Below are 57106 nucleotides of genomic sequence, written 5' to 3'. Positions count from 1 at the left end.
TCAACGGAACTGCTGGAGCTTGACGAATGGCGCGGGCTCTATCTCTTCGAGCTGGGGCTGGCGATGATTTCGCTCGCCTGCGTGGTGGCGCTGAAACTGCCGCCGGGCGACCGCCGTAAGGTCTTTGAGAAAAAAGACTTTATTACGTTTTGTCTGCTGGCGCCGGGCATGGCGCTGCTGTGCGGCGCGCTGTCGCTCGGGCGGCTCGACTGGTGGTTTGAAGCGCCGTGGATAGGCTGGGCGCTCGGCGCATCGCTGGTGCTTATCGTGGCGGCTATCGCTTTTGAACATAACCGCAATAACCCGTTGCTCAACACCCGCTGGCTCTCCAGCGGCAGCATCGTGCGGCTTGGGCTCATTATGGTGCTGATCCGCATTGTGCTGGCGGAGCAAAACACCGGCGCTATCGGCTGGCTGCAGTATGTCGGGTTGCAGAATGAACAGATGACCCATCTGGCGCTGGCGATCCTGGCGGGCGTGATATGCGGCATCGTCACCAGCGCGCTCACCATCAACCCGCAGAAAACTGTTTGGCCGATTATGGTGTCGCTGGCGCTGATGATCATCGCCTCGCTGATGGACAGCCAGGCCACCAGCCAGACTCGCGCCGATCAGATGCTGATAAGCCAGTTTCTGCTCGGTTTCGGCAGCGCATTTTTTCTCGCCCCGGCAATGCTCGCGGGCATCGGCGGCGTTATCGCCGACCCGCGAAACCTGGTGAGCTTTTCGGTGCTGTTTGGCATGAGTCAGAACCTCGGCGGGCTTATCGGCTCGGCGCTGCTCGGCACCTTCCAGACCTGGCGGGAGAAATATCACTCCAGCCTGCTTGCCGATCAGCTCTCAACGTTAAGCCCGCTGGTGAATGAGCGGCTCGCGCAGTACAGCCAGTTGTGGGGCAATGTGCTTAACGATCCTACGCTGCTGAACGCCCAGGCGGTGCAGCAGTTACAGACCGTCGCCACCACCGAGGCGAATATTCTGGCCTATAACGATACCTGTCTGCTGACGGCGGCCATCGCCGCCTCGACGCTGCTGTGGATCTTCTGGCGTCTCATCCGTCTGCGGCTCGCCGCGCGGCGGGCGCTGAAGCAGGCGATGCAAAGCGGCCAGTAACCTGACGATTTTTTGACTGACATAATTCTGGAGTAGTGATGAGCCAACAAGGCGCCCCCACCCCCGCGACGCCGGAAAAGAACAACCTGCGCGTGGTCTCCTTTTTTGCCGCCGGCGCCATCGGGCTGGTCGGCCTGCTGGTGATTATGTATGCCTGGCAGTTGCCGCCGTTCACCCGGCACGCAGCCTCCACCGATAACGCCTACGTGCGCGGCATGACGACATTTATCAGCCCGCAGGTCAACGGCTATATCACCGCCGTCAATGTGCAGGATTTCGCGAAGGTGAAACAGGGCGACGTGCTGATGACGATTGATGACCGCATTTACAAACAGCGGGTGCATCAGGCGCAGGCGACGCTTGCGATGCGTGAAGCGGCGCTCGCCAATAATCTGCAACAGCGCCGCAGCGCCGAGGCGACCATCTCGCAGAATAAAGCCGCGCTCGCCAGCGCCCGCGCCCAGAGCCTGCATAACCAGGCTGATTTGCGCCGCGTGCAGGCGCTGACGCAGGACGGCTCGCTGTCGGTGCGCGAGCGCGACGCCGCCATCGCCAGCGCCGCTCAGGGCAGCGCCAGCGTGGAGCAGGCCGCCGCCCAGCTAGAAGTGTCGCGCCAGAATCTGCAAAGCGTGATTGTGAACCGCGCGTCGCTGGAGGCGGATGTGGAAAATGCCCGCGCGGCGCTGGAGCTTGCCGAGATCGATCTGCAAAAAACCCGTATTATCGCCCCGCGCGACGGGCAGCTCGGTCAGATAACAGTGCGCCTGGGCGGCTACGTGACCGCCGGCACGCGGCTCACGTCGCTGGTGCCGCCGCAAAACTGGATAATCGCCAACCTCAAAGAGACGCAGCTTGCCGATGTGAAAACCGGCCAGCCGGTCACCTTTACCGTAGACGCGCTGAATGACGAGAAATTCGAAGGCCGCGTACAGAGCATCTCACCGGCGACGGGCGTGGAGTTCAGCGCCATCACGCCCGATAACGCCACCGGCAACTTTGTGAAAATCGCCCAGCGTATTCCGGTACGCATCGAAGTGCTGGGCGACGACGACAAACGCGCGCGCCTGCGCCCCGGCATGTCGGTGCAGGTCACTATTGACACTCACAGCGAGGAGAAGTGATGCGTCGTTCACTTGCGCTGTTGACCGCCGCCCTGCTGCTGGCGGGCTGTCATTCAGGAGACGTCGGGCAGGCCCGGCCCTCGCTGATTATTCCGCCCGCCTGGCGCGCCGCCGTCGGCCCGTCGTCGCCAGTTGAGGGGTTCTGGTGGCGTAATTTTCATGACCCCGCCCTTAACCGCTATGTGGACCAGGCGCTGCGTTATAACAGCGATGTGCTGCTGGCGCGCGAGCGGGTGAATCAGTATCAGGCGCAGGTACAGGCCGCGCTTGGCGACCGCTTCCCTATGCTCGACGCGGGCTTCAGCGCCGGGCGCAGCCGTTCGCAGTCCGCCGCGACGGGCCTGCCGGTGTATGGCAATCTCTATAAAGGCAGCCTGAACGCGAGCTATAACGTCGATATCTGGGGTGAATACCGCAGCGCCGCCGACGCGGCCCGGGCGAACCTTGAGGCGCAGAAAGCCGCGGCCGCCGCCGCCAACCTGACCGTGGCGTCCCAGGTGGCGTCCGGCTATATCACGCTACTGGCGCTCGACGAACAACTGCGGGTGACCCGCTCGACGCTGGCGGCGCGCGAAGACGCGCTGAAGCTTGCCAAACGTCAGTATGAGACGGGTTACAGTTCGCGGCTGGAGCTGATGCAATCTGAGTCTGAACTGCGCGCCACGCGCGCGCAAATTCCGCAGCTTCAGCATCAGATAACCCAGCAGGAGAACGCGCTCAGTATTCTTATCGGTCAGAATCCCGGTACGATTGCGCGCGGCGGCGAATTTGACGCTTTAAGCCCGCTCGCTATTGCGTCGCCATTGCCCTCATCGCTGTTAAACCGCAGGCCGGATATCGTGCAGGCTGAACGGACGCTGGTGGCGAGCGACGCGCAGCTGGCGGTTGCCCGCGCGCGCCTGCTGCCGGGGATCAACCTCACCGCCTCCGGATCGCTTCAGGAAAATACGCTGCCGGAACTGCTCGCCAATCCGCTGCGGCTCTGGAGCGTGGGCGCGAGCGTGCTGGCACCGCTGCTTAATCGCGAGGCGCTGAATGCGCAGGTCGACGTGACAACGTCACAGAAAAACCAGGCGCTCTACAGCTATGAGAGCACAGTGCGTAACGCGTTCAGGGAGGTGAACGACAGCCTAGACGCGGTGCAGCGCTTTAGCGAACAGCTCGCCGAGTTACAGGCTCAGGAGCAGGCGGCGCAGGAGACGCTGCGCATCGCGCACAACCGCTACCAGAACGGCTATTCCTCTTATCTTGACGAGCTGGACGCCAGGCGCACGCTCTTCTCCACAGAGCTTAACGTGGTACAGGTGAAAAATAATCTGCTGCTGGCGCAGGTCGATCTTTACCGCGCGCTTGGCGGCGGCTGGCCAGGCGCAGCGGCGCCGGGCGAGAAACCCGACTATGCTGCTTATAACACCCACCCGTAGCATAACGCGCCCCTGCGGCGCGCTTTCAGGAGAGCGGTTCGATGCAGCAAAAGTGGAGCGAAGTGGACGAGTATCTCGCGCAGGCGCTAATCGCAGACGATCCGCTGATGGCGCAGGTGCTGGAGAACAACCGGCTGGCAGGCCTGCCGCCGCATGATGTGTCGCCGTTACAAGGACAGTTTCTGGCGCTGCTGGTAATGATGACCGGCGCGAAACGGGTGCTCGAAATCGGCACGCTCGGGGCTTACAGCACGCTGTGGCTGGCGCGCGCGCTGCCGGAGGACGGGCTGGTTGTGACGCTTGAGGCGAGCGCGGAACACGCCGGGGTAGCGGCAGCCAATCTCGCGCTCGCCAGCGTGACGCCAAAGGTGCAGTTGCGCGTCGGCCCGGCGGCCGAGAGTCTGCCGCTCTACGCCGATGAGCCGCCGTTTGATTTGATATTTATCGACGCCGATAAGCCGAACAACCCGCTCTATCTGGAGTGGGCGTTAACGCTGTCGCGCACCGGGACGGTGATTGTCGGCGATAACGTGGTGCGTGACGGCGCGGTTGCCGCCCCGCACAGCGACGACCAACGCGTTCAGGGCGTGCGCACGTTTATCGAAATGCTCGGCAACCACCCGCGCCTGCGCGCCACCGCCCTGCAAACCGTCGGCAGCAAAGGCTGGGACGGGTTTACTCTCGCGGTAGTGAAGTAGTAAAGGTCTGGCGGGGAGGAGAAGTTTTGACATGGCAGACAGGTGTGAACTGTGACAGGGCGGGTGCGGCATCGCTTACCCGCCCTGAGCACTGCCTGATGCGGGCGTTGTAGCGTGGGTAAGCGAAGCCGCCCCTCGCGCTACACACCTTACCACCCACCCTACCCGCTGACCTGCTCCATCGCCTGCAAGACGCGCTTATCGGAGACCGGGTACGGCGTGCCGAGCTGCTGGGCGAAATAACTCACCCGTAGCTCCTCTATCATCCAGCGGATCTCCCGGACGTCGTCATCGTCGCGGCGCGCGGGCGGTAGCTTGTTAAGCCACTGCTGCCACGCCTGCTGTACCGCTTCCACTTTCAGCATCTGGGCGCGATCGCGGTGCGGGTCGACGGCCATTTTCTCAAGGCGCTTTTCAATCGCATTGAGATAGCGCAGCGTGTCGCCAAGCCGCTTATAGCCATTGCCGGTAACGAAACCGCGGTAGACCAGCCCGCTCATCTGGGCTTTGATGTCCGAAAGGCCGAGCGCCATCGTCATATCCACGCGCCCTTTCAGCCGCTTGTTGATGCTGAAGACCGCCGTCAGGATCTGCTCCACCTGTTTTGCGATATCCACCACGGTGTCGTTCAGCTCCGCGCGCACTTTCTCATGCAGCTGCGCAAAGCCCTCTTCGGTCCATACCGGCCCGCCGTTTTCGGCGATAAGTTTATCGACGCCGCAGGAGATGCAGTCGTCAATCAGATCCAGCACCTTGCCGTACGGGTTGAAGTAGAGCCCAAGCTTGGCCTTGTTCGGCAGCTTTTCATGCAGATACTTAATTGGCGAGGGAATGTTCAGCAGCAGCAGGCGGCGCAGGCCGCGCCACATGGCGTGCTGCTGCTCCTGCGGGTTGTCGAACAGCCGGATGCCGACGCTCTCTTTTTCATCCACCAGCGCCGGGAAGGCTTTCACCTGGTAGCCGCCGCGCTTCTGCTCGTAGCGCTCAGGCAGCGCGCCGAAGCTCCAGATATGCAGGCCGCTCTGCTCGATGCCGTCATCCGCCACCGCCGAGAGCGTTTCCTGCACTTTTTCCTTGAGCCCTTCTTTCAGCGCGCTGAGATCTTTGCCCTCGCGCAATTTGCGGCCTTTCTCATCCACCACGCGGAAGGTCATTTTCAGATGATCGGACACCTGTTCCGCCTGCCACGCCTCGCGCTCAATGGTGACGCCGGTCATACGGCGCAGCTCGCGCTCCAGCGCATCCAGCAGCGGTAATTCCAGCGGCGTCGCGCGGCCTAAAAACGCCTCGGCGTAGTTCGGCGCGGGCACGAAATTGCGGCGCACCGGTTTCGGCAGCGATTTGATCAGCGCGATAATAAGCTCGCGGCGCATGCCCGGCACCTGCCATTCAAAGCCCGCCTCTTCCACCTGGTTTAACAGCGGCAGCGGAATATGCACCGTCACGCCGTCGGCGTCGCCGCCTGGCTCGAACTGATAGGTCAGGCGCAGCTTCAGGTTGCCCTGATGCCAGAAGTTCGGATAGTCGAGTTTGCTGACCTTCTCCGCGCCTTCTTTAATCAGCATGCTCTTTTCGAAATTAAGCAGATCCGGCGTTTCACGGCTCGCCTTTTTCCACCAGCTATCGAAGTGGCGTGCGGAAATCGCGTCAACGCTGATGCGCTGGTCGTAAAACTCAAACAGCGTATCGTCATCCACCAGAATGTCGCGGCGGCGCGATTTATGCTCAAGCTCCTCCACTTCGGCGCGAAGCCGCTGATTCTCGCGGAAAAAGGCGTGGCGCGTCTGCCAGTCGCCTTCCACCAGCGCGTGACGGATAAACAGCTCGCGGGAGAGCACCGGATCGATCTGGCTGTAGTTCACGCTGCGCGCCGCCACAATCGGCAGTCCATAGAGTGTGACTTTTTCGCTCGCCATCACCGCGCCCTGCGCGCGCGACCAGTGCGGCTCGCTGTATGAGCGCTTAATCAAATGCCCCGCCACCGGCTCTATCCACTCCGGATCGATACGGGCCGCGATGCGTCCCCACAGGCGGCTCGTTTCCACAAGCTCCGCCACCATCGTCCACTTCGGCGGCTTTTTAAACAGCCCGGAGCCAGGGAAGATAGAAAAACGGGCGTTGCGCGCGCCGGTGTACTCCTGTTTATCCGCGTCTTTCATCCCGATATGCGAAAGCAAACCGGTGAGCAGCGCGGTATGTACTTCGCGATAGCCTGCCGGTTCGCTGTTAACCGGAATGCCGAGTTCTTTCACCACCTGACGCAATTGGGTGTAGATATCCTGCCATTCGCGCACGCGCAGATAGTTCAAATAATCGGTGCGGCACAGGCGGCGGAACTGGTTGGATGACAGCGCCTTCTGCTGCTCGCCAAGGTAGTTCCACAGGTTCACGAACGCCAGGAAATCGGACTCTTTATCATGGAAGCGGCGGTGTTTCTCATCAGACGCCTGCTGTTTATCGAGCGGGCGCTCGCGCGGGTCCTGAATGGAGAGCGCGGAGGTGATAATCATCGCTTCGCGCACGCAGCCGTGCTTTTGCGCCTCCAGCACCATGCGCGCCAGACGCGGATCAACCGGCAACTGCGAAAGCTGGCGGCCGAGCGGCGTCAGTTTATAGACCGAGGCCTGCGCGTCCGTGGTAATCGCGCCCAGCTCTTCAAGCAGACGGACGCCATCCTGAATATTGCGTTTATCCGGCGCCTCGACGAACGGGAACGCCGCAATATCGCCAAGCCCCAGCGCGGTCATTTGCAGAATAACGGACGCCAGATTGGTGCGCAGGATTTCCGGGTCGGTAAATTCCGGGCGCGAGAGGAAATCGTCCTCGGAATAGAGACGGATACAGATGCCTTCCGAGACGCGACCGCAGCGGCCTTTACGCTGGTTAGCGGAGGCCTGGGAAACCGGCTCAATCGGCAGGCGCTGCACCTTGGTACGGTAGCTGTAGCGGCTGATGCGCGCCGTACCGGGGTCGATAACATATTTAATGCCCGGCACCGTGAGCGAGGTTTCCGCCACGTTAGTCGCCAGCACAATACGCCGCCCGGCGTGCGGCTGGAACACCCGGTTCTGCTCGCTGTTCGAGAGCCGCGCATAGAGCGGCAGCACTTCGGTATGCGGCAGGTTGAGCTTCATCAGGCCGTCGGCGGTATCGCGAATTTCGCGCTCGCCGCTCATAAAGATAAGAATGTCGCCCGGCCCTTCGCGGCCCAGTTCGTCCACGGCGTCGAAAATCGCCTGCAGCTGATCGCGCTCGGTGTCGTCCGCGTCCTCCACTATCGGGCGATAGCGCACTTCTACCGGATAGGTGCGGCCAGAGACTTCAATAATCGGCGCGTGATTAAAATGGCGCGAAAAACGCTCGGGATCGATGGTCGCCGAGGTGATGATGATTTTCAGATCCGGGCGTTTTGGCAGCAGCTCGCGCAGATATCCCAGCAGGAAATCGATGTTCAGGCTGCGCTCGTGCGCCTCATCGATAATGATAGTGTCGTACTGCATCAGCAGCCGGTCCTGCTGGATTTCCGCCAGCAGAATACCGTCTGTCATCAGCTTGACCATCGTATTATCGCTGACGTGATCGCTAAAGCGCACCTTATACCCGACGCAGCCGCCCGGCTCGGTTTGCAGCTCTTCGGCGATGCGGTTGGCGACGGTGCGCGCGGCCAGACGACGCGGCTGGGTGTGGCCGATAAGCCCTTTCACCCCGCGGCCCAGCTCCATACAGATTTTTGGCAGCTGGGTGGTTTTCCCTGAGCCGGTTTCACCGGCCACGATGACCACCTGATGGTCGCGCACCGCGTTGAGAATATCCTGTTTCTTCTGGCTGACCGGCAGGTTTTCCGGGTAGGTGATAGCCGGGCGCGCGGCTTCGCGCAGCAGGACTCTCCCTGCCGCCTCGTCTATCTCCTGAGCAAGCTGCGTAAAAAGCGCCTGCTGAGATTCAGTATTTTTAATCTTTTTCGCCCCGTGAAGACGGCGAGCGAAACGGCTCCTGTCGCGCAGCATCAGCGAATCGAGACGTGCCATCAGGGCGGAGAGCGTAATATTTTGTTTTTCCATCATTGCGTTATAGGGCCTGAGCGCAGCCCGTTAAATCTTAGGGTTTCGTTAAGCGTAGAGTACCACACCGCTTTCTGGCGCGCCTTGTTCAAAAATTTAGAACATAGACTTCGATATATTGCGCTATCACTGTCATCGGTTTGTGAATAGAGTTGTCGACAAGCAACGGGGGCGACCGCCCTGACAACCAAATCAAAAAGGAACATCCCATGAGCAAAGTACTCGTTCTGAAGTCCAGTATTCTGGCAGGTTACTCCCAGTCCAACCAGCTTTCCGACTATTTCGTTGACCAGTGGCGTGAACAGCACAGCGCGGATGAAATTACCGTGCGCGATCTCGCCGCGAACCCGGTTCCGGTGCTGGATGGCGAGCTGGTTGGCGCCCTGCGTCCGTCCGACGCGCCGCTGACACCACGTCAACAGGACGCGCTGGCGCTGTCTGATGAACTGATTGCCGAGCTGAACGCGCACGATGTGATTGTGATTGCGGCGCCGATGTACAATTTCAACATCCCGACCCAGCTGAAAAACTACTTTGACCTGGTGGCCCGCGCGGGCGTCACCTTCCGCTACACCGAGAAAGGCCCGGAAGGCCTGGTGACGGGCAAACGCGTTATCGTACTGACCAGCCGCGGCGGCATCCATAAAGATACCCCGACCGATCTGGTGACCCCGTACCTTTCCCTGTTCCTGGGCTTTATCGGCATGACCGATGTGAAATTCGTCTTCGCCGAAGGCGTGGCGTACGGCCCGGAAATGGCGACCAAAGCGCAGAGCGACGCGAAAGCCGCTATCGACGCGCTGATCTCCGCGTAAGCGACGCGCGAGAAAAAAAACCGCCTTCCGGGGCGGTTTTTTTATGGGCGAACGGCACCGTTACACCACCACCCACGGCGTTTCGTCGAGCGCGAAAAACAGCGTGTTGTCACGCACCTGATAAGGAATGGTATAGGTGCGGGGATCGTGCATATTGCGGTCGCAGCACGGCTCAAAATAATGCACCAGACAGCGGAAGGTAAACGTGCTGTCGGTCATCTCCGTTATCTCAAATGACTCCGGCTGGTACGCGTAACGGATATCGTCCGGATGTTCGGACATCACCAGATGTTTAAACAGCCCGGCGTTGGCGCGCAATGTGTCGGCGATAGCGGACAACGACGGCGCGCCATCCAGCGGCAGAGTATAGTCAGTTGCCATAAGGTTTCTCCTGTAAGAACGCGCCCCGAGCGTGACACAGGGGCGCGCGTTCGTCTGTTACCCGTGGGAGGTACGGCGCTATTTTTTCATCCAGCGGCCATTAATCCCGCGCACATATTCACCGGCTTTGCTGCGCTCCACCAGTTTCTGGCCCGCCATGGTCGCCACAGCATCGACCGGCAGGCCATTTTGCCGCGCCACCTGGCGGTAGCTTTCCGCGCGCGCCTGATTGATGCGCGCCACAAGCGCGGTGGTCTCGGCATCCTGCGTCACCGGCGCGAGATAGCCCGTCAGCGTTTCACCTACGCGCCCCTGAGCGCGGGCCTCTTCCAGCGTCAGCGCGACACTGACAGGGCTTGCCAGCAGCAGCGCCAGCGTTAACACCAGCAGGCGTTTCATCGTCTCGCCTCCTCAGAAGAGATCGCTGCGGCTTTGCAGCAACGCTTCGACGTCTTTATCCACTTTGATATGGATATCGTGTTCGATTTTGACGTTCATATTAATGGTAATCGGCTCTTTCGGCGCCGCCACCTCAATGCGCGGCGTACAGCCGGACAGCGCTATTGTGATGATGCCCGACAGAAGCGCGGTTACGATTTTCATGGTTGTTCCTCGCAGGTCTCCCCTGACGTTGCCTTGCAGCGCGCGGCGGGCAGCGTCGCGTGTTGCTCAAGCCAGGACTGTAAATTGTCGCCAAAACGTAAACTACGCCACAGCGTGAAAAGATTTTCCTGATGCTGATAGTTAAGCCGCACGCCGCTTTTTTTGCCGTCGACGTGGCTTTCGCCCTGAAACTCCGAGCGCATGCGCAACACCCCGAGGTTATCGACGTCGAGCCGCGTCCAGGAGCGGGAAATTTCCATATAGCGCAGCCAGTTCACCGCCGCGGCGGCCGCCGCGTTATCGTGCGCCATCGCGTCGGCCATCTCTTTATCGACGCGCAGCGTTAGCGGGCCGGGGCTGGTGAGCCAGCCGTCGTGCACAATCCACTGAGGGTTATCAAGCCACAGCGGCAGCGCGCCGTTAATCGCCCCGGAGAGCGCCACCTGTTTCACATTCGTGGCGGTGATAAGCTCACTTGACGAGATATTCTCAAGGCGCAGCAGCGCGGGCGTGTGCTGCGGCATCCGTAGCTGCTGCATGCGAATTTTCCCGCCGAGCAGCGAGGCGCTGACGTCGCTTAACACCAGCGGGTTTTCCTCACTCCACGGGTAACTGCCCTGCAACGACGCCGTTATCTCCCGCGCCGGCACCTGGCTTGTGATTTCCTTGATGTTCAGCCGCACCGGCCCGCGCGTGCCGAGCTGCCAGGTGGCATCGCGAAAGCGGAACGGTAGCACGAAATCGACGTCGTTGAACTGATTGTCTTTGGTCCAGGCGCTGCCCTGTTTCACTACGCCATGTCCGCCCGCCTCGAAGCCCTGGCCTGCGGCGGCGGAAAACGCCACCTGGGCGTAAAAGCCGCCGTCGCGCAGCAGCAGCTTCCAGTCCGGCGGCAGCAGCGGCTGGAAAACCGCGAGCGGCTGCGGCGACCACCACGCCTGACCACGCAGACGCTCGCCATCCCAGCGCCCGTTGACGCGTACCGGCCCGATGTCGCCCGCGTGCAGATCGCCCTTAAACTGGAACGCGCTCGGGTCACGCCCCTGCACGCTGAAGTTGAGCGTCGACGGCGGGAGGCTCGCGCCGCTGGTAAAACGCGTCGTCCCGGCGTCAAGCGTGAGCGCGCCCTCCAGCGCCTGCGCGGCTTGCGCCCTCGCCCAGCGCACCGGCGTGCTGAGCGCCAGCCGGGGGTGCTCGACCGTCATGCTGCCGTAGCGCCACCGATCGAAGCGGGTAGTGAGTTCGCTGAGCGTTATCACCTCGTCGCGCCATTCGCCGCGCCCGGCGATGGACCAGCGAGACTGCATCGGCTCAAAGGTGCCATTCCCCCAGTAGCGCCAGCGCCACAGCCCGGCATCAGGCAGAAAATCATCGGCGCGGCCATCGAGATGCAGCAGCATATCACCCTGGCCCGGCTCGCTGGCGCGCGCGATGGCCTGTAATCGTCCGTCGATGCCCTTCTCTGTCACCGTCACGCCTGCCAGCGGCCAGCGAATCTCTTCAATATTCAGCGCGTCAATGACGCGACCGCGCGAGCGCAGCAGCGCGCCCGGCAGAAAGCGCAGCTCGGGTGACAGTAGCGGCCCACCGAGCGTGGCGGGCAGGCTCGCGTAAAACGCCAGCGCGTTCTGTTTGGCCTCGCCAGTAATGCGCAGCGGCATGGCGCTCTGGCGCAGGCTCAACGTGCCGGGGCCGAAGCTGAGCACCGCGTTCCCCTTACCCGCGTTCCCTTGCGTGACCACATTCATGCGCCCGCTGACGCGCGCCGCCTCAATCCCGCCGCGCCAGTTCTCCACGCGCAGCGCCACGCGCCCGCTCAGCGGAAAGCCCTGATAAGGCCAGCGCCAGCGTCCGTCGCTGAAGGCAAACGCGTCGTGCCCGGCCTGCCAGGGCAGATCCAGTAGCGGGTCCGGATCGCCGTCGGCGAACACCAGCAGTTGTCCTTCGCCGCCGCGCCACTCCAGCTCCGCGCGGGCGTGGTATGGCGCCTGCGGCAGAGAGAACCGCGCCTGCGCCGCGCCTTTGGTGGGAATGCCATCCGGCATCAAGCCCAGCGTGAAATCGCCAAGCAGCGAAACCGGCGGCTGGCCCTCGAACGCGTGTACGCGCAGACGCTCAATGCGCAGCGCCTGCCCCACGAGGCGGGCTTTGACGTCCAGATTATCGCCGGTAAATGTCACCACCTGCGCCTGTGGACTCAGGCTCGCCTGCAGTGCGCCGACGTAATCGGCGAGGTCAACGAGCGTCAGACGCGCGATCTCTACGTCACTTTCAGGAAGCATCGACTGCCACTGGGCAAGCGTGCGCGGCGCGCCGGGCGTCGGGTCGTCGGGAATGGCGCTGAAGCAGCCGGTGTTGAGCGTGAGCGCGTCAAGATGAAGCCGCCAGCGCGCAGGGTGGCTTAAGACGACGTTATGGGCGCGGGCGAGTTCGCAGTCGCCTGCGAAATAGCGCAGATCCGGCAGCACAATGGCGGAGCGGGTCAGGCGCGGGCGATGCTCCAGCGCGATTCGCGTTCCTTGCGGCAGCCAGACGCCCGCGAGCGTCGGCAGCCAGTAGCCTGCGGTTAACAACAGGGTGAGCGGCAGCAGCACAAGCAGAAGTAATAAAGCGATGACGGCTCTGTATTTACCCTTCATGGGCCGTTAATATCCTGATTCAGCGAGAAATTATGCCGGGGAAAGCATTTATTGTGACACCTTTGGCAGGCCTGGTGAAGCCAGGGCGGCTCTGAAAGCATAGTTGACCTAAACTTAGAGGTAAGCGCCTGTACGGCAATTAATTTTTAAACTTTGTACGATATTTTTAATTATGCTAACGTGATCACAGAAAATCACTGGAGAAAGTCTTATGAAACTGGCGGTTTATAGCACAAAGCAGTACGACAAAAAGTATTTGCAGCATGTTAACCAGGAATATGGCTTCGATCTTGAATTTTATGACTTCCTGTTAACCGAGCGCACGGCGAAAACCGCTATTCAGTGTGACGGCGTCTGCATTTTCGTTAACGACGATGGCAGCCGCCCGGTGCTGGAAGAGCTGAAAAAGCATGGCGTCAAGTTTATCGCGCTGCGCTGTGCAGGCTTTAATAACGTCGATCTCGACGCGGCGAAAGAGCTTGGCCTCAAAGTGGTGCGCGTCCCGGCGTATTCGCCGGAGGCCGTGGCGGAACATGCCGTGGGCATGATGATGTGTCTGAACCGCCGCATTCACCGCGCTTATCAGCGCACCCGCGACGCCAACTTCAACCTTGAAGGGCTGACCGGCTTCACCATGTATGGCAAAACCGCTGGGGTTATCGGCACCGGTAAAATCGGCGTCGCCGCGCTGCGCATCCTCAAAGGTTTCGGCATGCGTCTGCTGGCGTTCGATCCCTACCCGAGCGCCGCCGCGCTGGAGCTCGGCGTTGAGTATGTCGATCTTAAAACGCTGTTCTCTCAGTCAGACGTCATTACCCTGCACTGCCCGCTGACGCCAGAAAACTACCACCTGCTGAACCAGAATGCGTTTGAGCAGATGAAAGACGGCGTGATGATCATCAACACCAGCCGCGGCGGTCTGGTCGATTCTCAGGCGGCGATTGAAGCGCTTAAAAGCCAGAAAATCGGCGCGCTGGGCATGGACGTGTATGAAAATGAGCGCGACCTGTTCTTTGAAGATAAATCCAACGATGTTATCCAGGATGACGTGTTCCGTCGTCTTTCCGCCTGTCACAACGTGCTGTTTACCGGCCATCAGGCGTTCCTGACCGAAGAGGCGTTAATCAGCATCTCTGAAACCACGCTTGAAAACCTGCGCCAGCTGGAGCGCGGCGAGACCTGCCCCAACGAACTGGTGTGATACAGACCGGCGCGTCACACGGCGCGCCGCGTCATTTACCTCAGGGAGACCTTCATGAAAAAAATCCTTATCCCTTTACTGGCGGGCATGACGCTCGCGGGCTGTCACAGCACCGCCCCCTCGTCTTCGCGCCTCACCCCGGAAACGCTGCAACACCACCGCTACGTGCTGCAAACCGTCAACGGCGCGCCGCTGGATGCCACGCGTCGCGTACCGGAGCTGAGCTTTGGCGAACATATGCATGTCTCTGGCAGCATGTGTAACCGTTTTATGGGTCAGGGCGAGCTGCATGGCGATACGCTGAAAGTGAACGGGCTTGCATCGACGCGTATGCTGTGCGCCGAGCCGCAGCTTAATGAGCTGGATAAACTGATTGGCGAGATGTTAAGCCAGGGGGCGACGGTGAGCGTCGGAAAACAGCAGCTCACCCTGAAGTACCGCCAGTATACGCTGGTATATAAACTGGCGGATCTGGTGCAGTAATCAGTACGCGGCGCAGGCGCCGGTGGCGAGCGCCGCTTCGCTGCAACGTTTGCCGTTGGGCAGCGCGCACATGCCGGTGGTGGAGCCGTCAAGCTGACGCGCAACGGACATCGACCCGCCCACCATCGCGCAGTTCGCCTGGCCTGCGCTCGACATCGCCGCCCGCATGCCCGGCGGCACGTGCGCCGCGGTGGCCTGCTGAACGGGTTCGCTGCTGCATGCCGATAACAGTAACGCGGCACAACCTACCCAAAACGCTGCTCGCATGATTCTCCCCTTTCGTTGACAAGCAAAACCTGAGCATCATAGGCCGCCCGGCGCGGCCCGTCGAGATTCGCACTGCTGCTTTTTTGGACGAAGACACATTTTTTTGCCTTTTTCTGCATCGTGCGCGTGTTCACTCGCATGAAACCATTCACTTTGCAAATAGTCAGTACACAAAAACGAAAATCCCGCCCTCCGCCCTTTGCTAAAATTCCCTTATTACTACAGGGTCTGTTTTTCTGTGCAGGCCTGACAATGTTGCGCAATGTAAGGGTCACTTATGATTACTATCGACGGCAACGGCGCAGTCGCTTCAGTCGCTTTTCGCACCAGTGAAGTTATCGCAATTTATCCCATCACACCGAGTTCGACCATGGCGGAGCAGGCCGACGCCTGGGCCGGCAACGGCATGAAAAACGTCTGGGGCGACGTGCCGCGCGTCGTGGAGATGCAGTCCGAGGCGGGCGCTATCGCCGCCGTCCACGGCGCGCTCCAGACCGGCGCGCTCTCCACCTCGTTTACCTCCTCCCAGGGCCTGCTGCTGATGATCCCGACGCTTTATAAGCTCGCGGGCCAGCTCACGCCGTTTGTGTTGCATGTGGCGGCGCGTACCGTCGCCACCCATGCGCTGTCGATTTTCGGCGATCATTCGGACGTCATGGCCGTGCGTCAGACGGGCTGTGCGATGCTCTGCGCGGGCAGCGTGCAGGAGGCGCAGGATTTTGCGCTGATAGCCCATATCGCCACGCTGAAAAGCCGCGTGCCGTTTATTCATTTTTTTGATGGTTTTCGCACCTCGCATGAGATAAACAAAATCGCGCCGCTCGCCGATGAGACGATCCGCGCGCTGCTGCCGCAGGCGGAGATTGACGCCCACCGCGCCCGCGCGCTGAACCCGGAGCACCCGGTGATACGCGGCACCTCCGCTAACCCGGACACGTATTTCCAGTCCCGCGAGGCGACCAATCCCTGGTATAACGCGGTTTATGATCATGTCGAACAGGCGATGAACGATTTCGCCGCCGCCACAGGACGCCAGTACAAGCCGTTCGACTATTACGGTCACCCGCAGGCTGAACGGGTCATTATTCTGATGGGCTCCGCCAGCGGCACCTGCGAAGAGGTGGTGGATGAGCTGCTGACGCGCGGTGAGAAAGTGGGCGTACTGAAAGTGCGCCTGTTCCGCCCGTTCAGCGCGCGTCACCTGCTGGCGGCGCTGCCGCAAAGCGCGCAGCGCATCGCGGTGCTCGACCGCACCAAAGAGCCGGGGGCGCTCGCCGAGCCGCTCTATCTGGATGTCATGACCGCGCTTGCTGAAGCCTTTAACCGCGGCGAGCGTGACCGTCTGCCGCGCGTTATCGGCGGTCGCTACGGGCTTTCATCGAAAGAGTTCGGCCCTGACTGCGTGCTGGCAGTGTTTAACGAACTCAGCGCCGCGCAACCGAAGCCGCGCTTTACCGTCGGTATCTATGACGACGTGACGCATCTGTCGCTGCCCCTGCCGGAAAATACGCTGCCCTCTCACGCCCGGCTCGAAGCGCTATTCTACGGGCTTGGCAGCGACGGCAGCGTCTCGGCCACCAAAAACAACATCAAAATTATCGGCAACACCACGCCGTGGTACGCGCAGGGCTATTTCGTTTACGACTCCAAAAAGGCGGGCGGGCTGACCGTTTCTCACCTGCGCGTCAGCGAGCGGCCTGTCAATTCCGCGTATCTGGTAAGCCAGGCGGATTTCGTCGGCTGCCATCAGTTGCAGTTTATCGATAAATACCCGATGGCCGAGCGCCTCAAGCCCGGCGGTATTTTCCTGATTAACACCCCTTACCCGCCCGAAGAGGTCTGGCACCGGCTGCCGCAGGAGGTCCAGGCGGAGCTCAATAACAAAGAAGCGCGGGTGTATGTGGTGAATGCGGCCAAAATCGCCCGCGAATGCCAGCTCGGCGCGCGGATCAACACCGTCATGCAGATGGCGTTTTTCCATCTGACGCAGATCCTGCCGGGCGACAGCGCGCTTGAGGCGTTGCAGGGCGCTATCGCCAAAAGCTACAGCAGCAAAGGCCAGGAGCTGGTGGCGCGTAACTGGCAGGCGCTGGCGATGGCCCGCGAGTCCATTTTCAGCGTCGCGCGCCAGCCGGTCGACGCGCGAAGCCATCTGCGCCCGCCGGTGGTCTCCGACGCCGCGCCTGATTTTGTTAAAACCGTCACCGCCGCGATGCTCGCGGGGCTCGGCGACGCGCTGCCGGTTTCCGCGCTGCCGCCGGACGGCACCTGGCCGCTCGGCACCACGCAATGGGAGAAACGCAATATCGCGGAAGCGATCCCCATCTGGAAGGAGGAGCTGTGTACCCAGTGCAACCACTGTGTCGCCGCCTGCCCGCACTCGGCGATCCGCGCCAAAGTGGTGGCACCTGAAGCCCTCACCGACGCGCCCGCGTCGCTGGCCTCGCTGGATGTAAAATCGCGCGATATGCGCGGCCAGAAATATGTGCTCCAGGTGGCGCCGGAAGACTGCACCGGCTGTAATTTGTGCGTCGAAGTCTGCCCGGCGAAAGACCGGCAGAACCCGGAGATCAAGGCCATCAATATGATGTCGCGCCTGGAGCATGTGGAGGAAGAAAAACGCCATTACGACTTCTTCCTGGGGCTGCCGGAGATAGATCGCAACAAACTTGAACGTATCGACATCCGCACCTCACAGCTCATCACGCCGCTGTTTGAGTACTCCGGCGCCTGCTCCGGCTGCGGCGAAACGCCGTATATCAAGCTGCTGACTCAGCTCTACGGCGACCGGCTGCTTATCGCCAACGCCACCGGTTGCTCGTCGATTTACGGCGGTAACCTGCCCTCAACGCCTTACACTACCGACGCGAACGGTCGCGGCCCGGCGTGGGCCAACTCGCTGTTTGAGGATAACGCGGAGTTCGGCCTCGGTTTCCGCTTAACGGTCGACCAGCACAAAGCGCGCGTGCAGCGTCTGCTGGCGCAGTTCGCCGATAAGCTAACGCCTGCGCTGTACGCGGCGCTGCAAAGCGACGCCACGCCTGAGGTGCGCCGCGAGCAGGTGGCGCAGTTGCGCCAGCAGTTACAGGGTGTGGAAGGCGCGCAGGAGCTGCTCACCGACGCCGACGCGCTGGTGGAGAAATCCATCTGGCTGATTGGCGGCGACGGCTGGGCGTATGACATCGGCTTCGGCGGCCTCGACCATGTGCTGAGCCTGACCGAAAACGTCAATATTCTGGTGCTGGATACGCAGTGCTATTCCAACACCGGCGGCCAGGCGTCGAAGGCCACGCCACTCGGCGCGGTGACGAAATTCGGCGAACACGGCAAGCGCAAGGCGCGTAAAGATCTCGGCGTGAGCATGATGATGTACGGGCATGTCTATGTGGCGCAGATTTCGCTCGGCGCGCAGCTCAACCAGACGGTGAAAGCGATTCAGGAGGCGGAAGCCTACCCCGGCCCGTCGCTGATTATCGCCTACAGCCCCTGCGAGGAGCACGGTTACGACCTGGCGCTGAGCCATGATCAGATGCGCCAGCTCACCGCGACGGGCTTCTGGCCGCTCTACCGCTTCGACCCGCGCCGCGCCGACGAAGGCAAGCTGCCGCTGGCGCTTGACTCACGTCCGCCGTCGGACGCGCTGGCGGAAACCCTGCTCGCCGAGCAACGTTTCCGCCGTCTCAATGCCCAGCAGCCGGAGGTCGCGGAACAGCTCTGGAAGGACGCCGCCGCCGATTTGCAAAAACGCTACGACTTCCTGGCGCAGCTCGCGGGCAAAGCGGAGTAACTGAACGAGTAGTTTAACGCTTATCTTTATCGCCCCTGTTTCTGGCAGGGGCGTTTGCACCCAGCTCCTCGCGGCTTAATACCGGGTACCAGGTAAATTTATCGCCGGTGGTGCATTTTACCGCCACGCCATTTAAATCTCCGTTCTTCAGAAAAAACCCACGATACTGATTTTCCCCCACCGCTAAATAACGCGTTTTTTCGCCGAGATCATAAATCGTCTGGTAACGATCGCCGCAGCGGAAGGTGGTGCGGGTATCGAACTGATAAAAATTGTTTAATAACGCGCCACCAATGGTGCGGGTATTCGCCATGATTAAACCGGGCATAATGCCAGCAAACGCCGCCACCAGTAATATCTGGCTACCCATGGTAAGCGAGACGCGTTTTTTACGTCGCCGCACGCTCGCTTCCATCAGCGCGGAAACGAGCATAATCAAAATATAAGCGACGTTAAAGGCAATAAACGCGGCCATGAAAAGTGTCAGGCACCATGTGGTATAAGGCATTTGCGCAGCGGAAATATCCCAGGACTCAAGTAAAATGGTGCTGGCAAGCATTTTCCCCAAAAAGAGCACCAGAGCGAGCACCAGCGGCCAGGTTTTACCGAACAGGGACGCGGCCTGCGGGCTTAATACCGACGAACAAAGCAGATAAAAACGCACGAGACAGATGGCACCAAATCCGCAACAGGCCGCGACCAGCAACCAGACTATCGTGGAGTTGGCATGCGCGACCGCCAGCAAAAAGCTTGCTGAGAGTAATAACATTGTGGCTCTTGCCATCGACACCAGCGCTTTTACGCGGCTGTATTGCTGGCGCGGCAGAAAACGCTTCAGGCGTTCGCGCTCCTGAGCATGGAACGCCGCGTGCCCCTGGAATTCAACGATATACGCGCAGATCCACAGCATATTGAACCACAGCGCCGCGCCGACGAGGGACGGATGATGGGTTTTATTGGCGCTGGCGAGCAGAATGAGCGTAATGATCCAGTTAATGCACCAGAAAAGAATAAGCGCGGGAAGCTGACGTGACAGTTTGTGCAATAAGCCGAACATGACCTTTCCTTTTGTCAGAAAAAGCCAACCATAAAGCGAAATATTTTTAGTGGCAACCTGACCACGCGGGTTTAATAACGCTGCGTCACTATTGACAAAATAAGCATAAATAACGGCTGACAACCCCCATAATTAAGGGCAGACGCCAGGTATAATCTGAATGCGTTATTGACTATACTGCGCCGCTTGCCTGAACGGGCGTTATTGCGAAGTGAGAGAAAAAAATGCATACATTAGGAATGATTATTGGCGCGCTGATTGTAATTTTTATCGTTATGGCGATGAAAAAGCGTAAGCGTTAACCGCGCACGCCAGCGCCGCCTCCCTGCGGCGCTTAAGCGTTTACAGCGACATATCCACCACAATACGGCCGGTGATTTTACCGTTGCGCATACGGTCGAAAATATCGTTGATATTCTCCAGCGGCTCCACCGCAATCTCCGCTGCCACTTTGTTATGCCCGGCGAAGTCCAGCGCCTCCTGCAAATCTTTACGCGTACCGACTATCGACCCGCGCACCGTCGTGCCGTCCAGCACCATATCGAAGATAGAGAGATCGAATTTGCCCGGCGGCAGGCCGTTTAGCACCATGGTTCCGCCACGGCGCATCATCGTGGTGGCCTGCGCGAACGCTTTAGGCGATACCGCCGTCACCAGCACGCCGTGGGCGCCCCCGAAGGTGTCATGAAAATGACGCCCCGGATCGACCTCCAGCGCGTTCGCGACGACCTGCGCGCCGAGACGTTGAGCAAACGCCAGCTTATCGTTGTCGATATCCACCGCCGCCACGTTCAGGCCCATCGCATTGGCGTACTGAATCGCCAGGTGCCCTAATCCGCCGATGCCGGAAATCACCACCCAGTCGCCCGGTTTGGTGTCAGTCATCTTCAGCCCTTTATAAACCGTGACGCCTGCGCAGAGGATAGGCGCGATGCTGGTGAAATCGACGTTATCCGGCAGAATGCCCACGTAGTTGGCGTCCGCAAGACAATACTCGGCGAAGCTGCCGTTCACTGAATAGCCGGAGTTTTGCTGGCCGTGGCACAGTGTTTCCCACCCCCCGAGGCAGTGTTCACAGTGGCCGCACGCCGAATATAGCCACGGCACGCCCACGCGATCGCCCTCTTTAATGTGCGTCACGCCCTGGCCGACCGCCACCACATGACCCACGCCTTCATGCCCCGGAATAAACGGCGGGTTTGGCTTCACCGGCCAGTCGCCCTCGGCGGCGTGGAGATCGGTATGGCAAACGCCGGTGGCGGCGATTTTCACCAGCACCTTGCCCGGCGTCACTTCCGGCACCAGAACTTCCTGGATCTCCAGCGGTTGCCCGAAGGCCTTGACCACCGCCGCTTTCATTTTCATCACTTTCATCGGTCACCTCGTTAACGGATAGTTCAGATGGATCAGAAAAGGTTCAGAGGCTGGATGTCGTAGCTGACCAGCAGATTTTTCACCTGCTGGTAATGCTCCAGCGCTTTCTTATGGGTTTCGCGGCCGATACCGGAATTTTTGTAGCCCCCAAAGGCGGCATGGGCCGGGTAAAGGTGGTAGCAATTGGTCCAGACGCGACCCGCTTTGATTTCGCGGCCCATGCGCCAGGCCAGATTGGTGTCGCGCGTCCAGACGCCCGCGCCGAGGCCGAACTCCGTGGCGTTCGCAAGCTTCAGCGCCTGTTCCGCGTCTTTAAAGGTCGTGATGCCGATAACCGGCCCGAAGATCTCCTCCTGGAAGAAGCGCATCTCGTTTTCGCCTTTAATCAGCGTCGGCTCGATGTAGAAGCCCTTCTCCAGCGCCGCGCCGTGGTTCAGGCGAGCGCCGCCCGCGAGGATCTGACCGCCCTCACCGCGCGCGATGTCGATATAGGAGAGAATTTTGTCGAACTGCTCCTGAGAGGCCTGCGCGCCTATCATGGTCTCAGTGTCATAGGGGTCGCCTTTGCGAATGTTGGCCATACGCGCCAGCACGCGCTCCATAAAGGGTTCGTAAATCGATTCCTGAATCAGGGCGCGGGAAGGACAGGTGCACACTTCTCCCTGGTTAAAGAAGCCCAGAATCAGCCCTTCGGCCGCTTTTTCAATAAATTCAGGCTCTGCCTGCATGATGTCGGCAAAGTAAATATTAGGCGACTTTCCGCCCAGCTCGACGGTACTGGGGATAATATTTTCCGCCGCGCACGAGAGAATGTGTCGTCCAACAGGTGTGGAGCCGGTAAACGCGATTTTCTCAATGCGTTTGCTACGCGCCAGCGCTTCGCCCGCCTCCTGGCCGAACCCGTGCACTACGTTAACCACACCCGGCGGCAGCAGGTCGCCGATAAGCTCCATCAGCACGGAAATTCCCAGCGGGGTTTGCTCGGCGGGTTTGAGCACCACGCAGTTGCCCGCCGCAAGCGCTGGCGCGAGTTTCCACGCCGCCATCAGGATTGGGAAGTTCCACGGGATAATCTGGCCGACCACGCCGAGCGGCTCATAAATGTGATACGCCACGGTGTACTGGTCGATTTCCGCGACGCTGCCCTCCTGGGCGCGCAGACAACCGGCGAAGTAGCGGAAATGATCCACTGCCAGCGGGATATCGGCATTCAGCGTTTCACGTACCGGCTTACCGTTATCCCAGCTTTCGGTAAGCGCCAGCTGTTCGATATGGCCCGCCATGCGATCGGCAATCGCCAGCAGCAGGTTTGAGCGCTCCTGCACGCTGGTTTTGCCCCAGGCGGGCGCGGCGGCGTGGGCGGCGTCCAGCGCGCGTTCGATATCGGCAGCGCCTGAGCGCGGGAACTCTGCCACCACCGCGCCCGTCACCGGCGTCGTATTGGTGAAATAGTGTCCTTCGACAGGCTCGACAAACTGACCGCCAATGTAATTTCCATAACGCTGTTTAAAGCTAACGAGAGCACCAGGCTGACCGGGGTGAGCATATTTCATGGCAGGATCCTCAGTGTAGCGACAATCGGTTAAGCACAGTCTGCTGTGCGGCAGGCAGAGATAAGCAGTTCTTATGCCAGAATGGCGGCGCCGCTTACTCTCGTTTTTAAATGCTTTTAAAACAGCGTGTTAATGAAATAAAACAGTAAACCTTTTTCCCTTACTTCAGCGCATGGCCTGGAAAATGTCGCGGAACTGTGTCATGTGTCGCAACACATGGGACACTAAACTGCTACATATTTGAAACATATACACCTACCGGAGAATGCCATGCCGCACAGCGCCTCGTTAACCTCCGCAGGCTTAACGCCGTACTGCGACGAGCTGTCTTTTCCGTGTCCGCTGAACGACTCCTGGCAGCGCAGCCAGCGCTATGGCCTGAGCCGCAGCGACGATGCGACTTCTTTTGTCAGCCGCGCGCTGCTGGAGGAAGCCCGTTCGCAACATGGTTGGCTGAACACGCTGGCGCGCCCGCTGATGCAACGGCTCGGTGAGAGCCTGAACCGCCTGCCCTCGGTAGTGGTGGCCTCCGACGATACCGGCCTGGTGCTGGAGACCTTTGGCAATAACCAGTTTCTGCATAAGGCGCAGCGCGTGGCGCTCGCTCCCGGCAACCTGTGGGGCGAACACGCGCGCGGCACCAACGCCATCGGCACGGCGCTGGCGCTCCACGCGCCCTGCGAAGTCCACGGCAGTCAGCATTTCCTCAACCAGAACGCCGGGCTTTACTGCTACGGCGTGCCGGTGTTCCGCCCGGACGGACATATTGCAGGCGTGCTGGATCTTTCCACGCCCGCGCAGCAACCGGTGCCGGAAGCGGGCAGACTGATGCGCCAGGTGGTGCGTCAGCTTGAACATGACTGGGTTATCGCCCAGCTTGATGCCCGCCAATGGCTGCTGCGCCTGCATGCGGACCCCGCCGCCCTCGGTTCGGCCCAGGAGCTGCTGCTGGCCTTTCGCGATAACTGTCTGGTGGCCGCCAATAAGCTGGCGATGGACGAATTTAATCTCTCAACCGCGCATATCGGCACGCTGTCGCTCGACGCGCTGTTCCCGCAGGCGCTGCCTGCGGACGACGGCGCGGCGCTCACCGCCGTTAATCAGCGGCGTTATCACGCCCGCAGCCAGCTTCCGGCGCGCCGCGTCTGGGCCGCCCGGCCCGTTACAGCCCCGGAGGAAGAGAGCGGCGTGGAGACCGGCAAAGCGCTGCGCCTGCTGAACGCGGGTATCGCCTTGTGCATTACCGGCGAAACCGGCTGCGGCAAAGAGCACCTGAGCCGCCGCCTGCACCAGCAGAGCCAGTGGCGTGACGGCCCGTTTGTCGCCATCAACTGCGCCGCGCTGCCGGAGCAGCTTATTGAATCAGAGCTGTTCGGCTACCAGCCCGGCGCGTTTACCGGCGCCAGCAGCCGGGGATATATCGGTAAAATCCGCGAGGCCGACGGCGGCGTGCTGTTTCTCGATGAAATTGGCGATATGCCGCTGACGATGCAGACCCGTCTGCTGCGGGTATTACAGGAAAAAACGGTGGTGCCGCTGGGTGGCACGCGCGCCGTGCCGGTGGCCTTTACGCTTATCTGCGCCACGCACCGCCCGCTTGATGAGATGGTGGCGCGCGGCGCGTTTCGCGAAGATCTCTTTTACCGTATTGAAGAATACCGGCTGCGCATTCCGCCGCTGCGCGAATGGCCCGCGCTGCCGCGGTTCGTCCAGCGGCTGTGGCAGGAGCTTGGCGGCGCGCGGCGCGGCGTCACGCTCTCCGCAGATCTGATAGCCCATATCGCCCGCCTGCCCTGGCCGGGCAACGTGCGACAGCTGGCGAGCCTGCTGAAAGTATTGCTGGCGCTCGCGGATGAAGGTGACGTTGTCACGTTAAGCGACCTGCCGCTTCCGTATCGCCAGTTGATAAACGAAGAGCCGGCGCGGCTTTCTGACCATGCCGCGCCGGATGTTGACGCTGTGCTGCAAAGCGTTAATGGCAATATGAGCCTTGCGGCACGCAAGCTTGGCGTGTCGCGCAGCACCCTCTACCGACGCTTAGAGAAACAGCGCGCCGCCCTGCGCTAGCGCAGTTGGCCGCTGATATCGCCGAGCGCGTCAATGGCCGTCTGCGGGTAACCTGCGGCGCGCAGCGGCGCGACAATCTCCTGCGCCAGATCCGGCACATACCCGACCAGCAGCTCGCCTTTGCCGCAGAATTCCGCCTCGCCAAGCGCGGCGGGCAGAATAACGCTCTGGGCGCGCTCAAGTCTGGTTATCTGACCGCCTGCGTTGATGGTTACCGGCGCGCCGATATTGGTGACGATACGCACCGAGCTGAAGCGGTAGTCGTAACAGGTATCGAAGCGCCAGCGCTCCAGCGCGAAATAGGGCCCGGCGCAGCAGACGAGACGCTGCACGGCATCACACTCCTCCAGCACCAGACCGCGCTGCGGCTGGGTCAGCAGCTCAGGACGCAGTTCGTCGAGGAGTTTATCGATATTACGCGCCTGTTCTTCAGGCGGCACCGGCGAGCCATCCTCCATATTCCACGGCATCGCGTGCTGCTGAATATCAGAGGTCTGTTCTATTTCATAGATAAGGGTGTCCGGCCCGAAGGAGTGCAACTGACCGCCCGGCACGTAGAGGGTGTCGCCGGTTTTCAGCGGCAGACGGTACATCACGCGGTCGTAATCGCCCGCCAGCAGCGCCTCGCGGATAGCGTCTTTTTTCATGCCGGTTTTAATGCCGGCAAGACAGGTCGCGCCAGGCCCGGCCCAGAGAATATGCCAGGCTTCCGTTTTACCGTTGGGCTGGTTTTCCAGCCGCTGCGCCGTGTCGTCATTCGCGTGCAAATGAACCGGCAGCATGCCGCTGCCGTCGATAAACTTGCTGAGTAGCGGAAAATGCGGGCCGCGCCATCCCGGCGCGACCAGTTCATCGGGATAGCGCGTCGCCAGTTCGCGAAGCGAGGTGCCGGCAAGCGGCCCGTTAACGACGGTTGCTATCATGCCGTCAACGTCGCTTACCTCCCAGGTTTCAGCGATGCGCGTATCGGGCAGTTCCGCTTTGCCGAGCTGCGTTTTAATGCGCGAGCCGCCGAAAATGTGTGTCGCAAGCGGCGTCGTCAGCTTAAGCGGATAGTTGAGCATCCCTCTCTCCTTTTTATCAGATAACCGCCTGACCACCGGTTACCGCGATAGTGGCCCCCGACACATAGCTTGCTTCATCGCTCGCGAGCATCACATAGACTGGCGCCAGTTCGGCTGGCTGTCCGGCGCGCGCCAGCGGTACCTGGCTGCCGAACTCTTTTACCTGCTCCGGCGGCATGGTGGACGGGATGAGCGGCGTCCAGATTGGGCCAGGCGCGACCGCATTGGCACGAATGCCTTTTTCGGCCAGCAGCGCGGCCAGGCTTCCGGAGAAGTTGACAATGGCCGCTTTAGTGGCGGAGTACGCAATCAGCTTCGGTTTCGGCTGGTCGGCGTTAACCGACGCGGTGTTGATTATCGAACCGCCCGCTGGCATATGCGGCACCGCCGCTTTGCAGATCCAGAACATGCCGTAAAGGTTAGTTTTCATGGTGCGGTCGAACTCTTCATCGCTGATTTCATCAAGCGACTCGCGGGTCATCTGGAAGGCGGCATTGTTGACCACGATGTCAATCTTGCCGAAGGTATCGGCCGCTTTCTGCACCAGCGCGCGGCAATGGGCGGCGTCGGTAATATCGCCTGCCACCAGCACGGCCTTGCGGCCCGCCTCTTCCACCAGACGCGCGGTGTCTTTCGCGTCGTCATGTTCGTCCAGATAAGAGATCAGCACATCAGCGCCTTCGCGGGCGTAAGCAATCGCCACGGCGCGGCCAATACCGGAATCGCCGCCGGTGATGATGGCGGCCTTGCCTGCCAGGCGGCCGGAACCTTTATAGCTGGTTTCACCGTGATCGGGCGTCGGCTGCATCTCGGCCGTGCTGCCAGGGACATTCTGCTGCTGTTCCGGGAATGGCGGTTGTGGACGTGTCGTCATGGTTTTCTCTCCTGTTTCTTTTCATTTCGCGTGCCGCGAGGGCTTAGCCACGAAAGACTGCGGGGTTTCAGGAACCTGACGCTGCTAAGCGCCAACGATAAATTCAGGTTTCAGTATAGTTGACGAGTTATATATGCAAGCGAAGCGGGAAACCAGACGGGTAAATTTCACCCACCGCCCGGCGTTATTTCTCATGCGGAATTACACGCAAAGGATATTATTATCGGGGCGGAAACGCGGACGCTAATTCTCTTTATTTACATAGGGTTACGCTAATATAATTCCTCTGCCGGCGAGCTGGAATATTACCGCTCTCGCTCGACGCTTTTATTCTTATAAAGCACAGTCCATAAGCCAGTAATAACGCCGGGCAACGACTGGCGCGCCCGGCGTTTTTAGCGAGGCATGACTTAAATATTCAGATCCACCCACAGGGCGGCGTGATCGGAGCCCGCCTGCTGCGGTTTTTTAAGCTCCGGGTAGACGTCCCATTTGACGGGGCGCTCGCCAGGCCACATCCCTTTGCGAATAACGCCGCCGGCGGTGACGCTCTCCCAGAGCGCGGGCGACAAGAGGATGTAATCGAGCTTGTTATTTTTAGCGCTGTTGCCCCAGGTGCCGGGAAAACCGCCGGTATCGAAAGACGGGTGCGTAAAGGCGTCGCGCAGATCGGTGCCTTGCAGCAGCGGCGAGAGCGTATCGCTGTCCGGCGTGTCGTTAAAATCGCCCGCGATGGCGATAAACCGCTCCCCGGCGTCGCGTCGCGCCTGATAGATTTCCGCCACCCGCTGCGCCTGCGCTTTACGGCGCGCGTCAGACTCGGCTTTACCGCCATAGCCTTTGCTTTTCAGGTGGTTGACCATCACCCACAGCGTCTCGCCGCTCGCCAGCGGCACCGCGTATTCCGGGCAGTCGCGCGAGAAAATCAACTGGCCGCGCGCGTCGCGGTCGTCGACATGGCTGCGCATCGGGCCGATGGGATAATCTGCGCCGGTGAGCAGACCCACATCAATACCCCGACTGTCGTTACCGTCGATGACCATGACGTGGCGAAACGGCTCGCCGCCGAGCGCTGCAATGATCTCCTGGTTGAACGCCGCCAGCGCCGGGCGGCTTTCAGCCTCCACCACGGCCAGCACATCGGCGTGCAGGTCGCTCATTACTCTCGCGGTAATGCGCATCGCGACTTCATCGACAGGCGACTCAATCAACTCCAGCGACCCGACCCAGTCGGCGCGCCCGCTCGCGATAATCTCAATGCCGCCGTCGCGTGGACGCTTTAGCAGACTGCCGCGGTTGCGACGCAGAATAACAAACGGCCCGGTGTCCGACTTCTCAAGGCCGAGCGCCACCAGCAGTTTCACCATCTCTTTTTTGCTGGCCTCGCTGTAGGTAATCTCGCCGAGTAGCGCATTAAGCCTCGCGAATTTCTCCAGCACCGGCCGCCCCTGCGACCAGCTTCCCTGCGACATCACGCGCGCGCGATCGAACAGGTTTTCTACGTTATATGACGCCAGACGCATAGCCCCTCCCGTTATGGTTATCCCTCGCCGTCGTCCTCTCACGCCAGGCGTTGGGTTAACTTTGAGTGTGGCAGCAAAATGTGACGGGCTCAAAACAGGCGCGGCGGCGTAAAACGCGCTGGCATTCGTCGCCGTAATCCGTACCATACACGCCACGCACAGATACAATATTCGGGCCTGCTGGCGCACAAGGCGAAAACGCCGCGCGCGGGCTGGCCAACAGTGAATTCGCGCGCCGGGCAACCCGCCAGAGCGCGCCGCAACGCAGAACTGAGCCACTTTTAAATGTCTGAAATCCAAGAAATTAGCAAAAAAGAGCAGTACAACCTCAACAAGCTGCAGAAGCGTCTGCGCCGTAACGTGGGCGAAGCTATCGCTGATTACAACATGATTGAAGAAGGCGACCGGATCATGGTCTGCCTCTCCGGCGGTAAAGACAGCTATACCATGCTTGAAATCCTGCGCAATTTGCAGCAGAGCGCGCCGGTCAATTTTTCGCTGGTGGCGGTGAACCTTGACCAGAAACAGCCGGGTTTCCCTGAACATATCCTGCCGGAATATCTGGCCGCGCTGGGCGTGGAATATATAATCGTTGAGGAAAATACTTACGGGATCGTGAAAGAGAAGATCCCGGAAGGGAAAACCACCTGCTCGCTCTGCTCACGCCTGCGTCGCGGCATTCTCTACCGCACCGCGACCGAACTGGGCGCCACGAAAATCGCGCTCGGCCATCATCGCGACGACATTTTGCAGACGCTGTTCCTGAATATGTTTTACGGCGGCAAGATGAAAGGCATGCCGCCGAAACTGATGAGCGACGACGGCAAACATATCGTTATCCGCCCGCTCGCCTACTGCCGCGAAAAAGATATTGAGCGTTTTTCTCAGGCGAAAGGCTTCCCGATTATCCCGTGTAACCTGTGCGGCTCGCAGCCGAACCTGCAGCGTCAGGTGATAGCCGACATGCTGCGCGACTGGGATAAGCGCTATCCAGGCCGTATCGAAACCATGTTCAGCGCGATGCAGAACGTGGTGCCGTCGCACCTGTGCGACACCGAACTGTTCGACTTCAAAGGCATTCATCATGGCGCTGAAGTGGTGAACGGCGGCGATCTGGCGTTCGACCGCGAAGAGATCCCGATGACGCCCGTCGGATGGGCGCCGGAAGATGACGCGGCACCGCCGATGCAGCGCCTCGACGTGCTGGAAATCAAATAATCCTGAGCCCTTCTTTCGGAGGGCATTTTTTTGCGCGCTCAACGCATGTGCGGCGGCGGATCGTCGATGGGGCGCGGGTCCGGCGATGGCGGGTCGGGAATGGGTTGCGGCGTCGGGATCGGATCAGGTACCGGAACCGGATCGATGGGCACCGGGTCGCTCATTTGAATCACATACGGAGAATGCATAGCCTTTTCCTTTTGTGGTTGCGGATAAGGTAAGCGTAGAGGAGATGCGGCAGAAGGGAAAAGCGCGGCGCGGCTGCTGCGATAAAACGCCCGGGTTTAACACCGCCAGCGCGTCAAAAAAGCAAAAAAAAGCCGACTTAATAAAGTCGGCGTCGTACGAATCAATTGTGCTATGCAGTAATTCAAAAAAGGAAGTAAGACAATATGGAGCGCAACGCCCATCGCTTGACGTTGCATTCACCTGCGACAGCCATCATGCCGTGAAACCCTGTGCCATTTTTTGATATGGCTCAAACTCACTGTCCTTTTTCCCACGCATCGCTGATAAAATGCTAATTTTTACAACCATTTACTTCGATGTAACCACCACGTAACACCACCGATCACCAGCACGAGCGCGATACAAAAGATACTGAAGCCCAGATGCCAGTCGCCGCCGGGGATGCCGCCAAGGTTGACGCCGAACAGGCCGGTGAGAAAAGTGCTGGGTAAAAAGACCATGGCCATTAGCGACATTGTATAGCTGCGACGAGAGAGCGACTCCTGCATAGTCTGGGAGATCTCATCGGCCATCACCGCCGTGCGCGCGATACAGGCGTCGATTTCGTCAAGCCCGCGGCCCAGCCGGTCGGCGATATCCTGCATACGTCGACGATGATCGTCATTCATCCAGCTAAAGCGCTCGCTGGCAAGGCGCGAGAAAACGTCACGCTGCGGCGACATATAACGGCGCATCACAATAAGCTGTTTGCGCAGCAGCGCCAGCACGCCGCGCGGCGGTACGATCTCTTCCAGCAGATTATCTTCAAGGTCGATAATTTTATCGTGCAGCTCTTCGATAAACTCGCTGGCGTGATCGGTCAGCGCGTCGCAGGCGTCGACCAGCCAGCCGCCGACGTCCGCCGGGCCGCTGCCCTCGTTGAGATCGTGAATAATGTCGTCAAGCGCCAGTACTTTACGCTGACGCGTGGAGACGATGAGCCGTTCGTCGATATAAAGCCGCATCGCCACCAGCTGATCCGGACGCTCGTCGGTGCTGCCGTTGATGCAGCGCAGCGTAATCAGCGTGCCCTCGCCCATGCGGGTCACACGCGGACGCAGGCTTTCGCCCGCCAGCGCGTCGCGTACCAGATTAGGTAAGAGCGGCGTTTCGGCGAGCCACTGGGCGCTTTCCGGGTTGGTATAGTTCAGATGCAGCCAGCACGGATGCTCTTTATCAATAACGCAGTCATCCTGCAGCGGCTGTACACCGCCATGCCCATCCAGCAGCCAGGCGAATACCGCATCCGGCACGTTCACTTCAGAGCCCTTAATGGCCTCCATCGCGTCTCCTGATGATTAAGTCGGGTAACCAACTGGCCTTTGCCAGCGCCACGTTACGCTGTCGTTAACGGTTTTCCAGCGCAGCCTGAATGGCGTCTGCCAGTTCAGCCAGATGGTGGCGGGTATATTCGATATCTTTGGCGAGTTTGTCACGCCCTTCATAGCCGTTCGGCGCGGCCACGGAGGCTTTAATAACTTCCAGCGCGGCGTTGACCGCCAGCAGGCGTTTTTCCGCATCGCTGCGGGAGGAATAGTTTTCAGGCAGCATCGCTACGCTCCGGTCATTCAACTGGCCTTTATGGTGGTACATTGCGCAGGAATTTCAAGCCAAAGCGTGTTGGTTGCGGTTTAAAACAGCGCCACCAGCAGCGCGACGGGGAAACTCATCGGCCATGTTGCGCCAACCAGCGTCGCGCTCAAAAGCTTAATACTGGTTTTGTCTTTAGCGATGAAGAAAGTGATCAGCGCCGCGATCGCCGCCATGACGGCGTAGAAAACGAGCATATGTTGGTAAAGCGTCATGAATGCGGGTGTCCATACTGAGAGTGCGGTCGCAATATGCGATTTTTTATGACGCAGATCAAGTATCAATTCTCCCTGCCGCACAGCAAAATTTGATCTGCCTTACTGAATCCTTACCGTTTACGCGGATGAATCAAATCCGCGCGCAATGTGTTAACGTCGGCATATCGAAAAAGTGACAAACTGAGGCCGTTACAACGCAATGAGAACCACGCGCGTCACGTTACGTCTTTCCCACGCTGTCAGCGACGTTATGTTGGATGACATCAAAGCCATCATTCCTGCGGATGCGTTACAAGTGTTTATTAATCAGCTGGATGAAACCCAGTATGCCACGCTGGAGTGTATCCAGACGGAGCAGAACTGTTCGCTCATCGCCTCCGCCATTGTGGTCTGGCGCCAGCTCGGGCATATCAAAAGCCTGATTTATCGCAACGGTGATGTGCTGCGCGACGTCTCGGACGCCAGCCAGTTTCAGATATTCACTATGCTGCGCGCGCCGCTCACGGTGCTTGCCATTCGCTGACCCGTTTTAAGAAAATTCTCAACCTTTCCCCTCGCCTGCCGATAACCCTCTGAAAATGGACGGGGGAACGTTGATGCTACCTGGAATACCTACGCTTGCGCTGGCCTTTACGCTCTGGCTGCTGATTTTTATCCCTTCTTACAAAATCGCCCGGCGGGCAGGTTTCGGCTGGTCAATGGCGCTACTGCTGACCATGCCAGGCCTGAACATTGTCGCCTGGTGGTGTTTTGCATGTATGAAATGGCCGGCGCGCCGTTACTTCTGAGAAAACCTGTGTGGTGACAATACGGGGCGCCTGGATAAGCACGCGCTCCGCTTTCTCCTGCGCCCGGCCTTAACAGAATAAAAAAACGCTTATTGTTAAAGCTCTCTGTCACCTTGCCGATGAATCAGATAGCCCAACGCCTGCGTTGACTCTAAAAGCCCTGAGGCGCCTGCGCCTGAAAAGAAGCCGTGCTTGAAGGTAGCACCCTATGTTTAGCCACATCGACAGAAAAGACGCCAGACGCATGGCCGCCCTGGACATGCTCCGGGGAGATCACGGGCATCAGGACCCGGTACTGCTGCAATTCGCCAGGCTCGCCAGCCTGGCGCTCGGCGTGTCCGGCTGCTTTATTGCCGTGGTGGATAAAGGGGGCCTTCCGGTACACCTCGCACACCCTGAGCCGTTACAGGTCGACGCTGCGGTATTAACGCAGCCGCTTTGCGCGCCTGGTCAGCCGGTCTGGTGCAGCGACACCACGCTTGATGAACGCGCGCGGGCGCATCCGCTCGCCGCTGGCGCGCCGCAGGTGCGGTTTTACGCCTGCGCCCCGCTGCGCACGCGCGATGGCAGCCTCACCGGCACCATCGGCCTGACAGATACCTCGCCGCGCCCGTTTGACGATGAGCGCGCGCAGACGCTGACGCTTATCGCCGGGCTGACTGGCGCCTGGCTTGAGACGTTAAACGCCGTCGGCTTTCTGGATCCAGTGACGCGCCTGCCCAACCGCCAGAAACTCCTGGCCGATATGGAGCGACTCAGCGCGAGCGGCAGCACCGAACGCTACTCTCTGATGATTTTCGACTGCATCGACATGCCCACCGCCTATGAACTGGCGCGCTCGCTCGGCATGCCGGCGCTGGAAACGTTGCTTAACGATCTTGGCCCTCTGCTGCGCATGAAACTGCGGCTGAAAACCGACACCGTGCTTTATAACGTGGCGACTGGCCGCTACGCCCTGCTGTTAAAAACACGCAATCAAAAAGCCATTCGCCGCAACGCCGCGACGCTGCCGCTGGTAAACGCGCGGATGTTGCAGGGGATCAACATCCGGCTGAATATTTTTGCGGGCGAGGTGGGCTGGCAGCCGGAGAAAACCACGCCTAACGAGGCGCTACGGCGCGCCATTAGCGCGCTGCACGAGGCTATCTGGCTTAACAAACGCCATATGGTGTTCGACCCCGAGCGCGATGAAAAACGTAATGTCGATTTCCAGTTGCTGCATGACCTCAGCGAAAGCATCGCGAAAAATCGCGGGCTGTATCTGATGTACCAGCCGAAAATCAAACTCAGCACCAGTAAAGCGGTAGGCGTCGAAGCGCTGCTGCGCTGGCGTCACCCTACGCGCGGCGACATTCCGCCGGGCGTGTTTATCCCGCTGGCGCAAAACACGACGCTGATGGATGAAATTACCCAGTGGGTCATTGGCGCAGCGCTGTCACAGCTGCAAAAGTGGCATCGTCAGGGCATCGTCCTGCCGGTGTCGGTCAATATCAGCGTCAGCGACCTCTCACGCAGCGGCTTTGCCGATGCGCTGGAAGCGCGCGTGCTGCGCGCAGGGCTGTCGCCGAACGATATTCGTATTGAATGTCTTGAGACCGAAAAAGCGCTGGAGAGCGAAACGGCGCTCAGCGAGATGGAGATGCTCAAGCTGCGCGGTTTTAAGATCCTGCTGGATGATTTCGGCGCCGGTTACAGCAATATCAACTATTTGCGCCGCATTCCTATTGATATCATTAAGCTTGACCGCTCACTGACCAGCCGTATTGCCGAGGATCGCGCCAGCCAGATTATCGTGCGCAACGTTATCCAGATGTTGAAAGAACTTGACTACGTCGTACTGGCCGAAGGCGTGGAAGATGCCGAAACCGCGCGCCTGCTGCTGGAGTTCGGCTGCGATGAAGCGCAGGGCTATTACTTCTCGCGCCCCGTGGAGCCTGACTATATCGCGCAGTGGATATAGATTATATTTCCGGCGCATAAAATCTGAAGCGCCGGAAATATATCCATGCCTGAACCCAGCGCACCGGCAAATAACCACCTGGTTTCTGCGGTTTATTATTAACCACTGCTACCGTCTAATATGTGTATTAATATACCCTCCCCGGCATTCCATCCCAACATGATGCTGAATAATCACAGAATTAAAAAAGGGTGTTGTAAACGGATATTTCCCGACTACGCTTATCTCATACCTTAGCCCTTCACTAAGGTTATCTTTGCCATCACCAGGGAGACCATTGGTTCAGGGAGGAGCCATTTTTTTACGTCGCATCGCCGCACCGCCTGTCCTGCCCGCACTTCTCGCGTTACGTTTGCTTGCTCTCGTCATTCCACACGCTACGTCGCGCGCTCCTTGTCAGGCAAACTGCCGGATTGCCGCAGGCGCCAGGAAATGCGACAAAATATAACAAGCGCCTGCAAAATATGAATTACCTTTGCAGCTTTTATAAATAGTTTAATATCCCCACACCCGTTGCGCCTGAATATTCCATAATTAACAAACGAAGCGCGGAAATTAAAAAACAACCCTGAAACACCCTGCAAAATACAGCCGTAAAACAGTATCTTCCTGGAAGATTTTTATTTTTCTGCGCATTTAACTTGCGCCTGTTAAATACCTTACCTACAGTTATTAATACCTTTTCGACAGCAGTGATGCATTGCTGAATTAAGTAAGACCAACAACATGAGGAGATATTATGACTCAGCATCGTGGTGGTTCAGGTAATTTCGCAGAAGATCGTCAACGCGCTTCCGAAGCAGGCCAGAAAGGCGGTCAGCACAGCAGCGGTAATTTTAAAAATGACCCGCAACGCGCTTCTGAGGCTGGTCAGAAAGGCGGCCAGCAGAGCGGGGGGAATTTTAAAAATGACCGTGAGCGCGCCTCCGAAGCGGGGCGCAAAGGCGGGGAAAACAGCCACGGCGGCGGTCGCTCCTGATTGCGCGCGATAAGCGCTCCGCTCTGACGGGGCGCGTAATCACCATCAGGTATTTCCCTGACAATAATCCCGGCTAATAAATAAAAAGGAGAACGCCCCTCGTTCTCCTTTTTTTGTGTTTGCCGCCGGGTATTACACCGTGTGGCTGCTGAATATCCAGGCACTCTCCGTCTCGTCGGTTAACATGACGTCCTGTGCCTCGCCGCTTGGCAGAACAAAACAGATAATCTCCCCTCCAGCCAGCGTGGAAAATTCATTTATCTGCTGCGCTTTATCTATCTCAAACGTTTTTATCGTCTCCCCGGTGACAGTATCCGGTTCACTGACGCTATAGGTGGCGGTAAAATCCACTTCCGGGCGGTCTTTCAGATGTAGCTGAATTGAAGGCATATCGGCTCCCCAGGTGACGCATTGACTTCAAGTGTAGCCCACGCTCGCCATGCCTGGATAAGTGGCGCGGCGAGATATCCCCACTTTAGTAATAAAATTAAAGCGATGCGAAACGCGGCCGATAACAGATTTGCATGAAAGCAGTCGCTGCGGCTGGCGTATCTTCACGCCACACCCGCCAACCATCACACCTGGAAGCGAGAGTGCGTGTTATCGCGCTTGCAGGAAAAGGGAGAGTGAGATGAAACGGTCTGGCATTCTGGCACTGGTCGGGGCAGTTTTTTTGTTGCAGGGGTGCGATGCGGACAGCATCGACCAGGTTAAAGCGCTCAGCGCCGGGGAGCACTCCATCGGCGAAACCTTTGAGGCGCGCACCGACTGCGTGAACGGCGCATGGCGCACCTTTGAAGACGCCGGCGGGCGCGATGTCGTGCTCTACGCCTGCAAACTGCCGGCATCCGAGCTTGCCGGGCTGACCGATCAATTTCGCGTCCACAGCAATCAGCTGGTCGCGCAGAATACCACGGCGCGCTGGCGCGCCGCCCACCGCGATGATGTCGCCCGCGTAATGAGCGAAGTGAGCATTCGGGATGTCGAGCTGCTGTATGTCTGGCGCATCGACGGCGGCAACGCGCCTCAACTGGCGGATGTCGAAATCAAAGCGGCCACCACCTTTTCAAGTTTCAGTTACAGCGTCAGCCAGCCAGAGGCGTTCATCGCGCTGGCCTCAAACCACGCCGTGTCTGATCTCTTGTCACAAAGCCTGTTTCCGCAGCTCGATAAAAACGCGGGTCCGCTTTACCAGCAGCTGAGCGCGCTGTAATTACTCTGACTCGCCGTGTACGCGGCGAGCCTGAGTGAGATCCAACACGCCCTGCATCATCGCTTCGCACCACGCGGCATAGTCATGTCCGCTCGACCACGGATGAAAACTCACCGCGTAGCCCTTCTCTTTCAGCGTCTGCGCAAATTCCACGGTATTGCGGTAAATACCGCCATCCGGCCCCTGCGTTTCAAACCTCCCTGCCTGTAGCCAGAAACGCACCGGCAGACGCGGCGCACGTTGATATTCGCGCGTCAGCCAGCTCGCGGGCTGCCCTTTCGGCGCCCACCAGTACGATCCTGACAGGCTCAGCACATTACCGAATGCTGCCGGATGGCGCAGCGCCACCCACGACGCCGCCAGCCCGCCGTAGCTGGAGCCGGTGACGATAGTGCGCCGCCCTTGAGGTTCAATACCGCGCGCCCGCAGCCAGGGAAGCAGCTCCAGCGCCATCATGTCGGCGAAATCGCGGTTGGGCGGCAGCTCGTGGCTGCGCCGCGCGAAGTCAAGGCTGTCGATAAATACCACATTCACCGGCGGCAGGCGGTGGTCGGCAATCAGGCGGTCGACCACCGACGCCAGCCGGTAGTCCTCCTGATACGTATTGCCGTCAAAGACCATCAGCGTCCAGCGCGCCGCCTTTGCCGGTCGATAGAGCTGGATATCACGCCGGTTGCCGAGCCGCGCGCTGTCAAACGTATGGCGTGTCAGCGTGCCGTGCCGCACGCCGTTGAGATCCGCCGGTACGCCACACTGACGCCCGCCGCCGAGCGCCAGCAGCGACGCGCGGTTCCAGCGGTCATCCTGGCCTGGGAGAAACTGCCGCGGGTTAAGCGGATCCGCCTGAGCGGTTGCGAGAATAGCGCGGCGTTGTTCGCGCGCCCCGCCATTGGTCTTCGGCACGTCCGGCGCAAGCTTATACTGCATCAGCGTGTCAGCAGGCACCACATAGCTGCGAAACCAGACGTCTGACTGACCAAGCCGGAACAGCGGATCGTGATCGCCGCCAGGGGAGCCGAGAATAAACACGTTACGGCGCGCGCCGCGCCATAAAAACGTGACGCGCCGGTGGTCATTGTCGACCGGCTCCACCAGCGGCGTGCCGCGCGCGGCGATCTGGCGCCAGAACGCCGCGGTGTCGCCGCCTGCCGCGAGGTGGCGCGCCAGCTGTTGGAGCGTCGGACTGACCGGTGCGAGCGGCTGTTCGCGATCGAGCGGCACGGTCTCATGCGCCTGCCAGCGCAGCGACCACGGCGTCCCCGCCTCGCCCTCAAGAATAAGCGTCGATGCCTGCTGCGCCGGCAGCGCAAACAGCAGCGAATGCGCGCCATCCGCCGGGCCGCGCGCGACCAGGGCGCGCAGGTTCTGCTGGCGCGCGTCCGTGAGTTGTGCGCGCTGTGCGCCGGAAAGCGTCGCGGCGACATAGTTTTCCTTCATCACCGGCTGGGTAATACAAACGCGCCCGCGGCGGTCAAACGTGCCGCTCAGTTCCCCGCTCGCCGTTCCCTTCAGGCATGAAGCCGCCTCGCCCGGCAGTGTGCTGACGCCCATCAGCAGGCCAATCACTATCGCAATCCGCTTCACTCGACTCTCCTTAAAATTTGTTAACAACTTAATGCAAATGGTAATGATTTTCAATATCATCGAGCCGTTTGCAGTCGTGTGATTTACGCGCGGTTCGCCGTTGCGCCGCCGCGCAGGTTAATGATGAAGACAAGGAAAACGACAGAAATGGTCTTAAAAAATAATAAGATAATAATCCCCGGCATCCTCAGTCTCGCTGCCGTCGGCAGTAGCGGCGCGCAGGCGGCCACGCCCGGTGAAGAGACAATGGTGGTGACGAACGGCGTGGCGGAAGATCCGCACGCCCCGCTGAAAGGCATGGTCGCCACGAAAACCCTCTCCGCCACCAAAACCAGCGCGGATCTTATTCGCACGCCGCAGTCGGTCTCGGTGGTGACGCGCGATCAGATGACGGCGCTGGATGTCACCTCGGTGTCGCAGGCGTTGCGCTACAGCGCCGGCGCGTTTACCGAATATCGCGGCGGATCCAACCGCAACGATGAAGTGTTTGTGCGCGGCTTCAGCTATGTACCGAAATTTCTGGATGGTCTGAGCTTCGGCGCGACCGCGGGATCACAAACCGGCGTGGTCGACCCGTGGCTGCTGGAACGGGTTGAACTGGTGCGCGGCCCGGCATCGGTGCTGTTCGGTCAGGTCAACCCCGGCGGGCTTATCAGCATGACAAGCAAGCGGCCATCCCGCGAGGCGGCGCAACAGGTGCAACTGCGCACCGGCAATCACCGGCTGGCGGAGGGCGCGTTTGACGTGGGCGGCGCGCTGGATGACGACGGCCGTGTGCTGTGGCGCCTCAACGGCCTGGGCCGCGCACAGCGCAACGAGGTGGAAGATTATAAAGAGTCCCGCGTGGCAATCGCGCCCGCCCTCACCTGGTACGCTAACGATCAGACGCGCTTCACGCTGCTGACGAGCTACCAGAAAGATCCCGATGCGGGCTATCGCAATTTCCTGCCCGCTTACGGTACCGCAAAACCAACGCCTGACGGGCGCACCATTGCGCGCGATTTCAACGTCAGCGATCCGGATTACGACACCTCGCGCCGCGAGCAAACCTCCGTGGGTTACGAGCTGGAGCATCAGCTTAACGACGCCGTCACCCTGCGCCAGAATGCCCGCTACAGTCATATTACCCAGGAGTATCGCTATCTGGTCTATGTGAACAGCGCCGCCAGTTCGACCGTGTTACAGCGCCGTCCGCAGCATGAACAGCGCGACACAAAAGAGTTCGGTCTGGATAACCAGCTGGAAGCCCGGTTTGATACCGCCGATATCAGCCATACGCTGTTGACCGGGTTCGACTATAAGCAGAGCCGCGACCACCAGCGCCTCGCGCGCGACAGCGGCGCCCGCTACAACCTGGACTGGACCCGCCCTGTCTATGGCCTCGACATCAGCGACAGCGCGTTGACGCCGACCACTAACGAACAGCAGGATCTCGATCAGATGGGCCTCTATCTCCAGGATCAACTGAGCTGGAACCGATGGGAACTGTTGCTTTCGGGCCGCTATGACGTTTCAGAGGTGCGCACCGCCGATCTGCTGGACAACACCTCGACGCAGCAGAACGACAATAAATTCACCTGGCGCACCGGCCTGCTCTACGCCTTTGACTTCGGCCTGTCGCCTTACCTCAGTTACAGCACCTCGTTTGAGCCGAATCTGCAAACCAACCGCGCTGCCGGCACCGCGCCATTTAAACCGATGGAGGGCAAGCAGACGGAAGTGGGCCTGAAATATCAGCCGACCGACAGCGTGCTGATGTCGCTTGCGCTGTACGATTTGAAACAGACCAACGTGGCGACGTACAACAGCACGCAGGGCTATTTCGAAAATGCAGGCGAAGTGGAGTCAAAAGGCGTCGAAACCGAACTGCACGCCACGCTTGCACAGCACCTGAACCTGATCGCTTCCTATACCTATACCGATGCCGAAAACGTCAGTACTACCGTGGCGGGCACCGAAGGCAAAACCCCTGCGCGTATTCCGGCGCATATGGCCTCAGCCTTCGCCAGCTATACGCTGCCCGGCGGCGCGTTAAGAGGGCTCACCGCCGGCGCGGGCGTGCGTTACATTGGTACCAGCTATGGCGATGCGAAAAACACTTTCAAAGTACCGTCGGTCGATCTTTATGACGCCATGCTCCGCTACGACCTCGGCGAACTCAATGGCCAGTTGAAAGGCGCCGCGCTGCAAATGAACGTCAACAACCTCGCGGATAAGAAATATGTCTCCGCCTGCGCGTCGGATACCGCGTGCTTCTATGGCGTGGGCCGGACAGTCACCGCCACCGTCAGCTACGCCTGGTAAAACGGTTTTTTATGCATAACACCGGCCCGGTTCGCCGGGTCGGTGTTTTTTTATGCACTTAATATCAATACTTAAGTTAAATTTTCTTTAGCATCCCCCGCCCGCTCATAATGATCAGTTTTTATTCAGTCTTGCGGATTGTTGCGGCAATACCGTTTCACTTCACTATTTAAGAAAAATCGTTCTCCTTTTGGATTAAGTTTTTACTTAATAACTGGCATGTGATTATTGCAGAACACAGTAATGGGGACTATATAGTTCATGGCGTAACGAAAAACGCTTCAGAACGCGTAACAACTCATAAGCAAAAATAAACTTTCTTTACCGTTGCTTCCATAAGTGGATATTTCCGGCAAGAACTTTACCATTCTGCCGCTACAATTACCTGGTACGCATCAGTGAAGGGATGCACACGCCGTTGTAGTCGATAAAACCATAATGGAGGGTAGGATGACCTGGCGGGTTGTTGATTCAGTCGTAAGCACCGATACTAATTCTGTATTTTCATTAATTTCTTCGCAACATTCAATTAAACTTATTTTATGGTATAAAGCCACTTATTATTTGTCGCCAGGGGATAAATTATCAATCAACGGTGAGGCCATTGCCGTCAATAATAAACCCGTTCAGCTTACGTTGTACCGCACCACCCTTTATAACGCGCGATTCTGGCAAACCATCGTTAAGAGTAATACCCACTGTGCCGGCAACCATCAGCGAAGCGTTACAAAATGCATTTATCGCAGTAAATGCAAACTGCACACTTGCCCGTTTCAACTGCATTGAAGCCCTCAGGCGTTTCGCATGGCATTTTCCCGGCAGGCATGGGAAAATCCTGCATCGACACGCCGCCCGGTGACGTCATCATCGCGTCACTCTTCTCTTCCGATAAGGAATTCACGCCCGTGAAAACTCTGCTGAAAACCGTGCTGCTGGCGCTGGCATTAAGCCCGCTCTGTGCGCAGGCGGACGACATCACCCGCAGCGCGGCGACGGACGCCTGTCTTAAACAGGCGGGTGAACATAGCGCCGACTGTCTCGAAGCCGCCGGCCTGGCCTCGGATAATCAGCTCAGGCAAGCGTTCAGCGCTAAAATTACGGCGTTGCAGAATTTCGATTACACCCGCTGGCCGCAGGGCGACGAGGCGAGACGCACGCAGATGGTCGAGGCGTTACAGGTAAGCCAGCAGCAGTGGACCGCCGCGCGGGATGCCTTCTGCACGGCGGCGAGCGCGTCTGCGGCGGGCACGCCCTGGCTTGCCGCTCACGCGTTAAGCTGCGTTATCAATATGAACGCGCGTCGCACAGAGGAACTGGCGCTGATCCAGCCTGAACCTGAAAAGTAATTCGGAGGCTTATTCCGGCCCCGCGCAATGCGGGCGCCGGTTTTCATCAAGAACGCGTTAATATTTGAGAATATACATGGTGCGGCTGTAAGCGACATCTTCAGGGTTATCAATTGGATACCCTTTCAGCCACGGCTTAATTAACCGGCCATTGGTGTACTGATAAATCGGCGCGATGGGCGCCTGCGTGGCGATGATTCGCTCGGCGCTGTTGTAGTCGTCGTTACGCGCTTTCACGGAGGTCTCCTGCGCGGCCTGTTGCAGCACTTTGTCGTAATCCGCATTGTTAAAGCGCGAAATATTGCCGCTGTGGGTCGAGCTTAGCAGTGAAAGAAACGTCGACGGCTCGTTATAGTCGCCCACCCACGAGGCGCGGATCACATCGAAATTGCCGGTGTTGCGGCTGTCGATATACGTTTTCCACTCCTGATTTTTGAGCTTCACCTCCACGCCAAGATTTTTTTTCCACATCGAGGCCACCGCGATGGCAATCTTCTGATGGTTTTCCGACGTGTTATAGAGCAGCGTCAGGTTCAGCGGGCGCGACGGGCCGTACCCGGCCGCCTGTAACAGCGTTTTCGCCTGCGCGTTCAGCTCCTGCTGGCTCATCTGTTCCCACTCTGACGGCACGGGCGTAAAGCCTGCGGTCACATCCGGCGTAAAGCGCCAGGCCGGTTTTTCCCCGGTGCCGAGCACTTTTTCCGCCATGACGCGGCGGTCGATGGTCATGCTGAGCGCAAGACGAACGCGGGCGTCTGCCGTAGGCCCTTTGCGGGTGTTAAAGGCGTAGTAATAGGTGCCGAGCTGCGGCGGCGTAAAGACCTGGTCTGGGATCTCTTTTTTCAGCTTCTGATAGAGGTTTTTCGGGAAGGATTCGGTGATGTCGATATCATTCGCCAGATAGCGTTTGGTCGCTGCAGATTCCTGATTGACCGGTAAAAAGGTGACCTGCGTCAGCACCGTTTTCGCGTTATCCCAGTAGTGGCTGTTCGGCGACAGCACCAGCTTTTCGTTCACCACGCGGTCTTTGAGCACGAATGCGCCGTTGCCCACCAGCTTGCCGGGGCGAGTCCAGTCCCCGCCCTGCGCAACGTTCGCTTTCTGCACCGGATAGAGCGCCACGTTGGCCGCGAGGCTCGGGAACCAGGGCAGCGGTTTATCAAGCGTGACCTTCAGCGTGCGCGCGTCCACGGCGCTGACGCCAAGCGTCGCGGGCGGCTGCTTGCCGTCGATAATGTCCTGCGCGTGCGCCATGCCGGCCAGCGCGAAGAACCAGGCGAACGGCGAGGTGGTTTTCGGATCCACCATACGCTGCCAGCTGTAGACAAAATCCTGCGCCGTCACCGGCGTGCCGTCAGACCAGCGGGCATTGTCGCGAAGCTTAAACGTCCAGATGCGGTTATCGTGTGTCTGCCATTCGGTGGCGACGCCCGGCACCAGTTCGCCCTTGCTGTTCTGATTCACCAGGCCTTCGAAGAGATCGCGCAGCACCTGAATTTCCGGCAACCCTACCGCTTTCGCCGGATCCAGCGAGGCAGGTTCATCTTTCAGATGGCGTACCAGCGTCTGGTGTTCGGCGAGCGCCGTACCGGGCGGCACGTCGGCCGCAAACGCGCCGGTCAGCGCGGTTGCGACCCATAATGCGCTTAAGGTGATGCTTACAGGAATTTTCATGAGGTCCTCGTTCTCTTTAGTCTGGCGCCGAACCGCTCTTTCCGGGCGCGCTGTCGGGGAATTATTTGTTGGATGAATATAAATTGCAAACCACTGTCCCGGATTTTGCGGGCTAACCCTGCGTCAGATCAACGTGTTACTGCCTGCCTGCGCGAATAACAGGCCACGCGCCTTTTGCCGTCAGGCTGTTGAATTTCAGTCCGTTGTCGACAACACTCCTTTTATCTTCCTTCAATGGCGGCCCGGTTATGACCACGCTTAGACCCCGCGCGCAACGCGGCGCTTTATCTGACGACGCCAGGCGTTATGGCGAATCGGCGCTAGGCGCGCCGCTGCTCTGGTTTCCGGCCCCGGAGGCGCAGCGCGCGCCGGGGCTGATTATCGCCGGCACGCACGGCGATGAGAACGCGGCGCTGGTGACGCTCTCCTGCGCGCTGCGCACGCTTGCGCCTACGCACCGACGGCATCATGTGGTGCTGGCGGTTAACCCGGATGGCTGTCAGCTCGGCCTGCGCGCCAATGCGCGCGGCGTCGATCTCAACCGCAATTTCCCGGCCGCGAACTGGCAGCCGGGCGATACGGTTTATCGCTGGAACAGCGCTGCCGAGACGCGCGATGTCACGCTTTCCACCGGCGAAAAACCGGGCTCAGAGCCGGAAACCGCCGCGTTGTGTCAGTTAATTCACCAGCTGAAGCCTGCGTGGGTGGTGTCGTTTCACGATCCGCTCGGCTGTATTGAAGATCCGCAGCAGACGCGGCTTGGTCAGTGGCTCGCCGGGGCTTTCGGGCTGCCGCACGTCACCAGCGTCGGCTATGAAACGCCCGGCTCGTTCGGCAGCTGGTGCGCGGATATCGGGCTTGCCTGCATCACCGCCGAGTTTCCGGCCATCTCCGCCGACGACGCCACCGAACGCTATCTGGCGGCGATGACCGCGCTATTGCATTACGATGATGAAACCTGAGGCGCCGCGTCGGGGTGGAGATAAAGCTGGCCGGGCGTGAAACGTAAGGCGGGCTCGACATCCACCGCAAGCCAGGTGGGGCCGTCGAGATCGGTAAAACGCGCCTGCGGGATGAGCGGCAGCGCGGCGCTGATGGCGCGCGAGGTGCAGAGCATACAGCCCAGCATGACCCCGAACCCGTCATCCGCCGCCTGACGCGCCAGCGCCAGCGCCTCGGTCAGCCCGCCGGTTTTATCAAGCTTGATGTTAATCATCTCGTAACGGCCGGCGAGAGTTTTGAGACTGCCGCGCGCGTGGCAGCTCTCATCGGCGCAAATGGGCAGCGGGTGGATAAAGTTTTCGAGCGCGCGGTCATCCGAGGCGGGCAGAGGCTGCTCCAGCATCTGGACGCCGAGATCCGCCAGCAGCTGACAACGCGCCGCCAGCCCTTCCGCGTGCCAGGACTCGTTAGCATCGACAATCAGCGTCGCCTCCGGCACCGCTTCACGAATGGCGACCATCCGCTCAGTAATAAAAGTATCGTCGAGTTTGATTTTCAAAAGCCGCGCGCCCTTTTCCCAGAGCAACGCGGCGTTCACCGCCATCTGCTCCGGCGCGCCGATAATGACCGTTTGCGCGGTGGTGTGCTGGCCGGGCAGCGTCACCTGCAAATGCGCGTCCAGCGTCTCGCCTGCGCGGCGGGCTTCAAGATCCCAGAGCGCGCAGTCAATGGCGTTGCGGGCGGCGCCAGCGGGCAGCAGCCGCTGCAGCGCGGCGCGATCAAGCCCGGTTTCGAGCTGCGGGACGACCGTCATGATCTGCGCCATCACCGAGGCGACGCTCTCGCCATAGCGCGGGTATGGCGTGCATTCGCCCACGGCGCGCACGCCCTCTTCTTCCAGCTCCACCACGACCACCACCGCTTCACTGCGGCTGCCGCGGGCAATCACAAACGGCGAATGGAGCGGCCAGGCTTCCTGATACACTTTTACGCTTCTCATTATTTTCCTCGCAACGGGCTTTGCCTCAGTATAGCGACTGGAAAGTTAGCCTGCCGGGACAGTTTTTTATATTCATCGCCCCTGTGATCACATACACTAGCGGCGACGTTAACTATATGTAAACAGGAAGATAACTATGTCACAAATCGTCTATTTCCAGGGCAATCCGGTTTCCGTGGTCGGTCAGATCCCGCAGGCGGGCAGCAAAGCGGCACCGTTCAGCCTGGTGGCAAAAGATCTGTCTGACGTCTCACTGAGCCAGTTTGCCGGTAAGCGTAAAGTACTGAACATTTTCCCAAGCATCGATACCGGCGTCTGCGCCGCGTCCGTGCGTAAGTTCAACCAGCTGGCGACCGGTATGGAAAACACCGTCGTGCTGTGTATCTCCGCTGACCTGCCGTTCGCGCAGTCCCGCTTCTGCGGCGCGGAAGGCCTGAGCAATGTCATTACGCTCTCCACCCTGCGTAACGCGCAGTTCGCCAGCGATTACGGCGTTGGCATCGACGAAGGCGCGCTGAAAGGCCTGACCGCCCGCGCGGTGCTGGTAGTGAACGAGAATGATGAAGTCGTGTTCAGCGAGCTGGTGAATGAAATCACCCATGAGCCGAACTATGACGCCGCGCTTAACGCGCTGAAAGCGTAAGCGCCGCGCATAAAAAAAGCCTCCGCATGCGGAGGCTTTTTTATTGGCGTTACTCTTCGCCTTTGCGCTGGCTTAAGCCATATTCACGCAGCTTATTGGCGATAGCGGTGTGCGAGACACCCAGCCGTTTGGCAAGCTTACGGGTGCTCGGATAGCTGCGATACAGCTGCGTCAGCACCGAGCGTTCGAAGCGACGGGTGATATCGTCCAGCGATCCTTCCATTGCCTCTTCCCCCACCGGCAGCGCCGCGGCGTCGAAATCCGGCAGCAGGATATCCTGCGGGCGCAGTTCATAGCCGTCGAGCTGGGTCAGCGCGCGGTAAATCGCGTTTTTCAGCTGGCGCACGTTGCCCGGCCAGCCGTAGCGGGTTAATACGCCGCCCAGGTCGCTGGCGAGCTTCGGGCGCGGCACACCCTGCTCATCGGCGAAGCGGGCGACAAACATTTCGGTGAGCGGCATGATGTCCTGCGGACGGTCGCGCAGCGGCGGCAGATTCAGCGTCAGTACGTTGAGGCGATAGTAGAGATCTTCACGAAACGCGCCCTTTTGCACCAGCTCGACAAGGTTTTTCTGCGTCGCGCAGATGACGCGCACATCGACGTGCACTTCATGCTCCTCGCCGACGCGACGGAAGGTGCCGTCGTTCAGGAAACGCAGCAATTTGGCCTGCATTCGCGGCGACATCTCGCCAATTTCATCCAGCAGCACCGAGCCGCCGTTGGCCTGCTCAAAGAACCCTTTTTTGCCTTCATGCGCGTTGGCGTAAGCGCCCGGCGCATGGCCGAACAGCTCGCTTTCCACCACATCCTCCGGAATCGACGCGCAGTTCAGCGCCAGATAGGGCTTGTCGGCGCGCGGGCTTGCCAGATGGCAGGCGTGGGCCAGCAGATCTTTCCCGGTGCCGGTATCGCCGGTGATAAGCAGCGGCGCGTTCAGCATCGCAAGCTTACGGGCCTGATCCACGACCTGTTTCATGCGCGGACTGACGGCGATGATATGGCTGAAGGCGTGCAGATCCTGGCTGGTAAGATTCTGCAGCTGGCGTCCCATCCGCACAGTAGAGCGCAGCATCACGACCGCTCCGGTGAGCATGCTGGCGCCGCTCTCCTCGTCAAGATGCACCGGCGTAATTTCGAGCAGGAAATCCTGGCCGTTAATCACCACGTGTTCGGTATGCGACTCCGCCGGGCTGCTCTCAAGCCAGCGCTGGAAGTTAAACCCGCTGATAAGACTGGCGGCGTTATGGTTACGCAGGCGCGCTTCATTCTGCCCGAACAGCGCGCAGCTGGCGGGGTTGGCGAGCTCGATTTTGCTTTTCATATCCACCGAGAACACCGGCTCCGGCAGCGCTTCAAGCAGCGCGCTCAGCGAACGATGCTCGCGCTCGGACGGCATCCACGGCACGGTGCGCACGTCGGTGACGCCGGGAATGCGGCGGATTTCCGCCATCAGGCTGCTGAAGGCGTTAAATTCCAGCGTGGAAAAATTGAGATAGATTCGCCCGATGGGGTCGATTTCAATACCGCGCAAATCAATACTGCGCAGCACCAGAAGATCGAGCAACTCACGGGTCAGACCGAGGCGGTCTTCACAAAACACTTCAAGACGCATGGCGGCACCTTCACGCATTGAGCTAATGAATGGCGAGATAATACTTCAGTTGCCGCAGCCGGGGGAGTGGTCTGTCAACAAAAATTGACAGAGTGCGGTAAAAAGCGGCGTCATGCTGTAAACCTGAGCAGGCATGACGCCGTTGCGGTTACTCTTCGCGTTCGCGTTTCTGCTTTTGCAGCGTGGTTTTCACTTCGCTCAGCAGTTGTCGGCGGAAATCGCCAAGGCGCGGCTTGTCGTCTCCGGTCCAGGGGAGCGGACGGCACAACTCCATCGCCTTTACGCCAAGACGCGCGGTAAGCAGCCCCGCGCCCAGCCCCTGCGCCACGCGGGCCGATACGCGGGCGGCAAGATCCTGTGACATCCAGTCCAGTCCGACCTCACGAACCATCTCGCTCGCGCCCGCGAACGCCATATTCAGCAGGACCAGGCGAAAAAGACGGATACGGCTGTAGTAGCCAAGCTCAATGCCATAAATGGCCGCGATGCGGTTCACCAGCCGCAGGTTGCGCCAGGCGATGAACGCCATATCCACCAGCGCCAGCGGGCTTACCGCTATCATCAGCGTCGATTCCGCCGCCGAGCGGCTGATGGCGCTGCGGGCCTGGAGATCGAGCACCGGCTGGACAATCTGCGCGTAGAGCGTCACCACTTCACGATCGCTGTGGGTTTCATGGATTGCGGCATGCCAGCGCGCCAGCGCCGGATGCCCCTGCGTAAGCCCCGCCTGGCGCGCCAGCTTCTCGCAAAACGCACGCCCTTTTCCGCTCCCGTGGCTCGCCAGCAGTTCACGCGCCTCGTCGCGCTCCACGGCGCGTTCGCGCAGCCGATGCAGCCTGCGCCACTCACTCGCGAGCGCGCCGACGCCCGCCGCCACGATGAGCCCGCCCGCGACACAGCCGCCGAGCGCAATCCAGTCATGGGTGCGCCAGGCATTCGCCGCCCACTGCGCGCCCTGGGCCACCACGCTGATGCCAAAGATGCCAAGGCCAGCGGTGACCATGCGCCGCCAGAGGCTGCGGCGCGGTTTCAGGGCGTTTTCCACCACGCGCTCAGGCGCGTCGGGCGCCAGGAGTTCCTCTTCGGCCACCGGGATAAATTTCTGCGCCTGCGCCTCGTCAAACGCCTGGGTGGCGCGAAGCGTCGGGCCTGCCTCCGGGCGCAGCGGCTCGTCAAAGTCGCGGCGCGGTTTGATCTCGCTCATCGCAGTTTGTCTCCTGTTAAAAACTCCAGCACCGCGTCCAGGCGGATGTGCGGTAATGGCCGGTCAACCTCCATCTCGCGCGGGCGAAACGCCTCAAACTGAAAGCCCTGCTGCTGCCAGAACGCGCTGCCGGGCAGCCGTGGGGGCACGTCGCCAGGGTAAACCGTCAGCGGCACGCCGTCGCTTAAGCGGTGGCCGCGCAGCGCCGGGACGCTTTCGCCGTGGCTCTCCACCATCCCGCTTTCGGTCGCCTGGATTGAGGCAATGCCCATGCAGTCCATATCTACGCCTTCAAACGCGGCGTTCTGCCACGCCTCCTGCACCAGTTGCGAGAGCAGCGACACCAGATTCGCGTGCTGATCGTGGGTCACGTGATCCGCTTTGGTGGCGGCGAACAGCAGCTTATCGATAACCGGCGAGAAGAGCCGCCGGAACAGCGTGCGTTGCCCATAATGAAAGCTTTGCATCAGTTGGGTGAGCGCAAGGCGCATGTCATTAAACGCCTGCGGCCCGCTGTTGAGCGGCTGGAGACAGTCCACCAGCACAATCTGACGGTCGAAGCGCACAAAGTGCTCGCGATAGAAGCCTTTGACGACTTTTTCGCAGTAGTAGTTGTAGCGCTCGCGCAACATGCCGATGTTCGTCTGCTTGCCCGCCTGCGCGAGTTTCGTCTCGCCCGCCTCATCGACGCCCGGCCACGGAAAGAACTGCAACACCGGCGCGCCCGCGAGATCGCCTGGCAACACAAAGCGCCCCGGCTGGATAAAATGCAACCCTTCGCGTTTGCACTGCATCAGGTAATCGGTCCAGGCCCCGGCAATCTCAGCAAGGCGTTTTTCATCGCCCGGCGCCAGCGGATCGAGCCCTTCACACAGGCTGCGCCAGCGCTGCGCCCAGACGGCGCGGTCGCCTTGCAGCAGCCCCGTCATCTGGCGCGACCAGCTCAGGTAATCCTGCGCGAGCATCGGTAAATCCAGCAGCCATTCGCCAGGGTAGTCAACGATATCGAGCCACAGCGTGGAGGTATCTTTAAAGTGGCGCAGCAGCGACTCGCGCGACCGGTAGCGCAGCGCGAGGCGGATTTCGCTGACGCCCCGCGTCGGCGTCGGCCAGGCGGGCGGCGTGCCGTAAAGCTGCGCCAGCCCTTCATCATAGGTAAAGCGCGCGACGCCCATATCCTGCTGCGGCACGCGACGCACGCCGAGCAGGCGCTCTTCGCGCACCGGCGAAAAGAGCGGCAGGCGCGCGCCGCTGTTGACTGACAACAGTTGATTGACCAGCGCGGTGATGAACGCGGTTTTCCCGCTGCGGCTAAGCCCCGTGACGGCCAGCCGCAGATGGCGGTCGACGCTGCGGTTCATCAGCGCCTGCATTTCACTCTGAAGTTGTTTAATCATATCCCTGCGCCCGATGCGTTGATTTCCTCTGATAGTAACAGGTAAGGCTTAAACGCGGCGATTCAAGCGCCACTGACGCCGATTTACAAAAACGCGCCGCATGGACAGTGCGCCGGGCCTTCAGTAAGATATTTTCTGATGCGATGTGATGGAGCACGGTCGAATGTCCCCGACCATTTACGATATTGCCCGCGTGGCGAAAGTGTCAAAATCGACGGTATCGCGCGTACTGAATAATCAGACCAATATTTCCGAGGCGGCGCGCGAGCGGGTGTTAAAAGCCATCGACGAACTTCAGTATCAGCCGAATAAACTGGCGCGTGCGCTGACTTCTTCCGGCTTTGACGCCATTATGGTGATTTCCACCAGGTCGACAAAAACCACGGCTGGTAATCCTTTTTTCTCCGAAGTGCTGCACGCGATTATGGCGCGCGCCGAAGAAACCGGCTTCGATGTTATTCTCCAGACGTCGCGTAATAGCGAAGATGACTTACAGAAATGCCTGACACGCATTCGTCAGAAAATGATTAAAGGCATTATTATGCTGAGCTCGCCAGCGGAGGAATCGTTTATTGCAAGGCTCGATGAGTGCGGTATTCCGGTGGTCGTTATCGGTAATGTGGTGGGCCAGTATCAGCATATCTGTTCCGTCGATACCGATAATTACCATGACAGCATCGCGCTGACGGATACGCTTATCGCCCGCGGATGCCAGCGCATCGCCTGCCTTCATGCCCCGCTCGACTATCATGTTTCCATCGACCGGCTCGCCGGATTTCGCGCGAGCCTCGCAAAGCATCGGCGTGCAGACGACCCTGCGCTGGTCGTGGATGGCGGCTATACCCAGGAGAACGCGCTGGCGGCGGCGCGACAGTTGCTCGCCATGCCCGAACCGCCCGATGCGGTGTTTGCCACCGACAGCCTGAAGCTGATGAGCCTTTACCGCGCCGCCGCCGAACGCGATCTGGCTATCCCGCAGGCGCTGACGGTCGTCGGCTACAGCAACGAAACGCTCTCTTTCCTGCTCAACCCGCCGCCTGGCGGCATCGATATCCCCACACAGCAATTAGGCGATATCAGCAGCGCGCTGCTTTTCGCCCGCATTGCCGGAAAGCCCATCCCGGCGCGTACATTAATTCCCACCACGCCCATCTGAAAATAAGCTTCGTCTTACGCGGAGCGTATTAATAGCAGTCTTAATCAGGCCATCGCATTTTCAATTGCGCTGTCGGAGTTCGCGGTAGCTATTCCCGTTAAGGGAAAATGGCGTGGGGTTTGGGAAATTACCGTATTTCCTTAACTGATGGGGCTTTGTTAAACGCTTAACCGGATCGATATCATATCTGGGGCATTTATAACACTCATATGCCCCATATATGCCCCTAAGATTGCCCCACAATACTCAGCTATAACAAGTGGCACAAAGGGAATTCATGTACCTGAACCCGCTGTCAGGTTTGTGCCTGGCGCTGACATACAGAGAACGTCATCATCACAGTGTCTTAAGCATGTATATGCCACAGCTACTATGGCCCGTATCGCCAAGCCGCTCGGGAATATGCTTAAATCCAAAGGATTCGTAGAGGCGTACTGCACGCCTGAGTTCTTCAAGGGTTTCAAGATAACAGGAGTGGTATCCCATTGCAGAAGCCTGAGAAATGATGAACGCGATCATTCGCCTGCCTAGTCCCATTCCTTGTGCGTCGCTTCTGAAAAACAACTTCTGCATTTCGCAAATGCCTTCTTCTCCGCGCAATGGCGAAAGGCCAGCCCCTCCGACTATTTGTCCATTTGCTTCTACAACCCAATATCCGCAGCCCGGATGTTTATAAGCTTCACTCAGGCGCTCGAGTTCAGGGTCATGGAGGCTAACGCCTTCAAGATGGTCAATTTTATTCTCTCGAAAACTGTTACGGATAATCTCTGCGATTGCGCAGTTATCTGCAGGCTCCAGTCTACGGAAAATTACCCCTGATTCACGTTGACGACGTGCGTTACTTAAGCTGACTGAAAAGCGCCTGATGATTTGCTGGAAAAGCTGAATTTCATCATTTGATGACGACGCAAGAGCTTCCACGATAAATCTGTCGGCATTTTCTTCAAGTGCGCAAAGCAGTCGTTCGCCTGATTTGCTTAACCTGAATCGCGAGGCTCTACCATCCTGTGTGTCATTTTCTTTAAACAGATACCCCTCGTCACTAAGACTCCGGAGCGTCCGGCTCATGCTTGCTTTCTCAACACAAAGATTTTTGGCAAGTTCAGTACAACCATATGGCTGTCTGCTGAGTTCAATCAGTATATGACTCTGAAGGGGGGACAGCTCAGTCCCACTCGCTTTACGGTTGAGCATACCTAATTCTCTGACCATTTCACGAAGCGTTGCGCGAAAAGATCGTATTTCTTGCTGTTCCATAGATTAGGTCCTTTAAAGATGCGATGACTCATGATACATAATATTGTTAACACCGTTAACTAAATTGTATATCATGAATCGCATTCAACCAAAAAGGAGTTTTTTATGGAACGCCCCAGGTCAACAGACATCATTCTGCGCAGGACAGTTGCTCTGACCACCATTGCGATGTTGATACTCTGTGCGCTTGTACTATTGAGCCAGTTTTTTTCATCCTGAAAGCCATTCATTAAAACGTTTCGTTTGTAGTGGCACACTGAATTTGGCCATCTGAACAGAGGCGATACGCTCAACTCAGAACATGACAGATGCCCCAGGAAAAATAAGAAGTTTCAGCGCAGAATTTAAATGCGAATCCGCTCCACTGGTCCTTGACCAGAACGACACCGTTGCAGATGCAGCCAGCGCTATGGATGCCGGTTTTTCCACTCATCGTAGCAGCTACAAATACTGGAAAAACCGCCCTGAAAAACCAGACGGCAGACGAAATGTATTACAAAGTCAGGCATGACAAAAAAATAAGCTCCGTCTTAAACGGAGCTTATTTTGTGCATGTTTTAATCAGGCAATGGCGATTTCGGTTTCGCTGTCAAAGAAATGGCATTTATTCATATCAAACGCGATCGGGATACGCTGGTCAGCCTGATAATCTTTATCCGCGCTGGCGCGTACCACCATTTCGTGCCCGCCGACGGTAACATAGAGCATAAATTCCGCGCCGGTTAATTCCGCAACGGTAATTTTCGCCTCAATCATATTTTCCCCTGACGCGCCGGGGAGGATATCTTCCGGGCGAATGCCTAATACCACGGCTTTACGCTGGCAACCGCTGGCGTTGAGTTGCGCTCTTTTATTTACCGGCAGCGGCAGTTTCAGGGTTTCGGTGACGAAGAAGTCGCCGTCGATCGCGCCACGAATAAAATTCATGGCGGGCGAACCGATAAAACCGGCCACAAAGATATTCGCCGGATGGTTATAGACCTCTTTCGGCGCGCCGACCTGCTGCACAACGCCGTCTTTCATAATCACAATCCGCGTCGCCATTGTCATGGCTTCGGTTTGATCGTGGGTTACGTAAATCATGGTGGTATTGAGCTTCTGGTGCAGCTTGCTGATTTCAGCGCGCATCTGAACGCGCAGCTTCGCGTCGAGGTTAGAGAGCGGCTCGTCCATCAGGAACACGCCCGCCTCGCGCACGATAGCGCGTCCGAGCGCCACGCGCTGACGCTGACCGCCTGACAGCGCCCCCGGTTTACGCTTCAGATACTCCTTGAGCCCGAGGATTTGCGCCGCCCAGGCGACGCGCTCTTCAATGATTGAAGGCGCGACCTTCTGCATCTTTAGCCCGAACGCCATGTTGTCATAGACCGTCATATGTGGATAAAGCGCATAATTCTGGAACACCATCGCGATATTACGTGCTTTGGCGGGCACGTCGTTCATACGCACGCCGTCGATTAGCAGTTCGCCGCCGCTGATCGCTTCCAGCCCGGCTATCATGCGCAGCGTCGTGGATTTGCCGCAGCCCGATGGCCCGACGAAGACGATAAACTCTTTATCGGCAATCTCCAGGTTGAAATCTTTAACGACGTGAACCTGGTTGTCATAAATCTTCTGAATATGTTGTAAAGAGAGTTGAGCCATATGCTGTCCTTATTGGCAGCGCGCCGTGGCGCGCCGTTGTTGATTCCAGAGTGCGTGAAGCCGCGGCCAGGTGAGTTGCGCGGTATCGTCGAGCCGCAACTGCGCCCCGTTTAACGAGGCGCCAATCCCGACGGCGATCATCCCGCAGGCATTGATGGCGTCGATACCGGCCTGGGCGTCCTCCACGCCGATGCAGCGTTCCGGACGCACGCCGAGCCCTGCGCAGGCGGCGAGAAAAATTTCCGGGTCCGGCTTGGAGCGCGTCAGCCGGGCGGCATCGGCGCAAAAATCGAAGGCGTCGGCGAGCCCCAACGCGCGTAAAATCGCCGGCGCGTTAAGCGATACCGAGGCAAGCCCGATGCCGATGCTCGCTTCACGCAATGCCGGTAATAGTTCAGCGATCCCCGGCAGCACCGCCTGTGGCGTCAGCGAGCGCAGCGAGTCGACATAGCACGCGTTTTTGCGCGCGGCCAGCGCGGCTTTCTCCGCCGCGCTGAACTGCCCGTCCTTCCCGCCAAAGGTAAGGATGCGCTCCAGCGATCCCATTCGACTGATGCCCTTAAGCTGCTGGTTAAACGTCTCGTCAATGCTGATACCTATGTCCGCCGCTACCTGACGCCACGCCACAAAATGCAGATGGGCGGTGTCAGTAATGACGCCATCAAGATCGAAAATCACCGCGTCGGGTTGCATATCGCCTCCTTGCGCCAGCCGTGGTCGGTCAGGTGAAACACCGTTCTGCCGTCTATCTCCACCGCCGCCGCGTCGATAAACAGCGTGACGGCGCGGTCGGTGATAAGGGTCAGCGTGTCGTGCGTCATCGCAATATTCAGCTGGCAGCCCCGCCAGCAGAACGGGAACGTCAGCCGCGTCCAGTGCTGAGGAAGTGACGGCGTCACGTGCAGTTCGCCTTTTTCAATGCGGATACCGGCGAACCCTTGCACCGCGCCAAGCCAGATAGCGCCGGCCGCCGCCGCGTGAATGCCGTCGTCGCTGCTGTGCGGGGCGTCGCCGAGATCGATGTCGCAACCCGCGCGCCAGAAGCGGTATGCCTCGTCATTGCGCCCGCAGCGGGCGGCTACGATGCCGTGGATGGCCTTGCTCAGCGAGGAGTCGTGAATGGTGCGCGGCTCGTAGTAGTCGAGGTTCGCGGCAACGGTAGCGCTGTCGAACCGCCACGGCAGCATATAGAGCAGCATAACGACATCCGCCTGCTTGAGAATTTGCATCTCATTGACTTCGGCGCGCGAATAATCCAGCAGCACCGACTGGCTGCCTGCTTGCGCCCGGTAGCGCGTCAGGTCGATTGTCGGCTTGCTGAAAAAGGTGTCATCCTGCGCGATAACCCTGTCCTGCCGCGGCATGGGCAGAAAGAGCCGCGCGAGAAAATCCTCGCACTGCGCGATAAATCCGTCGTCCGGGCCGCCCGAACGGCGGCGGGCGTCAAGCGCCAGGGCGACGTTGTAATGCGCGAGATAGCTGGTGTACGCGTTATTGTTGATGTGCTCGGTGTATTCGTCCGGGCCAATCACATCGTGTAGCTCCAGCCGCCCGTTCACCGTCTGCGTCCGGCTGAGCCAGAACCGCGCGGTCTCCTCCAGCAGTTCTCGGCCTTCCTGCGCCATAAACGCCTCGTCGCCCGTCGCCTGCCCGTAGGCAGCGACCGCCCAGGCGATATCCGCCACCAGATGATGCTCCGCTTCAGCAGAGGCGACTTTCTGGCGCAGCCCGGTACGGATATTGATGGCTGCGAATTCCGGCGTCTCTTCATCGCCACTGCGTGCGCTCTCCCACGGGAACAGCGCGCCTTGCCAGCCGCAGCGCGCCGCCTTGCGATGCGCGCCCGCCAGATTCAGCCAGCGGTAGCGCAGCAGCTGGCGCGCTACGCCTGGCGCCGTATGGAGGTGAAACGGCAACAGGAAAACTTCGGTATCCCAGAATACATGGCCCTTATAGCCTTCCCCGGTCAGTCCTTTCGCCGCGATGCTGCTGCGCTCGTCGTGACGCGGCGTCATGGCATGCAGGTGATAGAGCGCGAAATCGAGCGCCTGCTGATCCTGCTCGCGGTCGCTTTCGACCTCAACGCGCGCGCCCTGCCACCAGGTGCGCCGGGTTTGTAAGGATTCAGCCAGCAGCGCGTCGTAGCCTGCGACGGCGCATTCCCGCAGTCTTATAAGCGACTGCGCGGCGGCGTTATCATCCGGCCCGTCGAGCGTTGCGCTGACCCATGCGCACTTCTCCAGCGTAAAGCTTTCGCCTGCGGCGATCGTCTGCTGAGTATGCTGTAACAGACGCCGGTTTTTAGCAGAAAAGCTCACCTGCGCCTGCGGGCTTACCTGGCAGGCGCAGCACAGCGTAACGTCAGAGTGGTTATCCAGCGTGCGGTAGCGCCCCTGCAAATAGCGGTTGTCAAATACCCGCAGTTCGCGCTCCGCCAGATGCTGTCGACCGCTGTTGGTTTGCGTGGCGTCGATGCCCGTCGCGACGCGTATCGTGGCTGAACCGTCATGCGGCGTAATCGCTATCCGCGAGCAAAACGCTCCCAGCCGCTGCGCCGACACAAACCGCGAGCTTGTTATTGTAAAGCGCAACCCCTGCGCCGAACGCCAGTCGACCACGCGCGTCAGTTCACCGCTCGCAAAGCAGAGTTCGCGGTGATACCGCAGGAGCTCACCGCTCAGCAGGCTGAATATCTCGCCATTCAGTTCAATCTCCATGCCGACCAGATCCGGCAAATTCACCAGTTCGGTGGTTTCGCCCTCGCCCGCCCGGTGGTAAAGCCCGGCGAGATACATGCCGCGCGTCTGGGTGACGTAGGCTTCATCATGCGTGGCGCGCACACCGAGCGCGCCGTTACCGGCGGCCATCAGCGTGGCGTATTTGTTGTGGTAATGCGGGTCAAAGCGCGCTTCGACCAGCGTAGTTAACGGATTCATAGTTCAACGCACATCCCTGTTTCTGCCGCCTGATAAATAGCGGCTACCAGCCGCTGGATCTGCCAGCCCTGTTCACCATCGGCAATCGGCGCGGGTTTGCCCTGCACG

General features: G+C 59.3%; 49 protein-coding genes and 1 pseudogene (2 of these 50 cut by a window edge). 22 read left to right on the top strand and 28 right to left on the bottom strand.

The window, feature by feature from the left end; genetic code table 11:
* The 4 genes in view from AFK63_RS08225 to AFK63_RS08210 are tightly spaced (at most 41 nt apart) and all read left to right on the top strand, a layout consistent with a single transcriptional unit that may run on beyond the window.
* Positions 1-1113, top strand: the 3' portion of a protein-coding gene (locus tag AFK63_RS08225; protein ID WP_038862780.1) for an MFS transporter. 543 nt of this gene lie to the left of the window's left edge; 1113 of the gene's 1656 nt are visible here — the last part of the coding sequence; the start codon falls outside the window, past its left edge; the stop codon is at positions 1111-1113.
* Positions 1114-1151: 38 nt separating this feature from the next.
* On the top strand, positions 1152-2234 hold the full coding sequence (locus tag AFK63_RS08220; protein ID WP_038862777.1) for an HlyD family secretion protein: 1083 nt from the start codon (positions 1152-1154) through the stop codon (positions 2232-2234).
* A complete protein-coding gene (locus AFK63_RS08215; protein WP_038862776.1) occupies positions 2234-3658 on the top strand; it encodes an efflux transporter outer membrane subunit in 1425 nt (474 codons plus the stop codon). The genes AFK63_RS08220 and AFK63_RS08215 overlap by 1 nt, the downstream gene beginning before the upstream one ends.
* 41 nt (positions 3659-3699) lie before the next feature.
* Positions 3700-4356, top strand: coding sequence for an O-methyltransferase (locus AFK63_RS08210; RefSeq protein WP_038862774.1), 657 nt, complete (start codon positions 3700-3702; stop codon positions 4354-4356).
* A gap of 161 nt (positions 4357-4517) precedes the next feature.
* Here AFK63_RS08210 and hrpA read toward each other — a convergent pair whose 3' ends face one another.
* On the bottom strand, positions 4518-8420 hold the full coding sequence (gene hrpA, locus AFK63_RS08205; RefSeq protein WP_038862772.1) for an ATP-dependent RNA helicase HrpA: 3903 nt from the start codon (positions 8418-8420) through the stop codon (positions 4518-4520).
* Positions 8421-8626: 206 nt separating this feature from the next.
* On the opposite strand from hrpA, the gene azoR reads away from it, so the two are divergent.
* Positions 8627-9232, top strand: a complete 606-nt coding sequence (azoR, locus tag AFK63_RS08200; protein WP_038862770.1) for an FMN-dependent NADH-azoreductase — start codon at positions 8627-8629, stop codon at positions 9230-9232.
* Between the two features lie 60 nt (positions 9233-9292).
* Here azoR and AFK63_RS08195 read toward each other — a convergent pair whose 3' ends face one another.
* The 4 genes from AFK63_RS08195 to AFK63_RS08180 form a co-directional block, all read right to left on the bottom strand.
* The gene (locus tag AFK63_RS08195; RefSeq protein WP_038862769.1) at positions 9293-9613 is read right to left on the bottom strand and encodes a hypothetical protein; all 321 of its coding nucleotides are present in this window, start codon (positions 9611-9613) and stop codon (positions 9293-9295) included.
* Positions 9614-9691: 78 nt separating this feature from the next.
* Positions 9692-10012, bottom strand: a complete 321-nt coding sequence (locus AFK63_RS08190) for a YdbL family protein (protein WP_038862767.1) — start codon at positions 10010-10012, stop codon at positions 9692-9694.
* 12 nt (positions 10013-10024) lie between these two features.
* Positions 10025-10216: a YnbE family lipoprotein gene (locus tag AFK63_RS08185; RefSeq protein WP_038862764.1), complete on the bottom strand. Its 192-nt coding sequence runs from the start codon at positions 10214-10216 to the stop codon at positions 10025-10027.
* Positions 10213-12855 (bottom strand): YdbH family protein, encoded by a 2643-nt coding sequence (locus AFK63_RS08180; RefSeq protein ID WP_038862763.1) that lies wholly within the window; start codon positions 12853-12855, stop codon positions 10213-10215. The genes AFK63_RS08185 and AFK63_RS08180 overlap by 4 nt, the downstream gene beginning before the upstream one ends.
* Positions 12856-13066: 211 nt before the next feature.
* Here AFK63_RS08180 and AFK63_RS08175 point away from each other — a divergent pair, with 211 nt between their 5' ends.
* Together AFK63_RS08175 and hslJ are read left to right on the top strand one after the other, a co-directional pair.
* The gene (locus tag AFK63_RS08175; RefSeq protein ID WP_038862761.1) at positions 13067-14056 is read left to right on the top strand and encodes a 2-hydroxyacid dehydrogenase; all 990 of its coding nucleotides are present in this window, start codon (positions 13067-13069) and stop codon (positions 14054-14056) included.
* Positions 14057-14110: 54 nt separating this feature from the next.
* Positions 14111-14539, top strand: a complete 429-nt coding sequence (gene hslJ, locus AFK63_RS08170; protein WP_038862759.1) for a heat shock protein HslJ — start codon at positions 14111-14113, stop codon at positions 14537-14539.
* On the opposite strand, the gene AFK63_RS08165 is transcribed toward hslJ, so the two are convergent.
* Positions 14540-14806 (bottom strand): putative hemolysin, encoded by a 267-nt coding sequence (locus AFK63_RS08165; RefSeq protein ID WP_038862758.1) that lies wholly within the window; start codon positions 14804-14806, stop codon positions 14540-14542.
* 277 nt (positions 14807-15083) lie between these two features.
* Here AFK63_RS08165 and nifJ point away from each other — a divergent pair, with 277 nt between their 5' ends.
* Positions 15084-18593, top strand: coding sequence for a pyruvate:ferredoxin (flavodoxin) oxidoreductase (gene nifJ / locus AFK63_RS08160; RefSeq protein ID WP_038862757.1), 3510 nt, complete (start codon positions 15084-15086; stop codon positions 18591-18593).
* A gap of 13 nt (positions 18594-18606) precedes the next feature.
* On the opposite strand, the gene AFK63_RS08155 is transcribed toward nifJ, so the two are convergent.
* From AFK63_RS08155 to exaC, 3 genes are all read right to left on the bottom strand, one after another.
* Entirely contained in the window at positions 18607-19650 is a 1044-nt protein-coding gene (locus AFK63_RS08155) for a hypothetical protein (RefSeq protein WP_038862754.1), read from the bottom strand.
* Positions 19651-19992: 342 nt separating this feature from the next.
* Positions 19993-21024 carry an alcohol dehydrogenase AdhP gene (gene adhP / locus AFK63_RS08150; protein ID WP_038862750.1) on the bottom strand — a complete coding sequence of 344 codons (1032 nt, stop codon included), beginning with the start codon at positions 21022-21024 and terminating at the stop codon, positions 19993-19995.
* Between the two features lie 32 nt (positions 21025-21056).
* A complete protein-coding gene (gene exaC / locus AFK63_RS08145) occupies positions 21057-22577 on the bottom strand; it encodes an acetaldehyde dehydrogenase ExaC (protein WP_038862749.1) in 1521 nt (506 codons plus the stop codon).
* A gap of 270 nt (positions 22578-22847) precedes the next feature.
* On the opposite strand from exaC, the gene AFK63_RS08140 reads away from it, so the two are divergent.
* On the top strand, positions 22848-24644 hold the full coding sequence (locus tag AFK63_RS08140; protein ID WP_038862748.1) for a sigma-54-dependent Fis family transcriptional regulator: 1797 nt from the start codon (positions 22848-22850) through the stop codon (positions 24642-24644).
* On the opposite strand, the gene AFK63_RS08135 is transcribed toward AFK63_RS08140, so the two are convergent.
* The 3 genes from AFK63_RS08135 to AFK63_RS08125 form a co-directional block, all read right to left on the bottom strand.
* The gene (locus AFK63_RS08135) at positions 24641-25708 is read right to left on the bottom strand and encodes a class I mannose-6-phosphate isomerase (protein ID WP_038862747.1); all 1068 of its coding nucleotides are present in this window, start codon (positions 25706-25708) and stop codon (positions 24641-24643) included. The genes AFK63_RS08140 and AFK63_RS08135 overlap by 4 nt on opposite strands.
* A gap of 16 nt (positions 25709-25724) precedes the next feature.
* The gene (locus tag AFK63_RS08130) at positions 25725-26582 is read right to left on the bottom strand and encodes an SDR family oxidoreductase (RefSeq protein ID WP_038862745.1); all 858 of its coding nucleotides are present in this window, start codon (positions 26580-26582) and stop codon (positions 25725-25727) included.
* 410 nt (positions 26583-26992) lie between these two features.
* Positions 26993-28105: an endonuclease/exonuclease/phosphatase family protein gene (locus AFK63_RS08125; RefSeq protein ID WP_038862744.1), complete on the bottom strand. Its 1113-nt coding sequence runs from the start codon at positions 28103-28105 to the stop codon at positions 26993-26995.
* A gap of 285 nt (positions 28106-28390) precedes the next feature.
* On the opposite strand from AFK63_RS08125, the gene ttcA reads away from it, so the two are divergent.
* Positions 28391-29323, top strand: coding sequence for a tRNA 2-thiocytidine(32) synthetase TtcA (gene ttcA, locus AFK63_RS08120; protein ID WP_038862743.1), 933 nt, complete (start codon positions 28391-28393; stop codon positions 29321-29323).
* Between the two features lie 38 nt (positions 29324-29361).
* Here the strand turns inward: ttcA and AFK63_RS21415 are convergent, their stop codons facing one another.
* The 4 genes from AFK63_RS21415 to AFK63_RS20360 all read right to left on the bottom strand — a co-directional run bounded on the left by AFK63_RS21415 (position 29362) and on the right by AFK63_RS20360 (position 31356).
* Positions 29362-29511, bottom strand: a complete 150-nt coding sequence (locus tag AFK63_RS21415) for a hypothetical protein (protein ID WP_155884333.1) — start codon at positions 29509-29511, stop codon at positions 29362-29364.
* 339 nt (positions 29512-29850) lie between these two features.
* Positions 29851-30834, bottom strand: a complete 984-nt coding sequence (zntB, locus tag AFK63_RS08115) for a zinc transporter ZntB (RefSeq protein ID WP_038862742.1) — start codon at positions 30832-30834, stop codon at positions 29851-29853.
* A gap of 64 nt (positions 30835-30898) precedes the next feature.
* On the bottom strand, positions 30899-31102 hold the full coding sequence (locus AFK63_RS08110; RefSeq protein WP_038862741.1) for a hypothetical protein: 204 nt from the start codon (positions 31100-31102) through the stop codon (positions 30899-30901).
* Between the two features lie 80 nt (positions 31103-31182).
* Positions 31183-31356, bottom strand: coding sequence for a GhoT/OrtT family toxin (locus AFK63_RS20360; protein ID WP_014728784.1), 174 nt, complete (start codon positions 31354-31356; stop codon positions 31183-31185).
* Positions 31357-31558: 202 nt separating this feature from the next.
* On the opposite strand from AFK63_RS20360, the gene AFK63_RS08105 reads away from it, so the two are divergent.
* The 4 genes from AFK63_RS08105 (at position 31559) to AFK63_RS08090 (ending at position 35086) form a co-directional block, all read left to right on the top strand.
* Complete coding sequence (locus tag AFK63_RS08105) at positions 31559-31882, top strand: hypothetical protein (protein ID WP_038862740.1); 324 nt, start codon at positions 31559-31561, stop codon at positions 31880-31882.
* Positions 31883-31955: 73 nt separating this feature from the next.
* The gene (locus AFK63_RS08100; RefSeq protein WP_038862739.1) at positions 31956-32147 is read left to right on the top strand and encodes a hypothetical protein; all 192 of its coding nucleotides are present in this window, start codon (positions 31956-31958) and stop codon (positions 32145-32147) included.
* A gap of 208 nt (positions 32148-32355) precedes the next feature.
* The gene (locus tag AFK63_RS08095; protein WP_038862738.1) at positions 32356-34107 is read left to right on the top strand and encodes a bifunctional diguanylate cyclase/phosphodiesterase; all 1752 of its coding nucleotides are present in this window, start codon (positions 32356-32358) and stop codon (positions 34105-34107) included.
* Positions 34108-34846: 739 nt separating this feature from the next.
* Positions 34847-35086, top strand: coding sequence for a con-10 family general stress protein (locus AFK63_RS08090; RefSeq protein WP_038862737.1), 240 nt, complete (start codon positions 34847-34849; stop codon positions 35084-35086).
* Positions 35087-35218: 132 nt separating this feature from the next.
* Here AFK63_RS08090 and AFK63_RS08085 read toward each other — a convergent pair whose 3' ends face one another.
* A complete protein-coding gene (locus AFK63_RS08085) occupies positions 35219-35476 on the bottom strand; it encodes a hypothetical protein (protein ID WP_038862736.1) in 258 nt (85 codons plus the stop codon).
* Positions 35477-35717: 241 nt separating this feature from the next.
* Here AFK63_RS08085 and AFK63_RS08080 point away from each other — a divergent pair, with 241 nt between their 5' ends.
* Positions 35718-36299, top strand: coding sequence for a hypothetical protein (locus AFK63_RS08080; protein ID WP_038862734.1), 582 nt, complete (start codon positions 35718-35720; stop codon positions 36297-36299).
* Here AFK63_RS08080 and AFK63_RS08075 read toward each other — a convergent pair whose 3' ends face one another.
* Positions 36300-37850 (bottom strand): alpha/beta hydrolase-fold protein, encoded by a 1551-nt coding sequence (locus tag AFK63_RS08075; protein WP_038862810.1) that lies wholly within the window; start codon positions 37848-37850, stop codon positions 36300-36302. It abuts the gene before it with no gap.
* A 180-nt stretch (positions 37851-38030) separates the two neighbouring features.
* On the opposite strand from AFK63_RS08075, the gene AFK63_RS08070 reads away from it, so the two are divergent.
* From AFK63_RS08070 to AFK63_RS08060, 3 genes are all read left to right on the top strand, one after another.
* Positions 38031-40187, top strand: a complete 2157-nt coding sequence (locus AFK63_RS08070) for a TonB-dependent siderophore receptor (RefSeq protein ID WP_038862732.1) — start codon at positions 38031-38033, stop codon at positions 40185-40187.
* A gap of 450 nt (positions 40188-40637) precedes the next feature.
* A complete protein-coding gene (iraM, locus tag AFK63_RS20355) occupies positions 40638-40973 on the top strand; it encodes an anti-adapter protein IraM (protein WP_171998306.1) in 336 nt (111 codons plus the stop codon).
* 119 nt (positions 40974-41092) lie between these two features.
* Positions 41093-41533, top strand: coding sequence for a lysozyme inhibitor LprI family protein (locus AFK63_RS08060; RefSeq protein ID WP_038862808.1), 441 nt, complete (start codon positions 41093-41095; stop codon positions 41531-41533).
* A gap of 57 nt (positions 41534-41590) precedes the next feature.
* Here the strand turns inward: AFK63_RS08060 and AFK63_RS08055 are convergent, their stop codons facing one another.
* On the bottom strand, positions 41591-43207 hold the full coding sequence (locus AFK63_RS08055) for a peptide ABC transporter substrate-binding protein (protein WP_038862728.1): 1617 nt from the start codon (positions 43205-43207) through the stop codon (positions 41591-41593).
* 248 nt (positions 43208-43455) lie between these two features.
* On the opposite strand from AFK63_RS08055, the gene mpaA reads away from it, so the two are divergent.
* On the top strand, positions 43456-44169 hold the full coding sequence (mpaA, locus tag AFK63_RS08050) for a murein tripeptide amidase MpaA (RefSeq protein WP_038862726.1): 714 nt from the start codon (positions 43456-43458) through the stop codon (positions 44167-44169).
* Here the strand turns inward: mpaA and ycjG are convergent.
* Positions 44151-45149 carry an L-Ala-D/L-Glu epimerase gene (gene ycjG, locus AFK63_RS08045; protein ID WP_038862724.1) on the bottom strand — a complete coding sequence of 333 codons (999 nt, stop codon included), beginning with the start codon at positions 45147-45149 and terminating at the stop codon, positions 44151-44153. The two genes, mpaA and ycjG, sit on opposite strands and share 19 nt — an antisense overlap.
* Before the next feature lie 136 nt (positions 45150-45285).
* On the opposite strand from ycjG, the gene tpx reads away from it, so the two are divergent.
* On the top strand, positions 45286-45792 hold the full coding sequence (gene tpx / locus AFK63_RS08040; RefSeq protein WP_038862722.1) for a thiol peroxidase: 507 nt from the start codon (positions 45286-45288) through the stop codon (positions 45790-45792).
* 49 nt (positions 45793-45841) lie between these two features.
* Here tpx and tyrR read toward each other — a convergent pair whose 3' ends face one another.
* The 3 genes from tyrR to AFK63_RS08025 form a co-directional block, all read right to left on the bottom strand.
* Complete coding sequence (tyrR, locus tag AFK63_RS08035) at positions 45842-47404, bottom strand: transcriptional regulator TyrR (protein ID WP_038862718.1); 1563 nt, start codon at positions 47402-47404, stop codon at positions 45842-45844.
* A gap of 148 nt (positions 47405-47552) precedes the next feature.
* Complete coding sequence (locus AFK63_RS08030) at positions 47553-48608, bottom strand: YcjF family protein (protein WP_038862717.1); 1056 nt, start codon at positions 48606-48608, stop codon at positions 47553-47555.
* Complete coding sequence (locus AFK63_RS08025; RefSeq protein WP_038862713.1) at positions 48605-50005, bottom strand: YcjX family GTP-binding protein; 1401 nt, start codon at positions 50003-50005, stop codon at positions 48605-48607. Before AFK63_RS08025 ends, AFK63_RS08030 begins: the two co-directional genes overlap by 4 nt.
* 163 nt (positions 50006-50168) lie before the next feature.
* Here AFK63_RS08025 and AFK63_RS08020 point away from each other — a divergent pair, with 163 nt between their 5' ends.
* The gene (locus tag AFK63_RS08020) at positions 50169-51161 is read left to right on the top strand and encodes a LacI family DNA-binding transcriptional regulator (RefSeq protein WP_038862712.1); all 993 of its coding nucleotides are present in this window, start codon (positions 50169-50171) and stop codon (positions 51159-51161) included.
* 336 nt (positions 51162-51497) lie between these two features.
* Here AFK63_RS08020 and AFK63_RS08015 read toward each other — a convergent pair whose 3' ends face one another.
* Positions 51498-52418: a bifunctional helix-turn-helix transcriptional regulator/GNAT family N-acetyltransferase gene (locus tag AFK63_RS08015; protein WP_038862711.1), complete on the bottom strand. Its 921-nt coding sequence runs from the start codon at positions 52416-52418 to the stop codon at positions 51498-51500.
* Positions 52419-52719: 301 nt separating this feature from the next.
* Here AFK63_RS08015 and AFK63_RS20350 point away from each other — a divergent pair.
* A pseudogene (locus AFK63_RS20350) lies at positions 52720-52923 on the top strand (hypothetical protein); the annotation flags it as partial.
* Between the two features lie 56 nt (positions 52924-52979).
* Here the strand turns inward: AFK63_RS20350 and AFK63_RS08010 are convergent.
* The 4 genes in view from AFK63_RS08010 to AFK63_RS07995 are tightly spaced (at most 9 nt apart) and all read right to left on the bottom strand, a layout consistent with a single transcriptional unit that may run on beyond the window.
* Positions 52980-54062 carry an ABC transporter ATP-binding protein gene (locus AFK63_RS08010; RefSeq protein ID WP_038862708.1) on the bottom strand — a complete coding sequence of 361 codons (1083 nt, stop codon included), beginning with the start codon at positions 54060-54062 and terminating at the stop codon, positions 52980-52982.
* A gap of 9 nt (positions 54063-54071) precedes the next feature.
* Positions 54072-54755: a beta-phosphoglucomutase gene (gene pgmB, locus AFK63_RS08005; protein WP_038862705.1), complete on the bottom strand. Its 684-nt coding sequence runs from the start codon at positions 54753-54755 to the stop codon at positions 54072-54074.
* Positions 54737-56998, bottom strand: coding sequence for a glycosyl hydrolase family 65 protein (locus AFK63_RS08000; protein ID WP_038862704.1), 2262 nt, complete (start codon positions 56996-56998; stop codon positions 54737-54739). Before AFK63_RS08000 ends, pgmB begins: the two co-directional genes overlap by 19 nt.
* Positions 56995-57106 carry the final stretch of a Gfo/Idh/MocA family protein gene (locus tag AFK63_RS07995; RefSeq protein ID WP_038862703.1) on the bottom strand. The gene runs 941 nt beyond the window's last position, so the window shows 112 of its 1053 coding nt (coding positions 942-1053); its start codon lies beyond the right edge, outside the window; it ends in the stop codon at positions 56995-56997. Before AFK63_RS07995 ends, AFK63_RS08000 begins: the two co-directional genes overlap by 4 nt.

The organism is Cronobacter muytjensii ATCC 51329 (genome assembly GCF_001277195.1).
GTDB lineage: Bacteria > Pseudomonadota > Gammaproteobacteria > Enterobacterales > Enterobacteriaceae > Cronobacter > Cronobacter muytjensii.
Note: the sequence above shows the minus strand (reverse complement) of the source record. Positions and strands in the feature narration are given on the sequence as shown.

Bases quoted from the DNA above. Each gene is read 5' to 3' on its own strand.
- AFK63_RS08095 (WP_038862738.1), top strand. From the start codon at position 32,356: ATGTTTAGCCACATCGACAGAAAAGACGCCAGACGCATGGCCGCCCTG.
- AFK63_RS08085 (WP_038862736.1), bottom strand. From the start codon at position 35,476: ATGCCTTCAATTCAGCTACATCTGAAAGACCGCCCGGAAGTGGATTTT.
- AFK63_RS08190 (WP_038862767.1), bottom strand. From the start codon at position 10,012: ATGAAACGCCTGCTGGTGTTAACGCTGGCGCTGCTGCTGGCAAGCCCT.
- tyrR (WP_038862718.1), bottom strand. From the start codon at position 47,404: ATGCGTCTTGAAGTGTTTTGTGAAGACCGCCTCGGTCTGACCCGTGAG.
- adhP (WP_038862750.1), bottom strand. From the start codon at position 21,024: ATGAAAGTGATGAAAATGAAAGCGGCGGTGGTCAAGGCCTTCGGGCAA.
- AFK63_RS08015 (WP_038862711.1), bottom strand. From the start codon at position 52,418: ATGGAACAGCAAGAAATACGATCTTTTCGCGCAACGCTTCGTGAAATG.
- AFK63_RS08070 (WP_038862732.1), top strand. From the start codon at position 38,031: ATGGTCTTAAAAAATAATAAGATAATAATCCCCGGCATCCTCAGTCTC.
- pgmB (WP_038862705.1), bottom strand. From the start codon at position 54,755: ATGCAACCCGACGCGGTGATTTTCGATCTTGATGGCGTCATTACTGAC.
- azoR (WP_038862770.1), top strand. From the start codon at position 8,627: ATGAGCAAAGTACTCGTTCTGAAGTCCAGTATTCTGGCAGGTTACTCC.
- hslJ (WP_038862759.1), top strand. From the start codon at position 14,111: ATGAAAAAAATCCTTATCCCTTTACTGGCGGGCATGACGCTCGCGGGC.
- nifJ (WP_038862757.1), top strand. From the start codon at position 15,084: ATGATTACTATCGACGGCAACGGCGCAGTCGCTTCAGTCGCTTTTCGC.
- AFK63_RS08155 (WP_038862754.1), bottom strand. From the start codon at position 19,650: ATGTTCGGCTTATTGCACAAACTGTCACGTCAGCTTCCCGCGCTTATT.
- AFK63_RS21415 (WP_155884333.1), bottom strand. From the start codon at position 29,511: ATGCATTCTCCGTATGTGATTCAAATGAGCGACCCGGTGCCCATCGAT.
- exaC (WP_038862749.1), bottom strand. From the start codon at position 22,577: ATGAAATATGCTCACCCCGGTCAGCCTGGTGCTCTCGTTAGCTTTAAA.
- AFK63_RS08020 (WP_038862712.1), top strand. From the start codon at position 50,169: ATGTCCCCGACCATTTACGATATTGCCCGCGTGGCGAAAGTGTCAAAA.
- AFK63_RS08140 (WP_038862748.1), top strand. From the start codon at position 22,848: ATGCCGCACAGCGCCTCGTTAACCTCCGCAGGCTTAACGCCGTACTGC.
- AFK63_RS08210 (WP_038862774.1), top strand. From the start codon at position 3,700: ATGCAGCAAAAGTGGAGCGAAGTGGACGAGTATCTCGCGCAGGCGCTA.
- AFK63_RS08055 (WP_038862728.1), bottom strand. From the start codon at position 43,207: ATGAAAATTCCTGTAAGCATCACCTTAAGCGCATTATGGGTCGCAACC.
- tpx (WP_038862722.1), top strand. From the start codon at position 45,286: ATGTCACAAATCGTCTATTTCCAGGGCAATCCGGTTTCCGTGGTCGGT.
- AFK63_RS08195 (WP_038862769.1), bottom strand. From the start codon at position 9,613: ATGGCAACTGACTATACTCTGCCGCTGGATGGCGCGCCGTCGTTGTCC.
- ttcA (WP_038862743.1), top strand. From the start codon at position 28,391: ATGTCTGAAATCCAAGAAATTAGCAAAAAAGAGCAGTACAACCTCAAC.
- AFK63_RS20360 (WP_014728784.1), bottom strand. From the start codon at position 31,356: ATGACGCTTTACCAACATATGCTCGTTTTCTACGCCGTCATGGCGGCG.
- AFK63_RS08080 (WP_038862734.1), top strand. From the start codon at position 35,718: ATGAAACGGTCTGGCATTCTGGCACTGGTCGGGGCAGTTTTTTTGTTG.
- ycjG (WP_038862724.1), bottom strand. From the start codon at position 45,149: ATGAGAAGCGTAAAAGTGTATCAGGAAGCCTGGCCGCTCCATTCGCCG.
- AFK63_RS08090 (WP_038862737.1), top strand. From the start codon at position 34,847: ATGACTCAGCATCGTGGTGGTTCAGGTAATTTCGCAGAAGATCGTCAA.
- AFK63_RS08075 (WP_038862810.1), bottom strand. From the start codon at position 37,850: ATGGGCGTCAGCACACTGCCGGGCGAGGCGGCTTCATGCCTGAAGGGA.
- AFK63_RS08025 (WP_038862713.1), bottom strand. From the start codon at position 50,005: ATGATTAAACAACTTCAGAGTGAAATGCAGGCGCTGATGAACCGCAGC.
- AFK63_RS08180 (WP_038862763.1), bottom strand. From the start codon at position 12,855: ATGAAGGGTAAATACAGAGCCGTCATCGCTTTATTACTTCTGCTTGTG.
- AFK63_RS08030 (WP_038862717.1), bottom strand. From the start codon at position 48,608: ATGAGCGAGATCAAACCGCGCCGCGACTTTGACGAGCCGCTGCGCCCG.
- iraM (WP_171998306.1), top strand. From the start codon at position 40,638: ATGACCTGGCGGGTTGTTGATTCAGTCGTAAGCACCGATACTAATTCT.
- AFK63_RS08135 (WP_038862747.1), bottom strand. From the start codon at position 25,708: ATGCTCAACTATCCGCTTAAGCTGACGACGCCGCTTGCGACACACATT.
- AFK63_RS08100 (WP_038862739.1), top strand. From the start codon at position 31,956: ATGCTACCTGGAATACCTACGCTTGCGCTGGCCTTTACGCTCTGGCTG.
- AFK63_RS08125 (WP_038862744.1), bottom strand. From the start codon at position 28,105: ATGCGTCTGGCGTCATATAACGTAGAAAACCTGTTCGATCGCGCGCGC.
- AFK63_RS08220 (WP_038862777.1), top strand. From the start codon at position 1,152: ATGAGCCAACAAGGCGCCCCCACCCCCGCGACGCCGGAAAAGAACAAC.
- AFK63_RS08165 (WP_038862758.1), bottom strand. From the start codon at position 14,806: ATGCGAGCAGCGTTTTGGGTAGGTTGTGCCGCGTTACTGTTATCGGCA.
- AFK63_RS08130 (WP_038862745.1), bottom strand. From the start codon at position 26,582: ATGACGACACGTCCACAACCGCCATTCCCGGAACAGCAGCAGAATGTC.
- zntB (WP_038862742.1), bottom strand. From the start codon at position 30,834: ATGGAGGCCATTAAGGGCTCTGAAGTGAACGTGCCGGATGCGGTATTC.
- AFK63_RS08110 (WP_038862741.1), bottom strand. From the start codon at position 31,102: ATGCTGCCTGAAAACTATTCCTCCCGCAGCGATGCGGAAAAACGCCTG.
- AFK63_RS08215 (WP_038862776.1), top strand. From the start codon at position 2,234: ATGCGTCGTTCACTTGCGCTGTTGACCGCCGCCCTGCTGCTGGCGGGC.
- AFK63_RS08000 (WP_038862704.1), bottom strand. From the start codon at position 56,998: ATGAATCCGTTAACTACGCTGGTCGAAGCGCGCTTTGACCCGCATTAC.
- mpaA (WP_038862726.1), top strand. From the start codon at position 43,456: ATGACCACGCTTAGACCCCGCGCGCAACGCGGCGCTTTATCTGACGAC.
- AFK63_RS08175 (WP_038862761.1), top strand. From the start codon at position 13,067: ATGAAACTGGCGGTTTATAGCACAAAGCAGTACGACAAAAAGTATTTG.
- AFK63_RS08185 (WP_038862764.1), bottom strand. From the start codon at position 10,216: ATGAAAATCGTAACCGCGCTTCTGTCGGGCATCATCACAATAGCGCTG.
- AFK63_RS08105 (WP_038862740.1), top strand. From the start codon at position 31,559: ATGAGAACCACGCGCGTCACGTTACGTCTTTCCCACGCTGTCAGCGAC.
- hrpA (WP_038862772.1), bottom strand. From the start codon at position 8,420: ATGATGGAAAAACAAAATATTACGCTCTCCGCCCTGATGGCACGTCTC.
- AFK63_RS08010 (WP_038862708.1), bottom strand. From the start codon at position 54,062: ATGGCTCAACTCTCTTTACAACATATTCAGAAGATTTATGACAACCAG.